Annotated in this window: 37 protein-coding genes and 1 rRNA gene (1 of these 38 running past the window's edge); 18 read left to right on the top strand and 20 right to left on the bottom strand. The window is 72.1% G+C overall.

Translation table 11 applies throughout. The annotated features are described in order from the left end of the window. On the bottom strand, positions 1 to 588 hold the 5' portion of the coding sequence (locus ACZ5WC_RS29340) for a serine/threonine-protein kinase (protein ID WP_468543650.1). It extends 1,083 nt beyond the left edge of the window; only the first 588 of its 1,671 coding nucleotides appear in the window; it begins with the start codon at positions 586 to 588; its stop codon lies off the left edge, out of view. Positions 589 to 1,049: 461 nt separating this feature from the next. On the opposite strand from ACZ5WC_RS29340, the gene ACZ5WC_RS29335 reads away from it, so the two are divergent. The 5 genes from ACZ5WC_RS29335 (at position 1,050) to ACZ5WC_RS29315 (ending at position 11,294) form a co-directional block, all read left to right on the top strand. After that, complete coding sequence (locus ACZ5WC_RS29335; RefSeq protein WP_468543649.1) at positions 1,050 to 4,934, top strand: FHA domain-containing protein; 3,885 nt, start codon at positions 1,050 to 1,052, stop codon at positions 4,932 to 4,934. Between the two features lie 160 nt (positions 4,935 to 5,094). Then, positions 5,095 to 6,462 (top strand): ABC transporter substrate-binding protein, encoded by a 1,368-nt coding sequence (locus ACZ5WC_RS29330; protein ID WP_468543648.1) that lies wholly within the window; start codon positions 5,095 to 5,097, stop codon positions 6,460 to 6,462. Between the two features lie 100 nt (positions 6,463 to 6,562). Further along, positions 6,563 to 7,849, top strand: coding sequence for a carbohydrate ABC transporter permease (locus ACZ5WC_RS29325; RefSeq protein ID WP_468543647.1), 1,287 nt, complete (start codon positions 6,563 to 6,565; stop codon positions 7,847 to 7,849). Between the two features lie 100 nt (positions 7,850 to 7,949). Next, entirely contained in the window at positions 7,950 to 8,846 is an 897-nt protein-coding gene (locus ACZ5WC_RS29320) for a carbohydrate ABC transporter permease (RefSeq protein ID WP_468543646.1), read from the top strand. A 177-nt stretch (positions 8,847 to 9,023) separates the two neighbouring features. Continuing rightward, entirely contained in the window at positions 9,024 to 11,294 is a 2,271-nt protein-coding gene (locus ACZ5WC_RS29315; RefSeq protein WP_468543645.1) for a bifunctional glycosyltransferase/CDP-glycerol:glycerophosphate glycerophosphotransferase, read from the top strand. Positions 11,295 to 11,323: 29 nt separating this feature from the next. On the opposite strand, the gene ACZ5WC_RS29310 is transcribed toward ACZ5WC_RS29315, so the two are convergent. From ACZ5WC_RS29310 to ACZ5WC_RS29285, 6 genes are all read right to left on the bottom strand, one after another. Then, positions 11,324 to 12,466 (bottom strand): glycosyltransferase, encoded by a 1,143-nt coding sequence (locus ACZ5WC_RS29310; protein WP_468543644.1) that lies wholly within the window; start codon positions 12,464 to 12,466, stop codon positions 11,324 to 11,326. Continuing rightward, positions 12,463 to 15,387 (bottom strand): bifunctional glycosyltransferase/CDP-glycerol:glycerophosphate glycerophosphotransferase, encoded by a 2,925-nt coding sequence (locus ACZ5WC_RS29305; RefSeq protein WP_468543643.1) that lies wholly within the window; start codon positions 15,385 to 15,387, stop codon positions 12,463 to 12,465. The genes ACZ5WC_RS29310 and ACZ5WC_RS29305 overlap by 4 nt, the downstream gene beginning before the upstream one ends. Continuing rightward, positions 15,384 to 18,839 carry a bifunctional glycosyltransferase/CDP-glycerol:glycerophosphate glycerophosphotransferase gene (locus ACZ5WC_RS29300; protein WP_468543642.1) on the bottom strand — a complete coding sequence of 1,152 codons (3,456 nt, stop codon included), beginning with the start codon at positions 18,837 to 18,839 and terminating at the stop codon, positions 15,384 to 15,386. Before ACZ5WC_RS29300 ends, ACZ5WC_RS29305 begins: the two co-directional genes overlap by 4 nt. A 220-nt stretch (positions 18,840 to 19,059) precedes the next feature. Next, complete coding sequence (locus tag ACZ5WC_RS29295) at positions 19,060 to 19,935, bottom strand: TylF/MycF/NovP-related O-methyltransferase (protein WP_468543641.1); 876 nt, start codon at positions 19,933 to 19,935, stop codon at positions 19,060 to 19,062. A gap of 11 nt (positions 19,936 to 19,946) precedes the next feature. Then, positions 19,947 to 20,762, bottom strand: coding sequence for a methyltransferase domain-containing protein (locus tag ACZ5WC_RS29290; RefSeq protein ID WP_468543640.1), 816 nt, complete (start codon positions 20,760 to 20,762; stop codon positions 19,947 to 19,949). 112 nt (positions 20,763 to 20,874) lie between these two features. After that, positions 20,875 to 22,014, bottom strand: coding sequence for a CDP-glycerol glycerophosphotransferase family protein (locus ACZ5WC_RS29285; RefSeq protein ID WP_468543712.1), 1,140 nt, complete (start codon positions 22,012 to 22,014; stop codon positions 20,875 to 20,877). A gap of 164 nt (positions 22,015 to 22,178) precedes the next feature. On the opposite strand from ACZ5WC_RS29285, the gene ACZ5WC_RS29280 reads away from it, so the two are divergent. Together ACZ5WC_RS29280 and ACZ5WC_RS29275 are read left to right on the top strand one after the other, a co-directional pair. Continuing rightward, complete coding sequence (locus ACZ5WC_RS29280; protein WP_468543639.1) at positions 22,179 to 25,760, top strand: bifunctional glycosyltransferase/CDP-glycerol:glycerophosphate glycerophosphotransferase; 3,582 nt, start codon at positions 22,179 to 22,181, stop codon at positions 25,758 to 25,760. Positions 25,761 to 26,063: 303 nt separating this feature from the next. Further along, positions 26,064 to 27,269 carry a hypothetical protein gene (locus ACZ5WC_RS29275; protein WP_468543638.1) on the top strand — a complete coding sequence of 402 codons (1,206 nt, stop codon included), beginning with the start codon at positions 26,064 to 26,066 and terminating at the stop codon, positions 27,267 to 27,269. Between the two features lie 69 nt (positions 27,270 to 27,338). On the opposite strand, the gene ACZ5WC_RS29270 is transcribed toward ACZ5WC_RS29275, so the two are convergent. Further along, entirely contained in the window at positions 27,339 to 27,947 is a 609-nt protein-coding gene (locus ACZ5WC_RS29270; RefSeq protein WP_468543637.1) for a TetR/AcrR family transcriptional regulator, read from the bottom strand. 165 nt (positions 27,948 to 28,112) lie between these two features. On the opposite strand from ACZ5WC_RS29270, the gene ACZ5WC_RS29265 reads away from it, so the two are divergent. Both ACZ5WC_RS29265 and ACZ5WC_RS29260 read left to right on the top strand, forming a co-directional pair. Then, complete coding sequence (locus ACZ5WC_RS29265) at positions 28,113 to 29,036, top strand: ABC transporter permease (RefSeq protein ID WP_468543636.1); 924 nt, start codon at positions 28,113 to 28,115, stop codon at positions 29,034 to 29,036. Next, positions 29,029 to 29,817, top strand: a complete 789-nt coding sequence (locus tag ACZ5WC_RS29260; protein ID WP_468543635.1) for an ABC transporter ATP-binding protein — start codon at positions 29,029 to 29,031, stop codon at positions 29,815 to 29,817. The genes ACZ5WC_RS29265 and ACZ5WC_RS29260 overlap by 8 nt, the downstream gene beginning before the upstream one ends. Before the next feature lie 157 nt (positions 29,818 to 29,974). Here the strand turns inward: ACZ5WC_RS29260 and ACZ5WC_RS29255 are convergent, their stop codons facing one another. After that, entirely contained in the window at positions 29,975 to 35,002 is a 5,028-nt protein-coding gene (locus ACZ5WC_RS29255; RefSeq protein WP_468543634.1) for an NAD-glutamate dehydrogenase, read from the bottom strand. A gap of 444 nt (positions 35,003 to 35,446) precedes the next feature. Here ACZ5WC_RS29255 and ACZ5WC_RS29250 point away from each other — a divergent pair, with 444 nt between their 5' ends. Continuing rightward, a complete protein-coding gene (locus ACZ5WC_RS29250) occupies positions 35,447 to 36,046 on the top strand; it encodes a DJ-1/PfpI family protein (protein WP_468543633.1) in 600 nt (199 codons plus the stop codon). 191 nt (positions 36,047 to 36,237) lie between these two features. On the opposite strand, the gene ACZ5WC_RS29245 is transcribed toward ACZ5WC_RS29250, so the two are convergent. Together ACZ5WC_RS29245 and ACZ5WC_RS29240 are read right to left on the bottom strand one after the other, a co-directional pair. Continuing rightward, a complete protein-coding gene (locus ACZ5WC_RS29245) occupies positions 36,238 to 36,921 on the bottom strand; it encodes an HAD family hydrolase (RefSeq protein ID WP_468543632.1) in 684 nt (227 codons plus the stop codon). A 70-nt stretch (positions 36,922 to 36,991) separates the two neighbouring features. Further along, complete coding sequence (locus ACZ5WC_RS29240; RefSeq protein WP_468543631.1) at positions 36,992 to 37,498, bottom strand: DUF6912 family protein; 507 nt, start codon at positions 37,496 to 37,498, stop codon at positions 36,992 to 36,994. A 277-nt stretch (positions 37,499 to 37,775) separates the two neighbouring features. Between ACZ5WC_RS29240 and ACZ5WC_RS29235 the strand changes: the two genes are divergently transcribed. Next, a complete protein-coding gene (locus ACZ5WC_RS29235; RefSeq protein ID WP_468543630.1) occupies positions 37,776 to 38,219 on the top strand; it encodes an Rv3235 family protein in 444 nt (147 codons plus the stop codon). A gap of 68 nt (positions 38,220 to 38,287) precedes the next feature. Here ACZ5WC_RS29235 and secA read toward each other — a convergent pair whose 3' ends face one another. Beyond that, on the bottom strand, positions 38,288 to 41,122 hold the full coding sequence (gene secA, locus ACZ5WC_RS29230) for a preprotein translocase subunit SecA (protein WP_468543629.1): 2,835 nt from the start codon (positions 41,120 to 41,122) through the stop codon (positions 38,288 to 38,290). 240 nt (positions 41,123 to 41,362) lie between these two features. Here secA and ACZ5WC_RS29225 point away from each other — a divergent pair, with 240 nt between their 5' ends. Both ACZ5WC_RS29225 and ACZ5WC_RS29220 read left to right on the top strand, forming a co-directional pair. Then, on the top strand, positions 41,363 to 41,974 hold the full coding sequence (locus ACZ5WC_RS29225) for a GNAT family N-acetyltransferase (RefSeq protein ID WP_468543628.1): 612 nt from the start codon (positions 41,363 to 41,365) through the stop codon (positions 41,972 to 41,974). 48 nt (positions 41,975 to 42,022) lie between these two features. Then, positions 42,023 to 43,210 (top strand): winged helix-turn-helix domain-containing protein, encoded by a 1,188-nt coding sequence (locus ACZ5WC_RS29220; protein WP_468543627.1) that lies wholly within the window; start codon positions 42,023 to 42,025, stop codon positions 43,208 to 43,210. Positions 43,211 to 43,262: 52 nt separating this feature from the next. Here ACZ5WC_RS29220 and ACZ5WC_RS29215 read toward each other — a convergent pair whose 3' ends face one another. From ACZ5WC_RS29215 to mtnA, 7 genes are all read right to left on the bottom strand, one after another. After that, positions 43,263 to 44,018: a response regulator gene (locus ACZ5WC_RS29215; protein WP_468543626.1), complete on the bottom strand. Its 756-nt coding sequence runs from the start codon at positions 44,016 to 44,018 to the stop codon at positions 43,263 to 43,265. 181 nt (positions 44,019 to 44,199) lie between these two features. Continuing rightward, positions 44,200 to 44,889 carry a ribosome hibernation-promoting factor, HPF/YfiA family gene (gene hpf / locus ACZ5WC_RS29210; RefSeq protein WP_096630220.1) on the bottom strand — a complete coding sequence of 230 codons (690 nt, stop codon included), beginning with the start codon at positions 44,887 to 44,889 and terminating at the stop codon, positions 44,200 to 44,202. Between the two features lie 326 nt (positions 44,890 to 45,215). Next, positions 45,216 to 45,944: a ComF family protein gene (locus ACZ5WC_RS29205; protein WP_468543625.1), complete on the bottom strand. Its 729-nt coding sequence runs from the start codon at positions 45,942 to 45,944 to the stop codon at positions 45,216 to 45,218. Between the two features lie 120 nt (positions 45,945 to 46,064). Further along, positions 46,065 to 47,900 carry an LpqB family beta-propeller domain-containing protein gene (locus tag ACZ5WC_RS29200; RefSeq protein WP_468543711.1) on the bottom strand — a complete coding sequence of 612 codons (1,836 nt, stop codon included), beginning with the start codon at positions 47,898 to 47,900 and terminating at the stop codon, positions 46,065 to 46,067. Positions 47,901 to 47,928: 28 nt separating this feature from the next. Further along, positions 47,929 to 49,968 (bottom strand): MtrAB system histidine kinase MtrB, encoded by a 2,040-nt coding sequence (mtrB, locus tag ACZ5WC_RS29195; protein WP_468543624.1) that lies wholly within the window; start codon positions 49,966 to 49,968, stop codon positions 47,929 to 47,931. Between the two features lies 1 nt (position 49,969). Then, complete coding sequence (gene mtrA / locus ACZ5WC_RS29190) at positions 49,970 to 50,659, bottom strand: two-component system response regulator MtrA (protein WP_007448372.1); 690 nt, start codon at positions 50,657 to 50,659, stop codon at positions 49,970 to 49,972. Between the two features lie 4 nt (positions 50,660 to 50,663). Continuing rightward, positions 50,664 to 51,806 carry an S-methyl-5-thioribose-1-phosphate isomerase gene (mtnA, locus tag ACZ5WC_RS29185; RefSeq protein ID WP_468543623.1) on the bottom strand — a complete coding sequence of 381 codons (1,143 nt, stop codon included), beginning with the start codon at positions 51,804 to 51,806 and terminating at the stop codon, positions 50,664 to 50,666. Positions 51,807 to 51,946: 140 nt separating this feature from the next. Between mtnA and ACZ5WC_RS29180 the strand changes: the two genes are divergently transcribed. From ACZ5WC_RS29180 to ACZ5WC_RS29160, 5 genes are read left to right on the top strand one after another with little or no spacing between them, the layout of a single operon-like run. Beyond that, positions 51,947 to 53,158: a DUF7847 domain-containing protein gene (locus ACZ5WC_RS29180; protein ID WP_468543622.1), complete on the top strand. Its 1,212-nt coding sequence runs from the start codon at positions 51,947 to 51,949 to the stop codon at positions 53,156 to 53,158. Between the two features lie 4 nt (positions 53,159 to 53,162). Next, positions 53,163 to 53,852: a DUF4129 domain-containing protein gene (locus ACZ5WC_RS29175; RefSeq protein ID WP_468543621.1), complete on the top strand. Its 690-nt coding sequence runs from the start codon at positions 53,163 to 53,165 to the stop codon at positions 53,850 to 53,852. After that, positions 53,849 to 55,087: a DUF4350 domain-containing protein gene (locus ACZ5WC_RS29170; RefSeq protein ID WP_468543620.1), complete on the top strand. Its 1,239-nt coding sequence runs from the start codon at positions 53,849 to 53,851 to the stop codon at positions 55,085 to 55,087. The genes ACZ5WC_RS29175 and ACZ5WC_RS29170 overlap by 4 nt, the downstream gene beginning before the upstream one ends. Beyond that, positions 55,084 to 56,112, top strand: coding sequence for an AAA family ATPase (locus tag ACZ5WC_RS29165; RefSeq protein WP_468543619.1), 1,029 nt, complete (start codon positions 55,084 to 55,086; stop codon positions 56,110 to 56,112). The genes ACZ5WC_RS29170 and ACZ5WC_RS29165 overlap by 4 nt, the downstream gene beginning before the upstream one ends. Before the next feature lie 10 nt (positions 56,113 to 56,122). Next, positions 56,123 to 57,436, top strand: coding sequence for a DUF58 domain-containing protein (locus tag ACZ5WC_RS29160; RefSeq protein WP_468543618.1), 1,314 nt, complete (start codon positions 56,123 to 56,125; stop codon positions 57,434 to 57,436). A 154-nt stretch (positions 57,437 to 57,590) separates the two neighbouring features. On the opposite strand, the gene rrf is transcribed toward ACZ5WC_RS29160, so the two are convergent. Continuing rightward, positions 57,591 to 57,671, bottom strand: a 5S ribosomal RNA gene (rrf, locus tag ACZ5WC_RS29155); the annotation flags it as partial.

Genomic DNA, 57,671 nt, shown 5'->3' with positions numbered 1-57,671 from the left:
GCGGCCCTCGGCGGACTCCGGCGCTACGTAGGCGGGGGTGCCGACGAACTCGTGGGTCCGGGTCAGCCCCGGGGAGTCGGCCAGGCGCGCGATGCCGAAGTCGGTGAGCATCGGGGTCATCCCGCCGTCACGCTCGTCGAGCAGCACGTTGGCGGGCTTGAGGTCGCGGTGGACGACGCCGTCGGCGTGGCTGGCGGCGAGCGCGTCCGCGATCTGCGCGGTGAGCAGGGCGGCGGCGACCGGGGTGAGCGGGCCGTTCTCGCGGAGGTAGCGGTGCAGGTCGGGGCCGTCGATCAGGTCCATCACCAGGGCGAGGAGATCACCCTCGACGACGAGGTCGCGGGTACGCACGATGTTCGGGTGCGTGAGCCTCAGGAGGACCGAGCGCTCCCTCAGGAACCGCATGACGACATCGGCGTCGTTGGCCAGCTCCTCCTTGAGGACCTTGATGGCCACGGTCTCGCCGGGCTGTCCCGCGACGGCCGCCTCGGAGCCCGCGGTCTCCCGCTGGCGGGCTCGCCAGACGGTGCCCGTGGCGCCGCGCCCGAGCGGCTCCTCGAGCAGGTACTTGCTGCCTACCGGCCGCACGTCATGCGCTCCCTGCTGATCGTGGTGCTTGCGGTCCCCCGGGCCCGCCCGGATGTTCCGGCCCACTCTAGTGCCGCCGAACGGGGCACCGGGGGGTTCACGTTTCGGGGTAGGACGGCCAGACCGGGCAGATGGTTGCCGCACAGCGGCTCACAGGTCTGCCGCGCGTTCGCGCGGCGAGCGGATGCCGCCCCCGACTCACCGCCGCCCCCTCCGGGCGGCGGGATCCGGACGCAAGCAGTCACTTTTGCGCCCACAGCCGACCATTCAAGATCATTTAAAGGTGACCGCCGGGCGTGTTGTCAGCGGCAGGTGCAAGGATGCCTCCAGCACGGATCTGCGGGGTCGGAGTCTCGCGGTACGTGACGACCTGTACGGACGACGTGTCCGTGCCGGGTGGGGGGAATCACAGGGCGTTTCCCCTGCCGGGCACCCCCGCGCAGAAGGGACCGCCGACGGCGATGCAGATCCGGCTGACCGTCCTCGCGCCGCGCAGCGGCCACACCCCGGCGCGCACCTGCGACGTGCTCGTCACCGCCCCCGCCGGGACGGCGCTGGCGGCCGTCGCCTCGGGCCTGGCCTCCGCCGTGGCGGGGCCCGAGAGCTCCCAGGGCGGCGGGGCGGTCGTGCTCTTCGCCGGACGGGAGCGGCTGGACGCGCACCGCATCGCGCTGGGCGAACCGCCGCTGGTGGACGGAGCGGTGCTCTCGCTCCAGGTCCCCGGCGAGGACGAGGCGGCGGACGATGCCGTCCCGGCCCAGCTGCACGTGGTCGCCGGGCCGGACGCGGGCGGGGTCCATCTGCTGCACGGCGGGCAGATCCGGATCGGCCGCTCCGCCGAGGCGGACGTCCCGCTCGACGACCCGGACGTGTCCCGGCTGCACTGCGCGGTGACGGTCTCCGAGGACGACCGGGTCTCGGTCGCCGACCTCGGCTCGACGAACGGCACCTCGCTGGACGGCGTCGAGGTGCACGACCGCCCGGTCCGCTTCTCGCCCGGCGCGCTGCTGCGGCTCGGTGAATCGGCCCTCCGGCTCACGGCGGGACACCGTGCGGCGACGCTGCCGACCGCCCCGGACGGCGAGGGACACCTGCGGGTGGCGCGCGTCGAGGCGGCGGGGGCCGGTGCGGGTGAGCCGTTCGCCTCCGGTGCGTCCGGCCGCGCCGCGGCTGAGCCGTTCGCGGCGTACGGTCACGACGGCGGCGGCCCTGGCCACGGCTCCGGGGCCGGGACCGGGACCGGGACCGGGACCGGGACCGGGACCGGGACCGGGACCGGCGTCGGGGCCGGCGTCGGGGCCGGCGTCGGGGCCGCGTACGGCCTGCCGGCCCAGGCCTCCGGGCCTTCCGCCCGCGCCTCGTACGACACCGCCCGGCCGGACCGCGCCGAGGCCGGGCCGGGCGGGGTCCCCGGACAGGGCACCCACGCCCGCGGCGAGCAGTTCGACTCCACCGCGACGCCCCGGCGCAGCGGCATAGGGGCATGGGCGCGGCGGCTCACGGGTGGCGGCAGGAGCGAACAGGCCCCGGGGGCGGGACGGCCCGGCGCGGCCGGGTCCTCCCGTACCCCGGGCGCTCCGGGCACCCCGGACGATCCGTACGGCTCGACGGCGTACGAGACGTACGAGACCTACGAGTCGTCCGATTCGTCCGAGTCGACGGCATACGGGGCTTCGGCCGGTTCGTACGGCCCGTCGGGCGGCTCTCCGGGAACGTCGCCCGGCCCGGACGGCTCGGAGGGCCCTGCGGCCGGGGGCGGCCATCTGGCGTCCCCCGCCTCCCCGCTCTCGCCCTTCTCCGCCCTGCCGTCCGCGCCAGCGGGCACCTGGCCAGATCCGGCGGCCGTGCTGCTGACCGCGCTCGGCCCGGGGCCCCGGCTCTGGGAGCGCCACGCGGCGCACCCGGAGGCGCTGGTGGTGCGGCTCGGGACGACGGACCGGGCCGATGTGCCCGCCGTGCCGGTGACCGTGGGGCTGCGGGAGGCCGGTTCGCTGGGGCTCGCCGGTCCGCGCGCCCGGCTGGCGGGGCTGGCCCGGGCGACGGTGGCACAGCTCGCCGCGCTGCACTCCCCGTTCGACCTGGAGATCGTGCTCATCTCCACGGACCGCTCCCGCACGCTGGAGGAGCGGCGACGCGAGTGGGCCTGGCTGGGGTGGCTGCCGCATCTGCGCCCGACGCACGGCCAGGACTGCCGGCTGCTTCTCGCGTACGACCGTGAGCAGGCGTCCGCCCGTACCGCCGAGCTGGTGCGCCGCCTCGACGAGGGCCCGCTCGGTCCGGGCTGGCCGAATCTGGACCGGGCCGCCGTGGCGGAGGCCGCCCAGGAGCACAAGGGCCCGCACACGGTGGTCGTGCTGGACGGCGACCCCGGTACGGCGGCGCTGCGCGAGACCACGGCCCGGCTGGCCGGAGCGGGTGCGGCGGCCGGGATCCATCTGATCTGCCTGGCCGAGACCCCGGCGGCCTCCCCCACCTCCCCGGTGGCCGCGACGTACGACGCCGCCTGCCGGGCCTCCATCGCCTTCCGCGAGTGCGGGGCGGTGGCGATGCTCAGCGGTGACGTCGCCACGGCGTTGCGCCTGCTGCGTACGGCGGGCGGACAGGCCGCGGGGCACGGCACGGTGGCCGCGGTGGACGCGGTGTCGGCGGCCTGGGCCGAGCGGTTCGGACGGGCCCTGGCGCCGCTGCGCGAGGAGGGATCGGCCGCGCTGGCGGGCCGCCCGACGTCCGCCGCGCTGCCGCCGTCCGCCCGGCTGCTGGACGAGCTGGGCCTGGCCCGCGCCACACCGGCCTCGCTGATGGCCCGCTGGGCGTCCACGGCGGAGGCCCAGCCGGGCGCCTCGGCCCCCAGGGCGGCCGCGGCTTCCCCGTCCGCCCGCGCGGACCTGGACAGCCCCGGCTCCGGCCGCACCCTCAGCACGGGCCCCCGTGTAGGCCCCCAGCGCACCGCGAACACCCCCCACCAGCCCGATTCCGGCCGCACGCCCTACCCGGCAGCGGGCACCCCCGACTCGGGCCGCACCCCGTACCCGGCCCGGGACGCGTACAACCCGGACCGCACCCCGTCCCCGCCCCTGGACACCCACGGCTCCGGCCGCACGCCCTACCCGGCAGCGGGCACCCGCAACCCGGACCGCACCCCGTCCCCGGGCACCGGAACCCCCGACTCGGGCCGCACCCCGTACCCCGGCGCCGAAACCCCCGACCCCGACCGCACCCCCTACCCTCCCCTCGACACCCGCGACCCCGGCGCGGCTCCGGCCGCCGCCCCCGGGCACGCCGTGCACGCCGGGCGGCCGGTGCTCGTGCTCGGGGCCGGGCCCCGGGGGGCCCTGAGCGTCGATCTCGCCGACGAGGGGCCGCATCTGCTGATCGAGGGGCCCCCGGGCAGCGGCCGCACCGAGCTGCTGCGGGCCGTCGCCGCGTCGCTCGCCGCCGCGGCCCGGCCCGACCGGCTCGGGATCCTGCTCGTCGACGGTTCCGGCGGTGAGCAGGGCGAGCGCGGGGAAGGGCTGCTTCCCTGTACGGAGCTGCCGCATGTCTTCACGCACCTGGTGGCGTCCGATCCGGTCCGGATGCGGGAGTTCGCGCAGGCCCTGGGCGGTGAGCTGAAGCGGCGCGCCGAGCTGCTGGGCGACCTGGACTTCGCCGAGTGGCACGCGCGCTACGCCCGGCACGAGCAGCAGACCACCCCCCGCGTCGTGGGCCAGCGGCCGCCGAGCGGCGCCGAGCGGCGAGGCGACCTGGAGTCCCCGGCCAGCGGCACCCTGCGGCTGCGCCCCGCCGCCGCACGGTCCGCGGACCCGGGGCCGTCCCCGCTGCCCCGGCTCGTCGTCCTCGCCGACGACTTCGACGCGCTGGTCGCCCCCGCCCTCGGCAGCCCCGGACGCCCCGCCGCCGGTTCGGTGGTGCGGGCCCTGGAGGCCGTGGCCCGGGACGGCGGGCGGCTCGGGGTTCACCTCGTCGCCACCTCCGCGCGCCCCGACCGCACCGAGGACACCGAACTGGCCCGCGGCGCCCGGCTGCGCATCGTGCTGGACGCCCCCGTGCTGCCGCCGTCCCCGGACGAACCGGCCCCGGGGCGCGGCAGACTGGGGCACCCGGACGGCCGGGTGACGCCGTTCCAGGGGGGCCGGGTCACCGGCCGTATCCCCCGTACGGCGACGCTGCGCCCCACCGTCGTCCCGCTGGAGTGGGAGCGGATGGGCGATCCGCCGACCCGGCGCCCGGTCCGGGAGCTGGGCAACGGGCCCACCGACCTGGCGTTGCTCGCCAGCGCCCTGGAGCGCGCGGCCCGTTCCGTGAACGCCGAGCCGCTGCCCGGGCTTGTCCCGTTTCCGAACTGATCCCCCTGCTGACGTGACGTCACGAGGCGGTCACGATCGTCGTGTTGGGCCCGGCGGCGGTATTGCGGGGCCCGTGCCCCGGGCGTAGGACTGTGCGCACGGACGACGGCGTCCGGGCACGCGGACGTGACCGGGCGCGTACGGAAGAGACGGGGCAGGCATGCGCACAACCTTCTCGATACGCAGGGCCGCGCTCGTGTTCGCGACGGTCGGCGCGCTCGCGCTCACCGGCTGCGGAAGCGGCGACGGCGACGGCAGGAAGAAGTCGGGCGACGGCTCCGGCCAGGGCACGGACAGCGCGCCCACGGTCACACTGCCGAAACTGGACGGCGAGAGCATCTCCGTCGCCGCGGTCTGGACGGGACCGGAGCAGGCCAACTTCACCAAGGTGCTGGACGAGTTCGAGAAGCGTACGGGCGCGAGCGTCACCTTCGTACCGGCGCAGGACCCGATCATCAACTTCCTGGGCACCAAGATCAAGGGCAGGCAGCCGCCGGACGTGGCGATGATCCCGCAGGTCGGGGCCGTACAGCAGGCGGTCGCGAAGAAGTGGGCCAAGCCGGTCGGACCCGAGGCGCAGGCCCAGCTCACCAAGAACTACGCGCAGGTCTGGCAGGACCTCGGCGCGGTGGACGGCACCCAGTACGGCGTGTACTTCAAGGCCGCCAACAAGTCCCTGATCTGGTACAACGCCGCCGCGTTCGACAACGCGGGGGCGAGCGAGCCGAAGACCTGGAAGGACTTCCTGGCCACGGCGGAGACCGTCTCGGCCTCCGGCGTCACCCCGGTGTCGGTCGGCGGCGCGGACGGCTGGACGCTGACCGACTGGTTCGAGAACGTCTACCTCTCCCAGGCGGGCCCGGAGAAGTACGACCAGCTGGCGAAGCACGAGATCCCGTGGACCGACCCGTCGGTGAAGGACGCGCTGTCCACGCTCGCCGAGCTGTTCGGCAGGCCGGAGCTGATCGCGGGCGGTGCCGACGGGGCGCTCCAGACGGAGTTCCCGACGTCGGTGACGCAGACGTTCACCGGCGGCGACCAGCCCAAGGGTGCGATGGTCTTCGAGGGTGACTTCGTCGCCGTCAACATCGCGCAGACCGAGGCGAAGATCGGTACGGACGCCAAGGTCTTCCCGTTCCCGGCGGTCGGCGCGGACTCCCCCGTGGTGACCGGCGGCGACGCGGCGATCGCGCTGAAGGACACCAAGGGCGCGCAGGCGCTGCTGACGTGGCTGGCCTCGGCCGACGCGGCGAAGATCTGGGCCGGGGCGGGCGGGTTCATCTCCCCGAACAAGGCCCTGGACCTGAAGGCGTACCCGAACGAGGTGCAGCGCACCATGGCCGAGGCGCTGGTGAAGGCCGGTGACGACGTCCGGTTCGACATGTCCGACCAGGCCCCGCAGTCGTTCGGCGGGACGCCGGGGGCGGGCGAGTGGAAGATCCTCCAGGACTTCCTGAAGAACCCGAAGGACATCGCGGGGACCCAGAAACAGCTGGAGTCCGCGGCGGCCGAGGCGTACAAGAGCTGACGCGGTGGCGACCACGAACGCGGAGGGCGCCGGTGCGACGCCCTCCGCAGACACGGACCCGCGCCCGTCCCCACCGCCGCCGTCAAAGACCCTCAGGAGTGTGACGGCCACCCGCCGGGCCGTCGCGGCGGTGTTCCTGCTGCCCACGCTGGTGCTGCTCGGCGCGCTGGTGCTGTATCCGATCGGGTACTCGGTCTACCGGTCGTTCTTCGACCAGGCCGGTACGGGCTTCGCCGGGATCGACAACTACACCGCGCTGTTCACCGACGACACGATCCTCACGGCGGTGAAGAACAACGCGATCTGGGTGGTCTTCGCCCCGACGGTCGCCACCGCACTCGGGCTGATCTTCGCGGTGCTGACCGAACGCATCCGCTGGGGCACCGCGTTCAAGCTGATCGTCTTCATGCCGATGGCGATCTCGATGCTGGCGGCGGGCATCATCTTCCGGCTGGTGTACGACCAGGCCCCCGAGCGCGGGGTGGCCAACGCGGTCGCGGTGAGCGTGCACGACACGTTCACCGAGTCCGCGGGCTTTCCGAAGGCGCGCCCGCTGCCCGTCCACCCGCTGGAGGAGGGCGACGGCGGGACCTTCGTGTCCAAGGAGCCGATCCGGGCGGGCCGGCCGCTGCTGGTGCCGCTGGTCGGTGTGGCCCCGGCGAAGATGCCGGGCGACGCGCGGCCGGCCGAGGGCGCCCCGGCGGCGTCCGGCGACGGGATCAGCGGCACGGCCTGGCTGGACTTCACCCGGGGCGGCGGCGGAAAGCCCAACGTCGTCGACCCGGAGGAGCTGGGGCTGAAGGGGCTGAAGGTCGAGGCGGTGAGGGACGGGAAGGTCGTCGCCACGGCCACGGCGCGCGCGGACGGTGTGTTCACCCTGCCCGCCTCGGCGGACGGAGCCCGGCTGCGCCTGCCCGCCGACAACTTCCGCGAGCCGTACAACGGTGTCGACTGGCTCGGCCCGTCCCTCGTGACACCGGGGATCATCGGCAGTTACGTGTGGATGTGGGCCGGGTTCGCGATGGTGCTGATCGCAGCGGGCCTGGCCGGTCTGCCGCGCGAACTCCTGGAGGCGGCCCGGGTGGACGGCGCGAACGAGTGGCAGGTGTTCCGCCGGATCACCGTGCCGATGCTCGCGCCCGTCCTGGCGGTGGTCCTGGTGACGCTGATGATCAACGTGCTGAAGGTCTTCGACCTGGTGTTCATCATCGCGCCGGGCTCCTCCCAGGACGACGCGAACGTCCTGGCGCTCCAGCTGTACCGGTCCTCGTTCGGCACGGACGCGGACCTGGGGATCGGCAGCGCGATCGCGGTGCTTCTGCTGCTGCTGGTGATCCCCGTGATGCTGTTCAACATCCGCCGGATGCGGAAGGAGGGGCGACGATGACGCGTCCGGCCCGCCCCGGGCCGCCTGCCGGCCGGGGGTCCGGGGGTCGCCCCCCGGGAGAACGCAGCAGCATCCGCCGGACGCGGAAGGAGGGGCGGCGATGAGCGGCACACCGACGGTGAGCACCCCCGGGGCGACCAAGGCCAGGCGGTCCCTCGGCGCGCGCATCGCCGCCCTCCTCGGCGGCGGGGTCATGCGGGTCCTGCTGATCCTGGTCGCCCTGTTCTGGCTGATGCCGACGATCGGCCTGCTGCTGTCCTCGCTGCGCGGACCGCAGGACATCGCGGCCACCGGCTGGTGGAAGATCCTCACCGCCCCCTCCGAGCTGACCTTCGAGAACTACCAACGCCTGCTGGACAATTCGACGATCACCGGCTCCCTCCTCAGCACCGTCATGATCACCGTGCCGTCCACCGTCCTGGTGGTGGTGATCGGCTCGCTCGCCGGATACGCCTTCGCCTGGATGGACTTCCCCGGCCGCGACTGGTGGTTCCTGCTGGTGGTCGGGCTGCTGGTGGTGCCGGTGCAGGTCGCGCTGATCCCGGTGTCCGAGCTCTTCGGCGCCATCGGAATCTTCGAGACGACGCTCGGGGTCGTGCTGTTCCACACGGCCTTCGGGCTGCCGTTCGCGATCTTCCTGCTGCGGAACTTCTTCGCGGAGATCCCGCGCGAACTGCTGGAGGCCGCAAGGCTCGACGGGGCGGGCGAGATCCGGCTCTTCACCCGGGTCGTGATGCCGCTGGGCGGTCCGGCGATCGCCTCGCTCGGGATCTTCCAGTTCCTGTGGGTGTGGAACGACATGCTGGTCGCGCTGATCTTCGCGGACTCCGGATCGCCGCCGATCACTGTGGCGCTGCAGCAGCAGGTACGCCAGTTCGGCAACAACATCGATGTGCTCGCGCCCGGCGCGTTCCTGTCGATGGTGATCCCGCTGGCGGTGTTCTTCGCCTTCCAGCGGCAGTTCGTCAACGGCGTCATGGCGGGGGCGGTCAAGTAGGCCGGAAGACCCTCAAGTCCGCACATCCGTACGTCAATCCGAAGCGGCCCGGTTCCCCGGAACCGGGCCGCTTCGCCGTGCGCGTCCCCCGATTGCCGCGTCCGGCGTAACCCTGTCATTCCATCCGACGTTTGGGATCTGCCTGGTCCCCGCGAACGAACGACCCATGGATGTGTAGTGCCCCGGTTCTCCGTCATCGTGCCCGCATTCCGGGTCCAGGCGTATCTGCACGCGTGTCTGGATTCCTTGCTGAGCCAGTCCTTCAAGGACTACGAGATCATCGTGGTCGACGACCGCTCCCCCGACGCCTGCGGTCCGATCGCCGACGAGTACGCCCGCCGGGATCCCCGCGTCACCGCCGTCCACCTGCCCCGCAACACCGGTCTCGGTCCGGCCCGCAACGCCGGGATGGCCCGGGCGCGCGGCGACTACCTGATCTTCCTCGACGGCGACGACACCCTGCTGCCGGACGCGCTCCAGGCCATCGCCGACCGGATCGGGTCGACCGGCGAACCCGACGTGCTGATGTACGACTACGCCCGGACGTACTGGTCGGGCCGCAGCGTGCGCAACATCCTGGCGGCCCATCTCCACGAGAGCGGCCCGGCCTCCTTCCGGCTCACCGACCGCCCCGAGCTGCTGCAACTCCTCATGGTCGTCTGGAACAAGGCGTACCGCCGCGCGTTCGTCGAGGCCGAGGGCTTCACCTTCCCGCCCGGCTACTACGAGGACACTCCCTGGACCTATCCGGTGCTGATGTCGGCCGGGTCGATCGCGGTCCTGGACGCGGTCTGCGTCTCCTACCGGCAGCGGCGGCGCGGCAACATCCTCTCCACCACCAGCGAGAAGCACTTCGACGTCTTCGACCAGTACGACCGGGTCTTCGCGTTCATCGACTCCCGCCCCCCACTGGCTCCCTGGCGGCCGGTGATGTACCGGCGGATGCTCGACCACTACTCGGCCCTGTTCGCCTCGCGGGACCGGCTGCCGCCGCACAGCCGGGCCGCGTTCTTCCGCCGGGCGACCGCGTCCTGCCGCCGCCATCACGCGCCCGGGGCTCCGGCCCCCCGCCGCGCGCTGCTGCGGCACGGGCTGATGCGGCTCGGTGCGCGGCGCACCTACCGGACACTGTCGGGGGCCCAGCGGCTGGGCGGGCGGCTGCGCCGGGGCTCGGCCGCGGTGCGCCGGGCGGTGCGGGGTGCGGCGCACCAGGTGCACTACCGCATCCAGTTGCGGCTGCCGCTGCGCTCCCGGGACGCGGTGTTCGCGGCGCGGGGGAACCGGGGCTTCACGGGCAGCCCGGCGGCGATCGAGGCGAAGGCGCGCGAGCTGGTCCCGGGGCTGCGGACGGCGTGGATCTGCCGCCCCGTCGACGCCCACACCGTGCCCACCGGCACCCGGCACCTCGCGCCGGACACCTTCGCCTACTGGACGGCGCTGGCCCGCTCCACGTACCTCGTGAGCAACGCCTCCTTCGACCGCCGGCTGGTCAAGCGCCGGGGGCAGGTCCTGCTCCAGACCCACGAGGGCACTCCGCTGCGGACCGTGGGCACCGATCTCCTGGACCGCCCCGCCGCCGCCCGGGGCACCGACTTCGAGCAGCTGCTGCGCTCCGTGGACACCTGGGACTTCTCGCTCTCCGCGAACCCGCACGCCACCCTCGTACGGGAGCGGGCCTATCCGTCCGCGTACACGACGCTGGAGTACGGCTCCCCGGGCAATGACGTCTATCACCGCACCGGCCAGGCCGATGTGGCCCGGCTGCGCGAGACGCTGGGAATCCCGGCGGGCAGTACGGCCCTGCTGTACGCCCCGGAGCACCGCGACTACCGGCGGGCGCAACGGCCGGTGCTGGATCTGGAGCGGCTGATCCGGGTCCTGGGCCCGCAGTTCGTCATCCTGGCCCGTACGCCCCACCCGGTCGACCCCGGCGGCGGCCGCCGTACGCCGCATCCCCGGATCATCGACGTCGGCGCCCACCGGTCCGTCGAGACGCTGGCCCTCGCCTCCGACGCCCTGATCACGGACTACGCGTCGCTGATGTTCGACTACGTCAACCTGGACCGCCCGGTGGTCCTGCACCTGGAGGACATCGAGGCGTACGAAGCGGCACGGGGCACGTACTTCGACATCACCGCGTTCCCGCCCGGCATCATCGCCCGCAGTCAGGACGAGCTGTTCGACATCTTCGCCACGGACCACTGGCGCGGCTCCCGCTCGGCGCAGCTGCGGGCCGCCTTCCGGGCCCGGTTCTGCCCGTACGACGACGGGTACGCCGCCGAGCGCGTGGTGCGGCGGGTCTTCCTCGCGGAGACGGACGGGCTGCCGCTGCCGGTGCCGTCCACGGCGCACCGGATGCCCGGTGCGCTGCCCGCGCAGGAGGAGAGGGCCCGGTCCTGGGCCCGGGCCCGGGAGCTCCCGGCGGCTTCAGCGCTCCAGGAACGCTGACCCGGTCCGCGCGCGGCAGCGCTGAGCGCTCAGCGCTCCAGGAACGCGAACAGCTCCTCCCAGCGGCGCAGCGTCTCCGGCTCGGAGAACCGCTGCGCCCCGGACCGCGCGCGGGCGCCCATCGCGTCGCGCAGCCGGGGGTTGCCGGTCAGCCGCAGCAGCCGGTCGGCGAGGGCGGCGACGTCCCCGGCGGGGGCCAGGAGCCCGTCCTCACCGTCCCGGACGATCTCGCGGACGCCGGGCGCGCAGTCGAAGGCGGCACACGGCAGACCGCAGGCCATCGCCTCCAGCAGCGCGAGCGGGAAGCCCTCGCCGCGGGAGGACTGGACGAAGACCGAGGACTGCGCGAGGGCACGCTCCACGTCGTCGGTGCGGCCCATCCACTCCACGGACGCGTCGAGCCCGAGGTCCGTGCACTGCTGCTTCAGGGCGGCCTCGTCCTCCCCCGCCCCGTACACGCGGAGCTTCCAGTCGGGGCGGGCGGGCGCGACCAGGGCCCAGGTGTCCAGGAGCAGGTCGATGCCCTTCTGGTCGCTGAGGCGGCCGATGCTGGCGACGGTCCGCGCGGTGCGCGGGGAGGGAACGACGGGCAGCCGGGAGAGGGCGTTGGGCAGGAAGCCGACGTTGTCCATGCCGTCCCCGGCCCACTGGTCGGCGTCCTCCTCGGTGAGGACGAGCCAGTGGTCGAGGTCCTTGTAGTGCTTCCTGATCCAGCGGTAGCGGTGGCTCGCGCGGGAGTAGCCGTAGGACTCGTGGCTCATCCCGATGACCCGCAGCCCGGTGGTGTCGGCCTCCCCGACCCACTCCATCGCCCAGACCTGGGTGACGATGACGACCGCGCCGGGGCGGGCTGTCGCGAAGAGTTCCGAGAGCCGCCCGACCGCCTGCTTCTTGGCGGCTGCCCTGGCCGCTTCCCTGCGGCGGGTGGGGATGCGGAAGCGGTCGCGGATCCCGTGGGGCGTCCAGGGGGTCGGCGGGTGGGACGGGTAGAGGGCGGTGACGGGGTGGGCGGGCTGTTCGGGCAGCGCCATCTTGAGGTCGGAGGCGTGGATGCCGATGGTGTGGACCCGGTGGCCCTGGTCGGCGAAGAGGCGGGCGGTCTGGTGCATCCAGCCGGTGACGCCGCCGAGTTCGTCGGTGCTGTTGGAGACGATGAAGATGTCGCGGCTCATCGGCCGGCCCCCCGGTCGTGGTCGGTGATGTGGCGGGTTCCCAGGGCGTCCCGGGAGCCCGGATGGCCTGGGGAAACCGGAGAGCCCGGGGAAACCAGGGGGCCGAACACGGCCGCGACGGTCCTGCGGGCCGCGTCACCGTCGTCGTAGATCCCGAACTCCGCTGCGAAGGCGGCGCGTTGGGCGGCGTGGCGCGTCTCGGCCTGCTTCAGCTCCGCGAGGGCGGCGAACAGCTCGTCCTGGGTCTCGGCGACCGGGCCCGGGGCCTTCTCCCGCAGGTCGAAGTAGCTGCCGCGCTCGGCCGCGTACGTGTCGAGGTCGGGGGCGAACAGCACGATCGGCCGGTCGAGCAGTGCGAAGTCGAACATGATCGAGGAGTAGTCGGTGATCAGGACGTCGGTGAGGGCGAGGACCTCACTGACGTCGTGGTGGCGCGAGACGTCGACGACGGTCCCGGGCGGACAGAGCGGCAGCCGCGCCGTCTCCAGGTAGTGGGCCCGGACGAGCAGGGTGTGGGTGTCCCCGAACCGCTCCGCGAACTCCCTTACGTCCAGCAGGAGTCGGGCCCTGCTCCGCTTGCCGGGGCCGCCCCGGAACGTCGGCGCGTACAGCACGGTCTTCTTGTGGTCGTCGAGCCCGAGCGCCCCGGCGAGCGGCGGGCGCGGCAGCCGCCCCTGGGTCTCGGACCGGGTGCGCTCGGCGACCAGGGCGTCGTTGCGCGGGTAGCCGGTGCGCAGGAGCCTGTCCTCGGGCAGCCGGTAGGCGCGGGCGAGGGTGCGCACGTCGTGCTCGGAGCGGACGAGGAAGTGGTCGAAGCGGTGGACGGCCTGCTGGAGCCGCTCGCGCTGCGGGGCGTTCTGGAGCCGTACGCGGGTCTCGTCGAAACCCATCCGCTTGTACGCGGAGCCGTGCCAGGTCTGGAGGTAGGTGGTGTGGGCGGGCTTGCGCAGGGGGAGCGGGAAGCCCTGGTTGTCGACCCAGTACTCGGCGCGGGCCAGCGCCCACAGATAACGCCAGGACCAGCGGCGTACGAGGCGGGCGTCGTCCGGGAAGCCGTCCGGGGAGGAGTCGTAGGCCCAGGTGGCGTGCAGCTTCAGGCCCTGGCGGCGGATCTCCTCGTACAGGGCGCGCGGGCTGTCGCCGTAGCAGGTGCCCATGTGGCTCTCGAAGACGACGGAGCCCCGGCGGACGGGAAGCCGGGTGAGCCAGGTGTTGTGGAGGGAGGTCTTGAACCCCCGGGAGCGGTAGCGGCCCAGGCGCCGGCTCAGGGCGCGGATCAGGAGCTTCGCCTTGCGGGCGGGCCGGAAGTGCGTGGCGTAGCGGATCAGCCGGTGGGTGGTGCGGGCCGGGCGGCGGCGTGCGGTGAGGCGGAGCGCGAGGTGGTCCTTGACGGTGATGTAGGGCTCCCAGGTGTCCCCGGCGAGGGGCCCGAGGCGGGGCCGGGCGGCGAACCTGAGCGCGCCCGGCACCTGGTCCTGCGGGGCGAACGGATCGCTGACGGACCGGGGGCCGTCGGGGCCGTCGGCCTGTACGGTCAGCCGCGCGTCCCACGCCGTGTCGCGTACGCCGACGGGGCGCAGGAGGCGTGCGATGTCGGCGCGCGCCCGCCAAGTGATCCCGGTCCCGTCGTGCCGCACCTCCTCGACCGGGAACGCGACGGCGCGCGCCCCGCCCCGGGCCCGGAACTCCAGGGTGGCGGTGAGCGGCGCGCCGGGGGCCGGTCCGCTGTGGCCGGGCAGCACGAGGCGTCCTTCGAGCAGCAGGCGGCCGCCGTCAGAGGCACATCGGGTGAGCCGGTTCATCAGCCGCTGCTCACCGAACTCGCGGTGCTGGTGGCCGAGTTCAGTGACATCGACCGGGCACCGCTCGTCCCACCGCACCCGCCCGCCCGGCCCCGTGACGAGCGGCGCGCACACGGTGGCGGGCCTGCTCAGCGCGTACGCCGCCGCGAGGACCCCCTCCTCGTCGCCCCGGGCCAGCAGCCGCACCGCGACCCGCTCAAGCGGGGGCAGGCTCGGCCGGTCCGGCGGGAAGGGGCCGGTCAGGACGCGGGCTGCGGCTGCGGCGGCCCGCTCGCGCCGGGCGGCGGGCAGCCGGGGGAAGGACTGGACTAGCGGCACCAGATGGTCGCGGGCGAAGGCCTCCTCCCGCGCCTCGCGCAGCTCGGGCAGTCCGCGCGCGACGAGGGTGTTGGCGACCCTGCGGTGGGCCTCGACCAGGGCGGTGAGGTCGCGGGCCCGGTCCGGGACGGCCCGCCCGGTGACGATCAGGCGGCGCACCAGGGCGATCCGGCCGACCGCGGCGGCGGCGAGCGGGCCGAACAGGATCTCGCCGTGGGCCAGGTCCTCCTCGTATCGCAGCCCGTGCAGCCGGACGGCCTCGCGGCGCAGGCAGAACCCGGTCACCAGGGCGTCCCTGACGACGAGTTCGGGGGCCTCGGTGAAGCGGGCGAGGGTGCGGGAGCGGGCGTACAGCCCGCTCTGCCAGGACGGCTCCCGTTCCCTGCCGTCCTCGTCGGCGGCCCGGCTCCAGCGGCCCGCGACCAGGTCGGCCCGGCTGCGTTCGCCCGCCTGCCAGAGGTTGCGGCAGGCGTGCCGCTGGAGGCGTTCGCCGGGGGCGAGCACCAGCACGTACCGGCCCGTCACCGCGTCCAGGCCCGCGTTGCGCAGGGCTCCGGTGGTACGGACGGCCGGGTCGGCGTGGACGAGGCGGACGCGGTCGGGGGCCCGGTCGGCCAGGGCGAGGGCGGCCGTGCGGGTGGCCGCGTCGGCGGTCGAGGCGAGGACGACGACGGCCTCGGAGGCCCGCAGCGACTGGCCGAGCACGGAGTCCACGGAGGCGCGCAGGGCGTCGGCCCCTCCCCGGCCGCCGCTGTCGCCGCCGTCCCCGCCGCCGGTGATCACACAGCTGAAGTCGCTCATGACTGCTCCCCCTTGAGCATCCGGTCGACGACGCGCGCGGCCGCGCTCCCGTCGTCGAGGTCGCAGAACGCCTCCCGGAACCGTTCGTACGCCTCCCGGTGCCCGGCGGTGGCGGCCTCCGGCTCGCGCAGGGCGGCCACGATCCCGGCGGAGTCAGGGATCAGGGGGCCGGGGGCGCGGTGCTCGAAGTCGAAGCAGAAGCCGCGCAGGGTGTCGCGATAGTGCGCCAGGTCGTAGGTGTGGAAGAGCATCGGGCGGCCGGTCTGCGCGAAGTCGAACAGGATCGAGGAGTAGTCGGTGACCAGGACGTCGCTGATCAGGAGCAGTTCGGCGACGTCCGAGTGGCGCGAGACATCGCGGACGAAGCCGGTGTCCGGGACGCTGCCGCCGACGAGGTAGTGGCGGCGCACCAGCAGGACGTGATCGTCCCCGAGGGCCTGGCGGGCCTCCTCCAGGTCGAGCCGGAGGTCGAGCCCGTAGCGGCCGCCCTGCTTGGGCCGGTCCTCGCGCCAGGTGGGGGCGTAGAGGATCACCCGCCGCCCCTCGGGGATCGCGAGGCGTTCCCGTACGGCGGCGGCGATCTTGGCCCGGTCGGGGGCGTGCAGGAGGTCGTTGCGCGGGTAGCCGCACTCCAGGACCTCGCCGGTGTGGCCGAAGGCGCGGCGCAGGACGGGGGTGGAGAAGCTGTTCGGCGAGACGAGCACGCTCCACTGGGCGGCCCGGTGTTCCATGGAGGCCATGTAGGCGGTGTCGGCGTAGGGGGTGCCCGCGAGGTCGCGGCCGATGCGCTTGAGCGGGGTGCCGTGCCAGGTCTGGACGACGCACTGGCCCTCGGCCCGCTCGAACCACTCGGGGAGGTGGGTGTTGGTGACGATCCACCGGCTGCGGGCCAGCGCCTCGTGCCACTCCGCGCTGTGCAGCCCGACGGGGCGGACCCCGTCGGGAACGGCCGTCTGCTGGTCGCGTACGGCCCACAGATGCTCGATGCCCGTTCTCCGGTCGGCCAGTTCGCGGTGGATGGCGCGGGGCGAGTCGGAGTACTGCCGTCCGTCGAAGCTGGAGTAGAGGACGGCCGGGCGCAGTCGGTCGGCTGCGGTGACGCGCAGTGCGGCGTACCGCTCGCGCTGCACGCGCTGCCCGTAGGCCCCTCTCTCCTCGGCCGCCAGCGCGCTGCCGGACTCCAGGACGAGCCGGTCGTGATAGCGCCGCTGGAGAGTGAAGTCCCGGCTGTGGGCGTGCTGTTGCCGGGGCAGAGTGTGGTGCAGGGAGGTCCTCAGCCGCAGCGGCCGGTAGGCTTCCGCATCCCGCTCCCCCGGCTTCCGCAGGAACGGATACCACCGCCCCTCGGCCAGCGGCAGCGGTCCGCCGGGTCCTTCGACGGCGGCGGGTGCGAACACGGCCCGGAAGCGGTCGCCCTCCCCCCGCTCCAGCGCGATGACGACCTCCTCGTGGTGGCCGCTGTGGCGCAGGACCAGTTCGCGGGGGCCGCCCGTGGGCTCGGGAAACGTGCCGGTGAGGGTCAGCGACGCCTCGTCCCACTCCACGCCGGTGACGACGGGCTGCACGGCCCGGTCGGTGAGCACCAGGTCGCCGGAGGGGTTGGGGGCCGCGTACAGCTCACGGCCGCCGGGCAGCGGGTAGCACCCGTCCTCGCCGTCGGTCCGGGCGGCAACGGTCAACGGCTTTTCCTCGCCGACGAGTTGGACGCCCCAGATGTCCTCCTCGCCACGGAAGACGCTGAGCGGGATGTCCGCCGCCCGGGAGCCGAGCGAGCCGCGCAGGGCGAACTCCCGGGTCTCCTTGGTGCGCCACTCGGTGAGCCGCAGGGCTACGGGCCCGGCGTCGCCGAGGACCTTCACCTCCAGCCGTACGGCGTCCTCGACCGCCGACTGCCCGGTCAGGACGGCGGCGACGCGTTCGGTGCGCAGCTCCAGCTTGTTGCCGGACAGGACGGGGACGATACGGGTCCGCTCGTCGGTGTACGTCACGGCGGGCGGCGCGGGGGTGCCGACGAGCCGCATGGGGCCCCGGCGCGGACGGCCCGCGCCGATGACGACGACCTCCGGCTTCCACGTCGTACGCCCACCGCCGCCCGTGCCCTTGGCGGCGAGCCTGCGCGGGTCGACGACGGCCTCGAACCCGGCGCGGTCGTAGCGGTGGAGGGAGCGGCCGGAGCGGGCCGTGGCCTCGTCGCCCGGGACCGGGCGCGTCCGCAGCGGGATCATCCGCTTCCCGGACCGCAGCCACCCGAGCCGCACCGGGCCGCCGGGGGCGTTGCGCACGTAGGCGTATCCGGTCAGACGGAGCAGCCCGTCCCGCCACACGGCCTCGGTGAGGTGGGCGTGGACGGGGAGGTCGGCGGGGGCCAGCGCGGTCGTGGCGGGCGGCAACGGGGCCTGGACGGCCGGGTGGTGGGCGCGGGGGCGGAGCAGCCCGCGTACATGGAAGGTGTCCCGGTCCTTCTTCTCGTCGGCGAGGAGGGCGAGGAGTTCGGCGAGGCGGCGTTCGCGGATGAGCTGCCATTTGACCCTGAGATGCAGGGGCAGTCCGGTGAGGACGCCGGGCTCGACGGTGGCGGCGAAGGCGCCCGCGTGGTCGAGGAAGGCCTCGTGGAACTCCGCGTCGCCCTCCGGCAGGGCCTCGATGAACAGCCACAGGTCCCCGGAGAGCGCGTGGGCGTCGTAGCGCCGCTTGGCCTCGGCGGCCCCTGCCGCGCCCGGCCGTTCGGCGAGGAATCGGCTGACGGTGGTGACGGCGGTGACCCGGTCCCGGATGCCCTTGGGGACGGCCCGCCGGGTGGTGATCGAGCCGTCCCGGTCCCGCCAGTGGTAGACGGGCTCCTCGACGACGTCGACCGAGCGGGCCAGGAAGTGGGCGGGCAGGACGACGGCGATGTCCTCGTACAGCACCCCGGTCGGGAAGGCGAAGGCGTGTTCGTCCCAGAAGGACCGGCGGAAGACCTTGTTGCAGGCGATGCGGTCGCCCAGCAGCACCCAGTCCCGGGTGACATGGGTGGCCGAGCGGGCCTTCTCCATCGGCCTGCGGTACATCGGGGACTGCTCCAGCTCCCCGTCGGCCCGCAGCCTGAGCACGTTGCCGGTGGCGAAGTCGGATCCGGAGCAGTCGAGTTCGGCCAGCATCCGGGTGTAGGCGCCGGGCGGGACGAGGTCGTCGCTGTCGACGAACGTCAGGAACTCCGCCTCGGGATCGGCCTCGCGGACCCCGGCGTTGCGGGCCGCGCCGAGCCCGGCGTTCTCCTGCCGGACCAGCCGGAACCGGGGGTCCCGGTCCACGAACTCCTGGGCGAGGACAGGCCCGTTGTCGGTGGAGCCGTCGTCGACGAGGACGACCTCCAGGTCCTCCATGCTCTGTTCGGCGAGCGAGGACAGGCAGGCACCGAGGTAGTCCTCGACGTTGTAGAGGGGGACGACGACGGTGAGACGGGGTGCCATCGCAGCGCACGATCCTTTCGGGCGGACGGCATCAGGGGGTGCCGGTCGAGGGGCGTTGAGGGGCCATGGGGTACAACCCGCACCGGGGGGACCGGTCACCCGAGGGGGTCCATTCGGGTGACCGCGAGGGCGGGGTCACGCGTACGGGGGCGCGCCGGTGACGTGTTCGAGCCCCGTGCCGGGAGGGGCACGGGGCTCGGTGCTGCCGTGGGGTCCGGCCTCAGGGTTTGACGGCGATCCGGCCCTCGTCCATGCGCAGCAGCAACAGCCGCTCGCCGGTCTTGTCGAGGAACTCGTCGACTGCCTGGCGCGATCCCTGCCAGTAGCCGTAGTCGTCGATCAGGAGGACGCCGCCGCTGACCAACCGGGAGTACAGGTGCTCCAGTTCGTGCTTGGTGGAGGCGTACCAGTCGGTGTCCAGGCGCAGAATCGCGATCTGTTCGGGGGCCTGCTCGGGGACGGTGTCCTCGACCCGCCCCTGCACGTAGTGGATGCGCTCCTCGGGGTAGGGCACATGACCGAAGCCCTCCTTGACGTCGTCCAGGGACGCGACGGCCCAGATCGGCCGGTCCTTGCCCTGGGCGTCCAGCAGCTCCTGGGCCGGGCGGCCGTCGCGGCGCAGGTCCTCGGCGGTGGGCGGGGTCATGCCCTCGTACGTGTCGAAGAGGTACAGCTCGCGCTCGGTCTCGCCGACGGACAGCAGGGTCCGGGCGCAGGCCTGCATGGAACCGCCGCGCCAGACCCCGCACTCGACGACGGCGCCGGGGATGTTGTGGCGGGCGATGTGCCGGGTGGCGAGGATGAAGGCGTTGAGCCGCTCCGGCGAGGTCATCGAGTAGGGCTTGACCGCCCGGATGATGTCCTTGGCCTCGTCGTCGTAGTCCTCCGGGAACGCGAGGTCCGGCTTCTTCGCCTTGGGCTTCGGGGCCGGGGCCGGGAGGGGGTCGGCCGGGACCGGGGCCGGGTCGTCCGGGGCCGTACGGGCGGCGGGCACCGTGACTCGCCTGAGCTGATATCCGGTGAGCTGCTGAAGGACGCCGTTGACGGCGTTGCGCCAAGCCATGCCCCGGGACAGTACGCGCGGTTTGCGCGACATGTCATTTTTCGTCAACCTGCCATTGATCCCTGTTCCGGCGCCTGTTCGGCTGCGGGGGCCTGTTCGGGGACGGGCGCGGCCTCCTGGGTTCCGGCGGTTACGGGGGCGGCCTCGGTCCTGCCGCAACGCTCGCGGCCGTCCAAAGGGCGGGGCAGCGGGACGGCGTCCACGCCGCCGACCCGGTTCGCCCACCAGACCGCCAGCTCCCGCACGGCGAACATCGTCAGCCGGGGATAGCGCTGCGGCTTGCGGAAGACGCCGACGGAGTCGCCCCAGTAGGCGGCCTTCCTGTCGATGGCCCGGTAGTCGTGCCAGATGCCCTTGTTCGGCGGGAAGTCGGTGTAGGCCTCGCGCAGTTCGAGCCGGGAGTGAGCGGCGAGCGCGCGGAACCCGTCGGGGTAGTAGCGCCAGCAGTCCTGCGCGTCGTGGACGTGGCCGCGCGAGGGGGCGGTGATGAACGCGTGACCGCCCGGCTTCAGAACCCGGGCGATCTCCAGCATCGACGCCCAGAAGAACGGGATGTGCTCGAACGCCTGCCCGGAGAGCACGACGTCGGCACTGTTGGACGGGGCGGGGATGCGGTACGGCTTCTTCATCACGGCGTCCACGTTGGGCCCGTCCTGCACATCGACCCCGAAGTAGTCGATGGAGTGCCCGGCCAGCAGAGCCCGGTGGGTGCGGGTCTGCTTGCCGGAGATGCGGGAGCCGAGGTCGACGACCCGGTAGGTGCCGGACGCGGCCCCTTCGGCAGCCCCTCCGGCAGGCCCTTCGACAGGCAGGTACTCCTTGATGCAGAGTTCCATCTGCTCGTAGGCGGACCGGTGCATGGACGTCTCCCAACATGGCGGGGTGAGCGAACTGTTGGGCACAACGACCACGCGAGGCAGAGGAACCGGCGCGGGGAGCAGGCCTTGAGCCGTTCGGGTGGCGGGCCCCTCGTCACCCGAGCGGCGCGAAGAACCGCCGTACCACGCGTTCGGCCGCGCGCCCGTCGTCGTACGGGCAGAACCGCTCCCGGAACGCGGTGCGCAGCGCGGCCGACGCGGGCGAGCGCCACTCCCCCGTCCGGAACACCTCGGCCAGCCGGCCGTAGGTGGTGGTGACGGTGCCGGGGGTGTCGCCGGGCCGGCCGGAGAGCAGGTCGAAGTACGTACCGCGCGTGGTCCGGTAGGCGTCCCAGTCGGGGGCGTGGACGACGATCGGGCGGTCCAGGCAGGCGTAGTCGAACGTCAGGGACGAGTAGTCGGTGATCAACGCGTCTGCGGCCAGGCAGAGTTCCTCGACGCGGGGGTGGGAGGTGACGTCGACGGCCCGGCCCCCTTCCGGCCCGCCGATCCCGGCCGTCCGTCCGTAGAAGTAGTGGGCGCGGACCAACAGCACGTATTCCGGCCCCAGTTCGCGTGCCAGCCGTTCAGGGTCGAGGTCGGGTACGAAGCCGTCGCGGTAGTCGCGGTGGGTCGGGGCGTAGAGCAGCGCGGTCTGCCCCTCCTCGATGCCGAGTCCGGCGCGGATCTGCGCGATGTCCTCGGCGGTGGCGGTGAAGTAGACGTCGTTACGGGGGTAGCCGAGGTCGAGGTGTTCGTAGGAGGCGTCGCCCGGGGCCGGGTAGACCCGGTCCCAGACCTCGGTGCTGTGCGGGTTGGCGGAGAGGCTGAAGTCCCACTGGGCGACATGGGCGAGGATCTTGCCGAAGTCGGCCTTCCGGGCGAGGGCGGGGTAGGCGCGCTGGTCCAGACCCATGGTCTTCAGCGGGGTCCCGTGGTGGGTCTGGAGGTAGCGCTGACCGGGGCGCTTGGTGAAGCCGCCGGGGAAGCTGGAGTTGTTGACCAGGTAGGTGGCGGTGGCCATCGCCCGCCAGTAGGGGCGCGAGCCCTCGATGACGTACGGCACACCCGGCGGCATCCGGTCGCGGTGCCGGGAGGAGACCACCCACAACCCCTCGATGTGCGGGGCGAGTTCGCGGGCCCGGGCGTGGATCGCGGCGGGGTTGCAGGCGACGCCCCGGTTCCAGTACGCCCCGTAGACGGCGAGGTTCGGGTCGAGCGGGCGGTGAAGGTCGGTGCGGTAGGCGGCCCGCATCGCCTGGCGACGGACGAACCGCTTCGCGGACGCGGCGGACAGGGCAGGCGCACGACGGGGCATGGGAGCCGAGGGTAGCCGCGCCCCGGCGCGCCCGGCCGCCCGCGTTCACCCGTTCGGGGCAGCGCCGGTGACCCCGGGGCCCACCCTCGGTTGACCAGGACATGAAGCCACCACTCCTCAGCGTCGTCGTCCCCGTCCACAACGTCGAGGACTACTTGGAGGACTGCCTGCGCTCGGTGGCGGAACAGAGCCTCGAAGCGATCGAGGTGGTCATGGTCGACGACGGTTCGACGGACGGCAGCGCACGGATCGCGGCGGAGTTCGCCGCCCGGGACGACCGCTTCCGGCTGGTCCGGCAGGAGAACGCGGGCCTGAGCGCGGCCCGCAACACCGGCGTCCGGCACACCGCCCCCACCGTGCCCTACCTGGCGTTCGCGGACAGCGACGACATCGTCGTGCACGACGCGTACGAGCGGATGACGGCCTCGCTGGAGTCGACCGGCTCCGATCTGGTGACCGGCAATGTGTGGCGGCTGACCGGGCAGGGGCGGCAGCAGGCCTGGCAGTACCGCTGGCTGACCGCCCCCCGCCCCCGTACCCACATCACCCGGGACCCGCGCCTGCTGGCCGACCGGGTGGCGTGGAACAAGGTGTTCCGGCGGTCCTTCTGGGACGCGCACGCCTTCGCCTTCCCCGACGGCAAGCTGTACGAGGACACCCCCGTGATGATCCCCGCGCACTATCTCGCCGGTTCCGTGGACGTCCTGCACGAGCACGTCTACTACTGGCGGGTGCGGGAGGGCTCGATCACCCGGCGGCGTACGGACGTCACCGGCGTACGGGACCGGATCGCGGCGTGCGAGCAGGTCAGCGCGTTCCTGGGCGGCCGGGACGCGGCGCAGCGGCAGGCGTACGACGCGTCCTGTCTGCGCGACGACTTCGGGTACTTCCTGGACGGCCTGCCGATGGGCGGCCACGCGTACCGGGCGGCGTTCCTGGAGGGGGCCGGGGCGTTCCTGGACCGGGCGGGGAACGGGGTGCTGGAGGGGCTGCCGGTGGAGCTGCGCATCAAGTGGTCCCTGGTGCGCGAGCGGCGGCTGGACGATCTGCTGGCGGTGCTCGCCTTCGAACGGTCCAACGGGGCAGGCGTGTTCGCCGTGAAGGGCCTGCCGGGACGACGGAGGGCGGTGTACCCCGGCGTGCGCGGCGCGAGCGCCCGGCTCGCGCGTACGGACATCCCGGCGGTGGCCCGGCTGCTGGAGGCGCGCTGGGGCGCGGACGGGAAGCTGCGACTGCGCGGGTACGCGTATCTGCGCAACCTCCCGGCCGGGCCGGCGCGGCAGCGGGTCACGGTGGGGATGGTCCGGGCGGCGGGCGGGGGCCGTCAGGTGCGCGCGGTGCCGACACGGTCCGTTCGTGAGCCCGAGGCGACGGTGAACTCCGGTCAGGAGCTGCACAGTTACGACCACGCGGGCTTCGAGATGGTCCTCGACCCGGACCGGCTGCCCGCGACGGCGGAGGGCGGCTGGCTGGTCGGCCTGGTGCTCGCGGGGGGCGGGACGGTCCGCCGGGTGGCGGTGCGCGCCCCGGACGCGGGCGCGGACCAACCGCTCGTGCACGACCTGGGTGACGGGCGGCGGGCGGTGCTCGACTACCGGGGCGGCCGGCTGCGGCTGACGGTGTCGCGGCTGCGGGCGCTGGCGGAGGCACACGGCGCGGTGGAGGCGCACGGTTCGGCGGAGGGGGCGGGCACGCTGGAGCTCGTCGTCCGGGTCTTCGGCGGGGCGGCCTCCCCCACGGCGCTGCTGCTGGCGCGCGAGGGGGCCAAGGAGCGTTCGTTCCCGGTGGAGTGCGGGGCCAAGGAGCGTTCCTTGCCCGTGGGGTGCGGGGCGGAACGGGTGGCTGCGGCGGCTGGGGCCGACGGGAGGTTCACGGTCCGCGTTCCGCTCGCCGGACTCGCCGCCGTACCGCCCGCCCCGCACCGCGCCCCCCGCGAGGTCGAGGCGGAGACCGGGGCGCGCTGGCGGGCCCGGCTGCTGCTCGCCGACGGCACCCGCGTGCCGCTGCCCGCCGCTCCGGACCTGCCGCCGCCCGCGTGCGCGGACGCGGCGGGGAACCTGGTGCTGGATACGGCGGGGGTACCGGTCGCGGACCGGGTGGAGGTGGTGGGTGATGCGCGGGGAGCGGTGGTGGGTGGCGCGCGGGAAGCGATGCCTGACGTGTCAGGGGCGGTACCGGACGCGCGCGGAGCGATGCCCGGCACGTCAGGGGCGGTGCGCGTCTCGGGGACGTACGGCGGTGTCCACGGCACCGGCCCCGCCCGTCTCCTCCTCTGCCACGAGACGCTGCACGAGACGGTCCCGGTCGCGGAAGCGGCCGTGGACCGCGCGACGGGCCGGTTCTTCGCGCTGATCGTCCCGCCGCTCCCCGAGGGCCGCTGGGGCCTCCGGCTGGACGGTCATCCCGTGCGCGTCCTCACCTCGCTCGCCGCGCGCCTCCCGCTCGGTGACGGGGCCCTCGCCCTGGAGCGGCGGCACGGCGACCGGCTGACCGTCGTCGCGGGCCCCGCGCTCCAGGGCGCCGAGCGGGGCGCGTACGGCAGGCGGCTCCTGCGCGCCGCGCGCTACCGCGACCGGCGCACCGCGCCCCTCCGCGACACGGTCCTCTACGCGGGCGGCGACTCCCCGCGCGCCGTCCACGCCGAGCTGGTGCGCCGGGGCACGGACGCCGAGCACCTGTGGGTCACCGGGACCGCGCCCGGCCGCATCACGCACGTCCCGCCGGGCGCGACCGCCGTCCCCGTGCACAGCCCCGCCTGGTACGAGGCGCTGGCGCGCTCACGCCGGATCGTCACGGACGAACAGCTGCCCGTGTGGTTCGAGCGGCGCACGGGGCAGACCGTCGTCCAGACCTGGCACGGCACCCCGCTCGGCCGCTTCGGCACCGGCCTGGCGGACACCCTGTACGCCGACCACCAGTATCTCGCCACCCTGGCCCACCGTTCGGCCCAGTGGTCGGTGCTGGTCTCCCCGAGCCGCTTCGCCACCCCGTGGCTGCGCCGGTCGCTCGCGTACGGGGGCGAGGTGCTGGAGGCCGGTTCGCCCGCCAACGACGTGCTGTTCCCGCCGGACCGGGACAAGGCCGCCGAGGAGGTACGGCGGGGGCTCGGCATCCCGGCCGAGCACCGCGTCGTGCTGTACGCCCCGACCTACCGCGACCAGCTGGCCCACCCCCCGTCCGCGTCGCCCGACCGCACGGCCCCCGGCCCCTACCGCTGGGACCCGGCGCTCGACCCGCACGCCCTGGCGCGGGCGCTCGGCCCCGGGCACACCGTGCTGGTCCGCCGGCACCCCCGGGTCACCGGTGCCGCGCAGGACGGGCCCGGCGTGCTCGACGTCTCCGGGCACCCGGGGGCCGCCGGGCTGCTCCTCGTCGCCGATGTCCTGGTCACGGACTACGCGGGGCTGATGTTCGACTTCGCCCTGACGGGCCGCCCGATGCTCTTCCACGCGTACGACCTGGAGCACTACCGGGACACGGTGCGCGGATTCTGCCTGGACTTCGAGACCCGGGCTCCCGGGCCGCTGCTGGTCACGACGGACGAGGTGGCGCAGGCGCTGCGCGACACCGGGTCGCTGGCGGCCCGGCACGCCGACGCGTACGAGAGCTTCCGCCGCGACTACTGCGACCTGGACGACGGGGGCGCGGCGGCCAGGGTGGCGGACCGGCTGCTGGCGGACTGAGGGCTGTCCCGTCGTCCCTGGTGGATCACGGACTGTCCCGCCGCACCCGGTGGATCAGCGCACGGCGTCGGATCCGGTGCATCGCACGGCCGGAGGGACGTGCGCGTACGGGATGTGTGCGGGCATTCCGGCAACGCGGCGAGGTGCCGTAGCTGTCGTCGCTGTCGTCGCGCGCCCGCCGGGAATTGCGGGGCAGCCCTTGGACACTTCTCGTCAGACACTTTCCCTCGGGAACCGGCACCCGGAATCCCTCGGACGAGTGGCGGCGGGGAGAGCGGGCCCGCCGCACGGAACCCATCAGATGTGTCCCTCTCCCCCACGGCCTCCGCCCCGTCCGGCCTCCCGCCCTCCGCCGCACCCGACGGCGACACCGCGGCCCGGCCTCCCGTGTGGCTTTCGCCGTATCTGCTGCTGGGCGGTCTGCTCTGGGCCGTGCTGTCGGCCGCCGCCTGGCAGGCGCCGCTGTGCTGCGAGGCGGGGCTCCAGGCGGCGGTCGTCGAACGCCTGCGGGTGAACCTGCTGCACCCGGCGTTCCCGATGACGGACCTGCCCGCGGTGGCGAGCTCGCACTACTCCCCGTACGCGCTCGTCCAGGGGCTGGCCGCCCGCGCCGCCGGATTCTCCGGGGCGTCCGTCGTGGCGCTGGTCGCCTCGGTCAACCTGCTGCTCCTGCTCACCGGGATCGGGCGGCTCACCCGGCTGCTGACACCGAACCGCTGGGTGCCGGTCCTCCTGCTGGTGCCGGTTGCCCTGATCCACTGGGCGGACCCGGCCCGGTGGAGCGCGCCGAGCACGTTCGCGGTCGCGGTCACCCTGCACCTGTGGGCGTGGACCGGTCGCACGGCGGCCCGCGTTCCCCGCCCGGGCGCTCCGAAACCGGGCCGGGTGCCCCGGTGGGGCGAGGCGGCGGGCATCGGCGTACTGCTCGGGCTCGTCCTGCTGGTCCACCCCCCGACGGCGATCGGCGCGGCACTGGGGTGCGTCGCCCTGATCGCGGTCCGGACGCGGACCCGGGTCCGGCCGACCCTGCGGCGGTGGGCGTGCGCGGCGGTGTGCGCGGTGGCCGTGGCGGCGCTGTGGCCGTACTACAACGGGCTCACCGCCCCGCCCACCCCGCCCGGCGGCCGGACCACGTCCCCGCCGGCGGCCGAGGGGGTGCGGGCGGCCGGGGAGCCGTACTCCTGGGCGACCGCGTACGTCCCGGCGGGCGAGGTGGTCCTGACGGACAGCCGCCCCGCGATGTACGCGCTGGCCGGGCACGGGGCGTACGTACTGGCCGACGCGCTGCCGGACGCGGGACTCGCGGCCACGGAGCGGCGCGAACGGAGCCGGGCGGTCGCCGCTTACCTGGACGCGTCGACCCCGCAGGCCCGGCGGGACCGGATCACCGCCCGGTACGGCGTGCGGTGGCTGCTGCTGACCCGCTTCCAGCGGCTGCCGGAGAACGCGACGGTGCTGGCGTTCAGTACGCGCACGGGCGAGGTACTGGCGCGGGTGCCGGGGCGCTGAGGCGGTGCCCTCGGCCGCCTCAGCGGTCGCCGAGAACTCCCCGGTCTCCGCTCGGGCCTGCTTCAGCGCTCAGGCCTGCTTCAGCGCGGCGACCGCCGAGGCGGCCAGGTCGTCCAGGTAGCCCGTGGGGAGCTCGCCGCGGACGACGACGAGCCGCCAGTAGAGCGGCCCGACGATGAGGTCGAGCGCCCGGTCCGGATCGCTGCCCTCGGGCAGTTCGCCCCGGGCCACCGCCTCCCGCACGACGACGGCGGCGATGCCCTGCTGCTGGTCCAGCAGGGCGGCCTTGATCGTCTCGGAGATCTCCGGATTGCGGGCCGCCTCGACCAGCAGGTCCGGGATGACCTGCGAGGCGATCGGGTGGCGCAGGGCGTAGGCGGCCAGTTCGAGGACGGCGCGCACATCCCCGTACAGCGAACCGGTGGCCGGGGCGGGCATCCCCTGCGCGGCGACGACCGCGACCAGGTCGAGGACGAGGGCGAGCTTGGACTTCCAGCGGCGGTAGACGGCGGTCTTGCCGACCCCGGCCCGCCGCGCGATGCCCTCGATGGACATCCGGGCGAACCCCACCGCCGCGAGCTCCTCGAAGACGGCGGCGCGGATGGCATCCGTCACGTCCTCGCGCAGGACGGCGGCGCCCGCGGGGGCTCGGCGGCGGGTTCCCCGTTCGGTGGTCATGGCCCGCATGATAGTCGGCCACGACGAAACGGTTGCGTTGCGACGTAAGAACGTCCTACTCTCGGCGTTACGACGATACGGTCCCGTCCCAACGATGGCGTCCCTACGGGACCGTACCGTTCCGCTCCTTTCCACCCCTCCCGCTTCCGTCGAAGGTGACCGTTCGTGGCAAGCCAGACAGCAGCCCCGCCATCCCAGGTGAGCGCCCCCGTCCACGCCCCCGGTGAGCTGGCCGCCCTGGCCGCCCGGCACGGCCTGACGGTCAGCGGGGCGCGGCCGTCGCTGCCCGCGTACATCCGGCAGCTCTGGGGGCGGCGGCACTTCATCGCCGCGTTCGCGACGGCCAAGCTGACGGCCCAGTACAGCCAGGCGAAGCTGGGCCAGATCTGGCAGATCATGACGCCGCTGCTGAACGCGACGGTCTACTACTTCATCTTCGGCGTCCTGATGGACACCAAGCGCGGGGTGGAGGACTTTGTCCCGTTCCTGGTCACGGGGGTCTTCATCTGGACCTTCACCAGCAGTTCGATCACGGCGGGCACCCGGGCGATCAGCGGCAACATCGGGCTGGTGCGGGCCCTGCACTTCCCGCGCGCCTCGCTGCCGGTGGCGCTCGCGCTGCAACAGTTGCAGCAGCTGCTGTTCTCGCTGGGCGCGCTGACCCTGATCCTGCTGGTGTTCGGCCAGTACCCGCGCCCGTCCTGGCTGCTCGCCATCCCGGCGCTCGCCCTCCAGGCGCTGTTCAACACCGGGGTGTCGATGGCCGTGGCCCGGCTGACGGCGAAGACCCCGGACATCGCGCAGCTGACGCCGTTCGTGCTGCGGACCTGGATGTACTCCTCCGGCGTGATGTGGAGCCTGGACCACCTGCTCGCCGGCGACCGGGTGCCGCACGCGGTGATGGTGCTGCTGGAGTACAACCCGGCGGCGCTCTACATCAACCTCGTGCGGTACGCGCTCATCGACAGCTACAGCGCGACGCAGCTGCCGCCCTATGCGTGGGCGGCCGCGGCCGGCTGGGCGCTGCTGTGCGGCGCGGCGGGATTCGTGTACTTCTGGAAGGCCGAGGAGACGTACGGACGTGGCTGAGCTCAAGGTTTCCGCAGACCCGGGCGTCCCCACCGTCGTGGTGGACGACGTCCACATCACGTACACGGTCAACGGCGCCCGTACGGGCAGGGGAAGCGCGACCTCGGCGCTCAGCCGGCTCACTTCGCGCCGCCGCACCCCCGGCGCACGCCAGGTGCACGCCGTGAAGGGGGTGAGCTTCGCCGCGTACAAGGGCGAGGCGATCGGCCTGATCGGTTCCAACGGCTCCGGCAAGTCGACGCTGCTCAAGGCGATCGCGGGGCTGCTCCCGCCGAGCCGGGGCAAGGTCCACACCCAGGGGCAGCCCTCGCTGCTCGGGGTGAACGCGGCCCTGATGGGCGACCTGACCGGCGAGCGCAATGTGGTGCTGGGCGGGCTCGCGATGGGGATGACGCGCGAGCAGATCCGCGAACGCTACGACGAGATCGTCGACTTCTCCGGCATCAACGAGAAGGGCGACTTCATCACGCTGCCGATGCGCACGTACTCCTCCGGGATGGGCGCCCGGCTCCGCTTCTCCATCGCGGCCGCCAAGAGCCACGACGTACTCCTGATCGACGAGGCGCTGTCCACGGGCGACGCGAAGTTCCAGCGCCGCAGCAAGGACCGGATCAAGGAGCTGCGCGCCGAGGCGGGCACGGTCTTCCTGGTCAGCCACAGCAACAAGTCGATCACCGAAACCTGCGACCGGGCACTGTGGCTGGAGGCGGGCACGCTGAGGATGGACGGCCCGGCGAAGGAAGTCGTAGCGGCATACGAGGCGTTCACGAACCGCAAGTAGCCGTCGGATCAGCCCTGCCCACTTCTCCTGGCGCATCCGGCCCGTCCGGCGCTTTGAGGACACCTTTCAGCCGACATCCTCCAGCCCGTCGAGCCCCACGCCGAGGGGGTCGGCGCCCCTGACAGGCACCGGCCCCCTCACCCCCGTACGGCAACGCCTACGCGTGCGTACGCAACAACGTCCGCATCGTCCGCATGGCCACCGACAGATTCGCCAGGTCGAACGCGTCCGAGCCCTGGATCTCCTCCAGCGTCGACCGCGACCGCGCCAGGATCGCCGCGTTCTTCTCCTCCCACGCCCGGAACCGCTCCTCCGGGGTGGACGTCCCGTTGCCCACGCTCAGCACGTCCGCCGTGAGCGCCGCGTGCGCCGCGTACAGGTCCTCGCGGATGGAGGCGCGGGCCATGGACTGCCAGCGGTCGGCCCGCGGCAGCTCGATGATCCGGTCCATCAGCTGGGTGATCCGCAGCCGGTCCGCGAGGTCGTAGTACACCTCGGCGACCTCCAGCGGCTCCTTGCCCGTACGGTCGGCGATGGCGACGATGTCCAGCGCCGGGAAGGCGGACGAGAACCCGGCCACCCGCGCCGCCAGCTCGTCCGGGACCCCGGCGGCCGTCAGCTCGTCCAGGATCGAGTGGTACCACTCCAGGTCCGCGCCCCTGACCAGCTTGGGCAGCTCGTTCCAGACCTGCTCGACGCCGTCCCGGAACATCTCGATGGTCTCGGCGATGGCGACGGGCTGCGGCCGGTTGCCCAGCAGCCAGCGCGAACCGCGCTCGACCAGGCGCCGCGAGTGCAGCCGGATACGGGTCTGGACATCGGCGGCGACCTTGTTGTCGAGCGCCTCGACGGCGTCCCACACCTGGGAGAGCCCGAAGATCTCGCGGGCCGTGAACTGGGCCCGCACGATCTCCTCGATCGACGCCCCGGTCTCCTCCCGCAGCCGGTGCAGGAAGGTCGAACCGGCGGTGTTGACCGTGTCATTGACCAGGACGGTCGTGATGATCTCGCGGCGCAGCGCGTGCCCGTCGACCGCCTCGGGGAACCGCTCGCGCAGCTTGCTGGGGAAGTAGGCGTGCACCAGCTTCTGAAGGTGCGGGTCGTCCGGGAGGACGGTGGAGATCAGCTCGTCGGCCGCCGTGATCTTGGTGTAGGCGAGCAGGACCGCCAGCTCGGGCTGGCTGAGCCCCTTGCCGTTGCTCAGCAGCTCGCGGATGTGCCGGTCGGCGGGCAGGAACTCCAGCGCGCGGTCCAGAGCACCGTCGCGCTCCAGTCGACGCATGAAGCGCTGCTGGGCGTGGAGCAGGGACGGGGCCTGGGCGCAGGCGTTGGAGAGCGCGACGTTCTGCGCGTAGTTGTTGCGCAGGACGAGCGCGCCGACCTCGTCGGTCATGTCGGCGAGCAGCTTGTTGCGCTGCTTGACGGTCAGGTCGCCGTCCCGGACAAGGCCGTTGAGCAGGATCTTGATGTTCACCTCGTGGTCGGAGGTGTCCACACCGGCGCTGTTGTCGATCGCGTCGGTGTTGATCCGGCCGCCGTTGCGCGCGAACTCGATCCGGCCGAGCTGGGTGGCACCGAGGTTGCCGCCCTCGCCGACGACCTTGGCCCGCAGGTCCTCGCCGTTGACGCGGATCGCGTCGTTGGCCTTGTCGCCGACGTCGGCGTTCGACTCGGAGACGGCCTTGACGTACGTGCCGATGCCGCCGTTCCACAGCAGGTCGACGGGGGCCTGGAGAATGGCCCGCATCAGGTCGGCCGGCGTCATCTTGCTCACCGACGCGTCGATGCCGAGCGCCTCGCGGATGTGGTTGTTCAGCGGGATCGACTTGGCGCTGCGCGGGTGGATTCCGCCGCCCGCGGAGAGCAGCTCGGTGTTGTAGTCGGCCCAGGAGCTGCGCGGCAGGTCGAACAGGCGGCGCCGCTCGGCGTACGAGGTCGCGGAGTCCGGGTTCGGGTCGATGAAGATGTGCCGGTGGTCGAAGGCGGCGACCAGGCGGATGTGCTCGGAGAGCAGCATGCCGTTGCCGAACACGTCACCGGACATGTCCCCGACGCCGACGACGGTGAAGTCCTGGGTCTGGGTGTCGTGGCCCAGCTCCCGGAAGTGCCGCTTGACGGACTCCCAGGCTCCCCGGGCGGTGATGCCCATGCCCTTGTGGTCGTAGCCGGCCGAACCGCCGGAGGCGAACGCGTCACCGAGCCAGAAGCCGTACGCGACGGCGACCTCGTTGGCGATGTCGGAGAAGCTCGCGGTGCCCTTGTCGGCGGCGACGACGAGGTAGGTGTCGTCCTCGTCGTGGCGGACGACGTCGGCGGGCGGCACGACCTCCCCGGCGACCATGTTGTCGGTGATGTCGAGCAGCGCGGAGATGAACGTCCGGTAGGCGGCGATCCCCTCGGCGAACCAGGCGTCCCGGTCGACGGACGGGTCCGGGAGCTGCTTGGCGACGAAGCCGCCCTTGGCGCCGACGGGCACGATGACGGTGTTCTTCACCATCTGCGCCTTGACCAGGCCGAGGACCTCCGTACGGAAGTCCTCCCGCCGGTCCGACCAGCGCAGACCACCGCGGGCGACCTTGCCGAAGCGCAGGTGCACGCCCTCCACCCGGGGCGAGTAGACCCAGATCTCGTACGCCGGGCGGGGCGCGGGCAGGTCCGGAATGGCCTGCGGGTCGAACTTCATCGAGACGTAGGAGTGCGGCGTGCCGTCCTCCGTGTGCTGGAAGAAGTTGGTGCGCAGGGTGGCCTTGATGACGGTGAGGAAGGACCGCAGGATGCGGTCCTCGTCCAGCGAGGCGACCTGGTCGAGGGCCCCGTCGAGCTCTTCGAGGAGGCCGTCGGTCAGCTCCGTGCCCGCGCTCTGGCGGCCGGGCGACATACGGGCCTCGAAGAGCGAGACGAGCAGCCGGGTGGTGTGGACGTTGTTGCGGAGCGTGGACTCCATGTAGTCCTGGCTGAAGGTCGAACCGGCCTGCCGCAGGTACTTCGCGTAGGCGCGCAGGACCATGGCCTGGCGCCAGTTCAGCCCGGCGCCGAGGACCAGCGCGTTGAAGCCGTCGTTCTCCGCCTCGCCCTTCCAGACGGCGGCGAAGGCCTCCTGGAAGCGGGTGCGGGCGTCGTCGGCGAGGTAGCCGCCACTGCCGTTGACCAGGGGCATCCGCAGCCCGAAGTCGTAGATCCAGGCGTGGGTACGGTCCGCGCAGCGCAGCTCGTACGGGCGCTCGTCGACGACCTCGACGCCGAGCTGCTGGAGCGCGGGGAGGACGGCGGAGAGGGAGACCTGCTCACCCGTGCGGTAGATCTTGAAGCGGCGCTCGCCGGGGGCCGCGCCGACCGGCTCGTACAGGCTGAGGGCGAAGTCCTTCTCGCCCTCCTTGAGGGTCTCCAGGTGGACCAGGTCGGACACGGCGGCGCGCGGCGAGTGGTCGGCCTTGTAGCCCTCGGGGAAGGAGTGGCCGTACAGGCGCAGCAGCTCGGCGGCGCGCTCCTCGCCCAGCTCGGCGGTGAGGGCCTCCTGGAAGCCGTCGGCCCAGGAGCGGGCGGCCTCGACGAGGCGGGCTTCGATGCGGTCGGCGTCGGCGTCGGTGAGATGCGGCAGCTCGCTGCCCGCCGGGACCCGGATGACGAAGTGCAGCCGGGAGAGGATCGACTCGGTGTTCCAGGCGGTGAAGTCGACGCTGGTGCCGCCGAGCTCCTCCTTGAGGATGTCGATCAGCCGCAGGCGCACACCGGTGGTGTAGCGGTCGCGTGGGAGGTAGACGATCGCGGAGTAGTAGCGCCCGTACTCGTCCTGACGCAGGTAGAGCCGCAGCCGGCGGCGCTCCTGGAGGTAGAGGACGGAGGTGACGATGGAGCGGAGCTGGTCGACGGGCGTCTGGAACAGCTCGTCACGCGGGTAGGTCTCCAGGATCTGGAGCAGGTCACGGCCGTCGTGGCTGTTGTACGAGAAGCCCGCGCCCTCGACGACCTCGGCGACCTTGCGGCGGATGACGGGCACCCGGCGCACGGACTCCGTGTAGGCGGCGGAGGAGAACAGCCCGAGGAAGCGGCGCTCCCCGACGACATTGCCCTTGGCGTCGAACTTCTTCACGCCGACGTAGTCGAGGTAGCTGGGGCGGTGCACGGTGGCCCGGCTGTTGGCCTTGGTCAGGACGAGGAGCTTGTGCTCGCGGGCCTTGGCGCGGACGTCGGCGGGCAGGCGGTCGAAGGACGGGCTGACGGGGTGGGCCTCGTCCGCGCTGTGCTGCGGGTCGGAGCGCAGGATGCCGAGTCCGGTGCCGGGCACGGCGGCGAGGGCGTCGCTGTCCTTGAGTTCGTACTCGCGGTAGCCGAGGAAGGTGAAGTGGTCGGCGGCCAGCCAGCGCAGCAGCTCGCGGGCCTCCTCGACCTCCTCGTCGGCGAGGTCGTCCAGCGGTTCGCCGGGCAGGTCGTCGGCGATCCGGAGGGCGGCGTCGCGCATCTTCCCCCAGTCCTCGACGGTCTCGCGGACGTCGGACAGGACGCGCAGCAGGTCGGCGGTGATCTGCTGGAGGTCGGCGCGGTCCGTCTCGCGGTCGATCTCGACGTGGATCCAGGACTCGACGAGCGCGTCGTGCGGCAGCTCGGCCCTACCGTCCTTGGCCCTCTCCTGGGCGCTTCGGGTGCCCTGGGGAGCCGGGAAGGCCTTCGGGGTGCCGGGGCCGCCGGAGAGAACCTCGATCAGCTTGCCGGTGACATCGCGGCGGACGGTGACCTGCGGGTGGATCACGACGTGGATGCCGCGCCCCTGCCGGGACAGCTCGTTGGTGACGGAGTCCACGAGGAAGGGCATGTCGTCGGTGACGACCTCGACGACGGAGTGGCTGCACGTCCAGCCGTTCTCCTCGACCGTCGGAGTATGCACGCGGACGTTGGCGGTGCCCTGCGGGCGGTTCTCGGCCAGCCGGTAGTGGGAGGCGGCGGCGCCGTAGACGTCGACCGGGTCCCGGCCGCTGAGGTCTTCGGGAGCCGTATGCAGGTAGTACCGCTGAAGGTAGGCGAGCACCGTGTCCCGCCCCGGACGAGCGTCCTCGTCCGCCCCGGCGGCGGCGACCCGTGCCCGGGGGGTACCGCCCGGGCCACCGACACCACCGCCCGGGCTGTTGTCAGCTACCTGGGCAGCCCGTGCGAGCAGCTCGGCCTTGGCTTCGTCCAGCTTGGTCTGCATGTCCTCTGGCTCCTGTCGCGCGCCGTTGCGTGACGTAGGTGAGAAAAACGACGTACCGCCACGACACGGGGTTTCCGGTCTGGGTCGACGCTATGCCGCTTCGAGAGTTCCCCGGGACCACATGGGCCATTTTTGACAGCCGGTCCGGGGTCGGGAGATCGCGGATCGCCCGGGCGCGGTGGCACTCCGGGCGGCGGTCGGGGGCTTCACTGCCCCCGAGGCGTATCGCGCTGATCACGGCACCAGGCTATCGCCCCCGCACCCCACCCCGTCATGGGCTGCTTGTGCACAAAAGAACCCCCCGAACTTTGACACTCTGGACAGTGCGCCGCGCCGCCTTGGCGAACTCCCGGAACCGGGGCAGTCTGTCCGTACAGCAGGAAACCAGGCCACCGGCAGGCCGACACCGTCCGCCGCGGGCCGACCGGCCCCGAGGAGCCCGCCGTGCCGCAGAAGATCCTCATCGTCACCGGCGACGCCGCCGAGTCGCTTGAAGTCCTCTACCCGTACCAGCGGCTGCTGGAGGAGGGGTACGAGGTCGACATCGCGGCCCCTGAACGCAAGACGCTGCGTTTCGTGGTCCACGACTTCGAACCCGGCTTCGACACGTACACCGAGAAGCCCGGCTACACCTGGCCCGCCGACCTGTCGTTCTCCGAGGTGGACCCCGGGGGCTACATCGCCCTGGTGATCCCCGGCGGCCGTGCTCCCGAGTACCTCCGCAACAACGCCGAACTGCGGAAGATCGTCGGCGCCTTCTTCTCCGCGGACCGCCCGGTGGCCCAGATCTGCCACGGCCCCCTGATCACCGCCGCCACCGGCAACCTCAGCGGTCGCCGCGTCACGGCCTACCCCGCCCTGGAGCCCGACATGCAGAGCGCGGGAGCGACGTTCCAGGACACGGAAGCGGTGGTGGACGGCACCCTGGTCTCATCGAGGGCGTGGCCGGACCACGCGGCATGGATGCGGGAGTTCCTGAAAGTGCTACGCACTCTTCGAGGCCCATCCGAGGCAGACGCAAGCCCGTCCGGCGCTGAAGAATGACCTTCCAGCCTCTCCGGCGCCTGAGGGGCCCTGTCGGCCCGTCCGCGTTGGAGGGCAGCTTCCAGCCCATCCGGCACCGGAGAACGATCTTCCAGCCCGTCCGGCGCTTGAGAACCGGGGGCCCGGGGCAGCGCCCCGGATTCCCGCGCCACGACCGCCCGCCCCGTCACGGAACCAGGCCCCCTCCCCGCTCACCCCACCATCGCCTCGGCCAACGCCACCGCCACCGCCTCCCCCAGGCTGTCCACCACCGGCACCCCCGCCGCCTCCAGGCTGCTCCGACTGTGCGACCCCCCGGTGTACAGCACCGCCCGAGCCCCCACATGCGCCGCCGCCACCGCGTCGTCCAGCGCGTCCCCGATGACCACCGAATGCTCCGGGGCTATGCCGTCCACCCCGGCCAGTGCCGCGAAGTGCCGCTCCATGTGGAGCGCCTTGCTCCCGCCGGACGGCCCCGTGCGCCCGTCGACGCGGACGAACCGCGGCTCAATGCCGTACCCGCGCACCACCGGGACCAGCTGCTCGTGCCCGTACATGCTCAGCAGCGACTGGCTGCGCCCGGCGCGCTGCCAGCCGGTCAGCAGCTCCTCGACCCCGGCGGCGAGCCCGCAGGCCACCCGCCGCTCCGTGTAGTGCCGGTGGAAGCTCTCGTCCATCCGCTCCCACTCGGCCTCGGTGGGCATCCGGCCCATGAGCCGCTCGTAGAAGCGGGGTATGGGCACGCAGTACATCTCCCGGTACTGCTCCAGCGTGACCGGCGCCACCCCGACCTCGGCGAACGCGGCGTTCGTCGCGTGGATGACGGCGTGGATGTCGTCGAGCAGTGTGCCGTTCCAGTCCCAGACCAGATGCGTGCGTGTCTTCCCGGATGCCATGAAGAAAAAGTACCCGCAAGGTCTGACAACCCCACCCCTGTCGCCGCTGACCTGCGGAAACCCCGACTGCTCAGCTGATCAGCTGGCCGATCTCCTGAACCCCGAACCACAGCAGCTCATGGTCCTCGGCGCCGTCCACCGTGAACTGCGCGTCATCGTCCCCGAGGTCGGCCGCCCCCAGCGCCGCCGCCGCGGCGGCCACGTCCTTCTCGGCGTCGTCCGCGTCCACGTGCACCGCGGCCGCCTTGGCCAGCGGAAGCGCGCCGACGAGGCGCACCTCACCGATCGACGCGGCGCTCAGCCCCTGCCCGGGGTCGGCGGTCGCGGCCCCGTCCGGTACGTCGACGGCGACGACGACCCTGCGCCGCGCCTCGTCCGGGTTCCCGGCGATCATCCGGAGCGAGGCCGCGGCAGCCCGGTTGAGCGCCGCGTACTCCAGCTCCTCGATGTCGTCGGAGACGTACCACTCACGCAGCCCGGGGGTCACCGCGTACGCCGTCAGCGGCCCGGGGCCGACCTCGCCCGCACCGTGCGCCGCTGCGAGACCGGAGAGGGTCAGGGGGACGTACACGCGCATGGCAGGCCGCTTTCGTAGGGGAAACCGTCCTCAGGATACGTGGGAGCCGTCCCCTTTCGAGTTTCGGCAACTGGGGGCGTCCGTCCACCACGGACGGCCCGTCACCCTCCCGCTACCCCTTGTCGCGCAAGGACCGAGCCACTGATAGGTGAACCTGCCCCGGGGCCGGTACACACCGGGAGGCCCCTTGCGGCGCTGACGGCCGTCCCCGTAGAAGATCCCCAGCACAAGTTACTGCCCGGTATTTCACCGGGCCCGGTTCACGGGGGCGATGAACATGAGCATGGACAGCACGCGGCCCACCGGCCGACGCGACCAGCGCAGGCCTCGGGTCGTACCTCCGCAGCGGTCCCGGCGGCAGCCGCACCGGCCGCCGCGGCCCCACCAGTGGTTCGCCGAACGGCTGCTCGCGGTCCTCAGCGGCCAGCGCCCGGTGCACTGGATGCTCGGCCACACCATCGGCGAGGCCTACGACCAGCTCGCCGAACTGGCCCCCAGCAGCCCGCTCGGGGCCTCCCGCGGCAGCCGCCCGGTCCTTCGCCACTGCCACGGCGCCCAGCCCGCCACCGGCGTGGTCGAGGCGTTCGCCAGCATCACGGCGGGCGACCGGGTGCAGGCCATGGCCTTCCGCCTGGAGCAGGGCGCCGACCAGCGCTGGCGCTGCGCCGCCGTGGAACTGGGCGGCGAACGCCTCGCCGCCGGCCGCCCCGGCCCGCGGTGAGGCCGCAATTGAGGCAGGGGCCGGACACCCTGTGGTGTCCGGCCCCTGCCGCGGTTGTCCTGCCGGTACTACTTCTTGCGACGACGGCCTCCGCCGCCGCCGCTGCTCTTCTGCGCCTTGCGGCGCTCCGCACGCGTCATGCCGTCCGACGAACCGGACCGCGCACCGTCACCGTCGGTGGCGAAGTCGCCCTCGACGACACCGCCCTCGCCGTCCACCGTGGGAGCGGAGAAGTGGAGCCGGTCCGGACGCTGCGGGGCCTCCAGGCCCTTGGCACGGATCTCCGGACGCGGGACGGCCCCGGCGGGCGCGGCCTCCTTGTCGAGCGAGGTGCGCTCGGCGGCGTCCTGCACCGGAACCTCCTCGACCTGCTGCTCGACCTGGACCTCCAGGTTGAACAGATAGCCGACGGACTCCTCCTTGATGCCCTCCATCATGGCGTTGAACATGTCGAAGCCCTCGCGCTGGTACTCGACCAGGGGGTCCTTCTGCGCCATGGCCCGCAGGCCGATGCCCTCCTGGAGGTAGTCCATCTCGTAGAGGTGCTCGCGCCACTTGCGGTCGAGGACCGAGAGGACGACGCGCCGCTCCAGCTCACGCATGATGTCGGAGCCGAGCGTCTTCTCGCGCTCCTCGTACTGCTCGTGGATGTCGTTCTTGATGGACTCCGCGATGAACTCGGCGGTGACGCCCGCCAGGTCCCCGGCCGCCTCCTCCAGCTCCTCCACGGTGACCTTCACCGGGTAGAGCTGCTTGAAGGCGCCCCACAGCCGGTCCAGGTCCCACTCCTCGGCGAAGCCCTCGGCGGTCTCCTGCCGGATGTAGTCGTCGATCGTGTCGTCCATGAAGTGCCGGATCTGGTCCTGGAGGTCCTCGCCCTCCAGAACGCGGCGGCGCTCGCCGTAGATGACCTCGCGCTGCCGGTTGAGCACCTCGTCGTACTTCAGGACGTTCTTACGCGTCTCGAAGTTCTGCTGCTCGACCTGCGACTGGGCGGAGGCGATGGCACGGGTGACCATCTTGTTCTCGATCGGGACGTCGTCGGGGACGTTCGCCATCGACATGACGCGCTCGACCATCTGGGCCTTGAACAGGCGCATCAGGTCGTCGCCCAGCGACAGGTAGAAACGGGACTCACCCGGGTCGCCCTGACGGCCGGAACGACCGCGCAGCTGGTTGTCGATACGGCGCGACTCGTGACGCTCCGTGCCGAGCACATACAGCCCGCCGAGCTCCTTGACCTCTTCGAACTCCGCCTTCACGGCCTGCTCGGCCGCCTCCAGCGCGGCGGGCAGCGCGGCCGCCCACTCCTCGACGTTCTCCACCGGGTCGAGGCCGCGCTGGCGCAGCTCCGCCTCGGCGAGGTCGTCCGGGTTGCCGCCGAGCTTGATGTCGGTGCCTCGGCCGGCCATGTTCGTCGCGACGGTGACGGCGCCCTTGCGGCCCGCCTGGGCGACGATCGTCGCCTCCCGGTCGTGCTGCTTGGCGTTGAGGACCTCGTGCTGGACGCCGCGCTTGGAGAGCTGCTGCGAGAGGTACTCGGACTTCTCGACCGAGGTGGTGCCGACCAGGATCGGCTGGCCCTTCTCGTGCTTCTCGGCGATGTCGTCGACGACCGCGGCGAACTTGGCGACCTCGGTGCGGTAGATCAGGTCCGACTGGTCGGCGCGGACCATCGGCCGGTTCGTCGGGATCGGCACCACGCCGAGCTTGTAGATCTGGTGGAACTCGGCGGCCTCGGTCATCGCCGTACCGGTCATGCCGGAGAGCTTGTCGTAGAGGCGGAAGAAGTTCTGCAGGGTGATCGTGGCGAGGGTCTGGTTCTCGTCCTTGATGTCCACCCCTTCCTTCGCCTCGATCGCCTGGTGCATGCCCTCGTTGTAGCGGCGGCCGGCGAGGATACGGCCGGTGTGCTCGTCGACGATCATGACTTCGCCGTCGATGACGACGTAGTCCTTGTCCTTCTTGAACAGTTCCTTGGCCTTGATGGCGTTGTTCAGATAACCGACGAGCGGGGTGTTCACCGACTCGTAGAGGTTGTCGATACCGAGCCAGTCCTCGACCTTGGCGACACCGGACTCGTGGATGGCCACGGTCCGCTTCTTCTCGTCGACCTCGTAGTCGCCGGTCTCCTCGATGCCCTTGAGCTGGTTGCCCGCCTCACCCTTGGTGAGGCGCGTGACCAGCTTGGCGAAGTCGCCGTACCACTTGGTGGCCTGGTCGGCCGGGCCGGAGATGATCAGCGGCGTACGGGCCTCGTCGACCAGGATCGAGTCGACCTCGTCGACCACGGCGAAGTTGTGGCCGCGCTGGACGAGCTCGTCCTTGGACCACGCCATGTTGTCGCGGAGGTAGTCGAAGCCGAACTCGTTGTTCGTGCCGTACGTGATGTCACAGGCGTACTGCTCGCGGCGCTGGGCCGGGGTCATGTTGGCGACGATGCAGCCGACGGACAGACCCAGGAACTTGTGGACCCGGCCCATCAGCTCGGAGTCACGCTGGGCGAGGTAGTCGTTCACCGTGATCAGATGCACGCCCTTGCCGGAGAGCGCATTCAGATACGTGGGCAGGGTACCGACGAGGGTCTTGCCCTCACCGGTCTTCATCTCGGCCACATAGCCGAGGTGCAGGGCGGCTCCACCCATGATCTGTACGTCGTAATGGCGCTGCCCGAGGACACGCTTGGCGGCCTCGCGGATCGTGGCGAACGCTTCGGGAAGCAGGTCGTCCAGGCTCTCGCCGTCCGCGTACCGTTCCTTGTACTCGTCGGTGAGCGCCCGCAGCTCGGCGTCGGAGAGGTTGACGAAGTCCTCTTCGATGGAGCTGACCTGGTCCGCGATGCGGTGCAGTTTGCGCAGGATCTTGCCTTCGCCTGCACGCATGAGCTTGTTGAAGACGGACACTGAGGCTGGTCTCCTTGCCGGTCGGGCCTGGCACTGGGTCGTGTAATGGACTCTGGCGCGGGCACGGCAGGTGGGCCCCACCGCAACGGCCATCGTAAGCGAGGACACCACCGCGTCGGGAGGGCTGCCGTCGCGTGGACCTCGCCGCACCCTTATAGGACAACGGTCCAGAGGCGCGGAAGGTGCCGGGAAGCCCCGAAAGTGCTCGCATCGAGGCGGCCGGCTCACCAGAATCGATCCATGGAGCCGATCACCCTCACCACGGAACGCCTGATTCTGCGGCCCTTCGGCCCGCAGGACACGTACCGGGTGCACACCGCCTGCCAGGACCCGGACATCCAGCGCTGGACGGTGCTCCCTTCCCCTTACCGCCTCACCGACGCGGAACTGTTCACCGCGAAACTCTCCCCGGCGGGCTGGCAGGACGACTCCGTCTACAGCTTCGCCCTCGTCCTGCGGAGCTCCGAAGCCCTGGTCGGCGCGCTCGGCGTGCACCGCCGCAGCCGCCCGGGAACGTACGAGATCGGCTACTGGGGAGCCCCGGACCACCGCGGTCGCGGATACGTCTGCGAAGCCGTGCTCGGCTCCGCCCGGTGGGCCTTCACCTCGCTCGGGGCGGACCGGCTGGAGTGGCGCGCCGAGGTCGGCAACACCGCCTCCCGCGCGGTGGCCCTGCGCGCGGGCTTCCGGATGGAGGGCGAGCAGCGGTCCGGGCTGCTCAACAAGGGAGTGCGGCGCGATGTGTGGACGGCCGCCCTCCTCCCCTGCGACCTGGGACTGCCCGGCGCCCATCCGTACCTCCCCGGGCGCGAAGCCCCGCGGCCCGGCGGGGCGCCGGGTGCCGTGCGGTGAGCGGGCATCCGGACCGTGCTGTCAGTGGTGCCGTCTAGGGTTCGACGTATGACGCCTGTGCCTCCTCCCGCAGTCGAACTCTCCGCCGACCAGGCCCGCCGTATCGCGCTGCGCGCCCAGGGCTTCCTGGGGGCTCCGGACCGCCGGGCGGGGGTGCCGGGGGTGCTGCGCCACCTCGGGGCCGTCCAGCTGGACACCATCTCGGTGCTGGCCCGCTCGCACGAGCTGGTTCCGTACGCCCGGCTCGGCGCGGTGGGCCGCCGCACGGTGGAGGAGGCGTACTGGTCGGGCGGCCGCTCCTTCGAGTACTGGTCGCATGCCGCGTGCATCCTGCCGGTCGAGGAGTGGCCGCACTTCGCGTTCCGCCGCCGCGCCTACCGCTCCCGGCCGCACTGGCACCACGATCTTCCCGACGGCGCCTATGACACGGTGATCAAGCAGCTGCGCACCGAGGGTCCGTTGACGGCGACCGAGTTGGGCGGTGCGAAGAACGGCGGGGAGTGGTGGGACTGGTCGGCGTCCAAGGTCGCCGTCGAACGGGCCCTGATGTACGGCGAGGTGGTGTGCACCGAGCGGCGCGGCTGGAAGCGGGTCTACGATCTGGCCGAGCGGGCCATTCCGGATGCTGTGCTCCACGACGATCTGAGCGACACGGAGTGCGGGCGGCGGCTGGTCGCGCTGGCGGGCAAGTCGCTGGGCGTCGGCACGCGCAGTGACATCGCGGACTACCACCGGCTGAAGGGCGAGGAGTTCGACGCCGTGGTGGCGGATTCGGGCCTGGTGCCGGTCGTGGTGGAGGGCTGGGCGAAACCGGCCTGGGCGGATCCGGAGGCGCTGGCCAAGGAGCCGCGCGGACGTCACCGTACGACGCTGCTGTCACCGTTCGACTCCCTGATCTGGGAGCGGGCGCGCACGGAGCGGATCTTCGGCTTCACCCACCGGCTGGAGGCGTACGTCCCCAAGCAGAAGCGGATCCACGGCTATTTCGCGATGCCGTTGCTGGCGGGCGGCAAGCTCCAGGGCCGGGTCGACCCGGCGCGCGAGGGCACCACGCTGGTCGCCCGGCAGGCGTCCCTGGCCGGTCCCAAGGCCGTGGCCCCGATGGCCGAGGCTCTGGTCGAGGCTGCGGGCTGGGTGGGCTGCACGGACATCCGGGTGGACCGGGTCGACGCCCCCGAGCTGCGCGACCCGCTCAGGACGGAGATCGGTCAGGCCCTGCAACGCGCCTACCGCTGACCGGAGCCTCACCGGGTCCTAAGGGCTGCCCCGTAGAGGAGAAGCGGGACCGCTACCTGATCTCAAGAATCTTCTCGCGCATGGCATAGACCACGGCTTCCATCCGGGAGTGGAGCTGCAGTTTCTCCAGGATATTGCGGACGTGGTTCTTCACCGTGTTCTCGGAAATGAACAACTCCTTGGCGATATCCCGGTTGTTCATGCCGGTCGCCACGAGCTTCAGCACTTCCAGCTCCCGTTCGGTGAGCCGGGGCGCCGGAACGAGCCGTCGCTCGTCGGTGCGCTGGATCATCGATTTGAATTCGGTGAGCAGCTTGGAGGCCATGGAAGGGCTGATCTGGGACTGTCCGTCAGCGACCGCGCGAATGGCCGTGGCCACCTCGTCGGTGGAGATCTCCTTGAGGAGGTATCCGGTGGCGCCCGCCTTGATCGCGTCGTAGAGGTCGGCCTCCTCGTCGCTGATCGTCAGCATGATGATCTTCGCGCTGGGGGCCACCTCCTTGATGGCGGTGCAGGCCTCGATGCCACCGCGTTTGGGCATCCTGACATCCATCAGAACGATGTCGGGCAGCAGGTCGGCGGCCTTGTCGACGGCCTCGGAGCCGTCTCCGGCCTCGCCGATGACCTGGATGTCCTCCTCCTGCGCGAGGACGATCTCCAGACCCCTGCGGAAGAGCGCGTGGTCATCGACCACGAGGACCCGGATGGGCTCCTTGCGTGAAGCGGCGTCCGCGTCCGCGCCGGCATACGCACCGGCGTCGTCGTCGGAGTGATGCGCATCGCGCACGGGCCCGAAGGTGTCCGCCATCGTTCCTCCCCCTGAAGGCCACGGCCTGTCTCGCTCGTTCGCCAACGGCACTTCGCGGAGCACCGATTGGCTCGGGCCGCCATGATTCCATGCCCAGGCGCGACCACGGTGATCGTGGGCTCGTACGCGGGTGCCCCCGGTGGCGGGAAAACGCCCCAGGGGCACACCGTCGAACGTGGCGTCAGCCGCCGAGCGCGCCGCCCGCGCCGCCGGCTTCGTCCGCGGCGAGCGGGTCGGTCCTCAGGTGGATGACGCCGTAGTCGTAGGCGTGTCGCCGGTAGACGACACTGGGCTCCTTCGTCTCGGAGTCGACGAACAAGTAGAAGTCGTGCCCGACCAGTTCCATCTCGTAGAGCGCCTGATCGAGCGACATCGGTGCGGCGGTGTGGGTCTTCTCGCGCATCACGAGCGGCCCTTCGCCCTGCACTTCGAGCGAACCGACCATCGTGGTGGGGACAGGCGCCGACGACTGGTCGCCGACCAACTCGCCGTCCTCGTCGAACGAGGCGACGCCGGGAACCACGTCCCCGACCTCGGCAGCCGACAGTCGTCCGTTGCCACGGCGGCTGTAGCGCTTGTCGTGCTGCTTGCGCAGCCGGGCCTCCAGCTTTCCGGTGGCCAGGTCGAGCGCTGCGTAAGGGTCGCCCGCTGCCGCTTCCGCCCGGATGACCGGCCCCCGGGAGCGGAGCGTGATCTCCACCCGGTCGGAACGGTCGGCCTGGCGGGGGTTCGGCTCCTTGGACACCTCGACGTCGAGGCTGATCACCTTGCCGTCGAACTTCTGGATCTTGTCCAGCTTCAGCTTCTCGGCCACGTGCTTGCGGAACCGCTCGGGCACCTCGGTCTTGCGGCCCTTGACGACGATGTCCACGCAGAACTCCGTTCCCGGATCGCTCCGCTCAGCGGCGGAGCATCTCCCTTTTGCACCAGGCCCCGGCGATCACCAGGGCCTCGGACTCGGTGGCTTTCGCCTCCTCCTCCCCCGCCGGAAGGGTCGCAACCCCACCGACTCGCGTGCTTCTCCTACCGGTGAGTTACCTGCCCGAAACCTGGTGGTGCATTCATCGAGGTCCGGCATTCACCGTTCCTCACAACCGAACATAGCCTGCACACCAGGGTCTCGGCACCCGCTACTGGCACGTACCTCCGTTCAGGGGGTATTGCCCTCTCAATACCTGCAACGATGCAAGTTCTCGGTCAGTTCCGGTTTGTTTCGAAGGCGGACGGAGAAGCTGCGACGACCACCGCTCGGCACGTCGCGTGCCGGGCGGCCCCCCGGTCGGCGGCGAGCCCCTCGCCGACGGCCCGCGCCGCCTCCGCCAGGGTCGAACCGGTCGTCAACAGATCGTCCACCAGGATCACCCTGCCGTGCCGGATCAGCCGCTCGCCCCCTGCCGTGAGCTCCAGTGCACCGGCCAGATTCGCCCTCCGCCGACGGGCCCCGAGCCCCGCCTGGTCCAGGACCGTGCGCCGCTGGCGCAGCACCGGGACCAGCCGGGCGGGCAGACCCGTGCGGCGCAGGTCCCGGGCGGCCGCCGCCGCGATCCTGCGCACCGGATCGTGACCGCGCGCAGCCGTCGCGGAGCGCGCCGACGGCACGGGGATGAGCAGGAGGGGGCCCGAACCGCCCGGCCTGCCCGTCCCGGCCGGTACACAACCCGCCAGGGCCCGCCCGAGCGCCCCCGCGAGCCCGAGTGCCCCTCGCTCCTTGTGGGCCAGCAGAACCGCGCGTACGGCGTTCTCGTACGGCGCCGCCGCGTACACCGGCGGAAGCCCCGGGGGCCGGGGCGAGGGGCGAACACGGCGGGCCGGGGCACCGTGCAGGGCGGCTCCGCAGGCCGCGCACAGCGCGGTGCGCGGTCTGCCGCAGCCCGCGCAGGACACCGGCAGGACCAGATCGGACAGCTCCCGCCACACGCCCCGCATGAGCCCACTATGCCGGGCCCCGGGCAGCCGGACCACCCCTGTGGACAACTCCGGCCGCAGCCCGGCCTGGGCCAGCCCCAGCCCTTGCCCCTGGCCTTGATCAGCCGGGATCGGAGGGGATCAGCCCGGGTATACCAGCGACGTGCCCTCCTTGAGGACCGTCTGCCAGTTGTCCCCGCGCGAGAGCCTCACTATGCCGTCGTCCACCGTCTCCGCCATCAGGGGAAGCAGCTCGTCGTCCGCCGCGGCGACCGACTCGACCTGGTTGACGCCGGGCAGCGCACCCGAGGACGACGTGGAACCGTCCGCCTGCACGTACCGCACCTGCTGGACGCCGCCCTCTTCCTTGCCGACCACCACCAGACGGCTGCGGCCGGACCAGGAAATGGCCGTCACGTCCGCGAGCTGCGGTGCGGCCTGACGGAGATCCTCGACCGAGATCTCGGGCGACACCGCGGACCCGCGACGCTCGACCCGGCCGATCTTCAGCGTCGTGTGCCCGTCCTTCGAGAGCAGCAGCGCGATCCGCACCCCGTCCGCCGACATACGGAGCGCTTCGATCCGGCTGCCGTCCAGGCCCGGAACCCGGACCTCCTGGGGCTCCCCCGCTCCTCCGGCCAGCCGCAGCAGCCGGGGGCCGGCCGGATTCCGGTCGGCGACCCACAGGTCCCCGTGACCGTCCCAGCTCGGCGGGGACAGCCGGTCGGCGGCCTTCTTCGCGGTGCTGGTGACCAGGGGCGCGGCCAGCTCGTCCGCCGAATCCAGGGAGGTCACGTACAGGTTCTCCCCGTTGGCCGACACCGCGGCGGCCCGCCGCTCGTCCCGGGACACCCCGACCGAGCCCATCGGCACCGTGCCCAGACCGAAGGGGCCGACCAGCGGCTCGGGCGTCACGTCGCCCTCGGCGGCGCCGGGAAGCCGCTCCACCTGGCCCTTGTCGTTGATGAAGTACTGGCTGTCCGGCCCTCCGGAGCCGTTGTCGGCGGAGAACACCTCGGCGTCGTCGGCGTCCAGCGAGCAGAGCTTGCCGCGGCCGCCCTCCAGCTCCACCCGCTCGACCCGCGCCGAGGTCAGGTCCCCGAGGGTGTAGAGCACCTGGGCGGCCATCATCCGGCAGGAGCTTCGGTCGGCCTTGTCGGCCTTCTCGTTGAGCGGCACTTTCAGGATGTTCTGGTCGTCCGGGGCCAGCGCGGTGACGCCCTTGCGCAGCGCGGTCCCGGTCGGGAACCGGGAGTCGACCACCGGCCGCAGCCAGTTCGTCGGCCCGGCGAGCAGCGTCGTGACGGTCTGTGTGGCCGTGCTCATGCGCGTGACCGGATCGGTGCCGTTGCGTACGTGGACGGGGTCGGCGACGAGCATCCGCTGCCCGCCCGTCCGCCCGGTGGCGAAGTAGTACTTGTTCACGGAACGGTAGAGCCGCTTGAAGTCGGACTGCCCGAGGACCAGACCGTCCGGCACGACGTCGATGCGCCATTCCTGCTCCCCGTCCGGCCCCTTCTCCAGCACCAAATGGAGGGTCTGGGAGTAGTCGGTGGGCGCGAGCGGCCGGTAGGAGCTCTGGACGTCTACCGCCGCGACCTTCTGGCCGGTCAGCGTGTAGGCCGTCTCCGTGTCCCGGGTGGCCCGGCTGGCCTCGTCGTGGAGGAGGGGGCCGCTGCGGTGGGGAGCCTGGGCGAGGACCGTGATGCCCCCGCTGGGCTGCCAGGTGCGCTGGGCGCCGGTGCTCAGGTACTTCCGCGTGGTCGCGAACGCGGGATCGTCACTGGTCATCGACTCCAGGAAACCGTCGACGATCTCGCTGGGCGGCGCACCCTCCCGGGGCGCCACGGCGTACACCTGCACCTGGGAGTCGTCCGGCTGCGAGGCGTCGACCGCTTTGACGTCCCCCGTCGTCGGCATCGACCCGCACCCGGCCAGCACGACGATGGCGCAGCCGATCAGCGCGGACAGCCGCACCGCGCGTCCGTGGCCGCGCTGAAAGCGGTCAGTACCCACGAGTGGTGTCCTCCTGGTCGGAATTCAGTACGCCGTTGACCGCGCGCCCACCGGAACCTTTGGGAGCCGGGCGCGCGACGACACGTGCTCCGCTGCCGGGCAGGGCCGCGGGGTGCACCGACGCGGGCGCCGGGTTCCCGACCGCGGGGCGGCACCCAGGCACCGGCAACGGCGAGCGCTCACCGGTGCCGGGCTGGTTCGGCACGGACATCAGACGGTGATCGCCCGTCCCCGCCGGCGTGGCCTCGTCGCGCTCCCGGTTCTCCCGGTTGCGCCGGGAGTCCTCGGGCTCCAGCGGTATCGGCGAACCGCGCAGCGGCTCGTCCGCCGTGCGCGGCAGGGTCAGCCGGAACTGGGACCCGCCGCCGGGCTCGCCCCAGGCCTGGAGCCAGCCGCCGTGCAGCCGGGCGTCCTCGACAGCGATCGACAGGCCAAGACCGGTCCCGCCGGTCGTCCGGGCCCGCGCCGGGTCGGCACGCCAGAAGCGGTTGAAGACCCGGGTCGCCTCGCCGGGCTTGAGCCCGACCCCGTAGTCGCGGACGGCTACGGCAACAGCGCCCTGCGCCACGCCCATCCGCACCACGACGTCCCGGCCCTCACCGTGCTCGACGGCGTTGACCACGAGGTTACGCAGGACGCGCTCCACCCGACGGGCGTCCGCCTCGGCTATCACCGGCTGGTCGTCCCCGATGACCAGGATCCGGCTGCCCTTGCGCTCGGCGAGCGGCTCGGCGCCGCCGATCACCCGGTGGACCACGGTCCGCAGGTCTATCGGCTCGGCCTCCAGGGCCGCCGCGCCCGCGTCGAAACGGCTGATCTCCAGCAGGTCGGAGAGCAGCGACTCGAATCGGTCGAGCTGGTCGCCCAGGAGTTCGGCGGAGCGTGCGGTGACGGGGTCGAAGTCGACACGCGCCTCATGGATGACGTCGGCCGCCATCCGTACGGTCGTGAGCGGGGTCCGCAGTTCGTGCGAGACGTCCGAGACGAAGCGCCGCTGCATCCGGGAGAGCTCCTCCAGCTGCTGGATCTTCAGCTGGAGGCTCTGGGCCATCTTGTTGAAGGCCTCACCGAGCCGGGCGATGTCGTCCTCGCCGGTGACCTTCATCCGTTCCTGGAGTTTGCCCGCCGAGAGCCGCTCGGCGATTCCGGCGGCCATCCGCACCGGCGTGACGACCTGCCGCACCACGAACCAGGCGATGGCCCCGAGGAGCACGACGACGAACACCCCGGCGGTCGCCAGCGTTGTCTTGACCAGCGACAGCGACTTCTCCTCCTGCGTGAGCGGGAAGAGGTAGTAGAGCTCGTAGGGGTGCTGATCGATGTCGTAGAGCCGCTTACCGACGACGAGCCCCGGCTGCGGCTCCTTGCCGTACGAATACCGGATCTCGGAGTACGTCTGGAACGCGCCCTGGCCCTTGCCGACGTCCTGGCGCAGGCGCTCGGGCACGCTGGAGGCCTCGACGCTGCCCGAACCGCGCGGCGCGCGGTTGCTCGCGCCTTCGTTCACGGAGTCGGCACTGAGCGCCACCACGTTGAACGCGTTCTTGCCTCCGCTGGCGAGCTGGTCGACGAGCTCGGTACGCCAGGAGGTGCTGCCGGTCACACCGTCGGTGTCGCCGCTCCCCTGCCCGTCGGGGGCGAGGGAGGCATTGGCCTTCTCCTGGGCCGCGGCGAAACCACCGGCGGCCTGGGTCTGGGCGGCCTTGCCCTTCGCATCGAGCAGCCCGTTGCGCACCTGCCCGATCACGACGAACCCGAGCAGCAGCACGACAGCCATCGACATCAGCAGGGTCCCCGCGACGACGCGGAGCTGCAGATTGCGCCGCCACAACCGGACGGCGGGCAGCAGCGGACGGCGGACCCACCGCATCAGCAAGCGCGGCACCGGCCCGCCGGGCGTCCGGTCCTCGAACAACCGGCCGCCCCGCAGGAAACGGCTCATACGAGATGCCTTCCGTCCCGGGGCGGCAGCCCGCTCCGTACGGACTCCCGGCTCCCCGGGTCCCGGAGCAGCGCTGCCTCGGGCCATCTCAGCTCGGTCCGGCCTTGTAGCCGACGCCTCGGACCGTCACCACGATCTCCGGCCGCTCCGGGTCCTTCTCGACCTTGGAACGCAGACGCTGAACATGCACATTCACCAGGCGGGTGTCGGCCGCGTGGCGGTAACCCCATACCTGCTCCAGCAGGACTTCACGGGTGAAGACCTGCCACGGCTTACGGGCGAGCGCGACCAGCAGGTCGAACTCCAGCGGGGTCAGGGCGATGGACTGCCCCTCCCGCTTCACGGAGTGCCCTGCCACGTCGATGACCAGGTCACCGATGGTCAGCTGCTCCGGGGCGGGCTCTTCGGACCGCCGCAGACGTGCCCTGATCCGGGCCACCAGCTCCTTAGGTTTGAACGGCTTGACGATGTAGTCGTCGGCACCTGACTCCAGGCCGACCACGACATCGACGGTGTCGCTCTTGGCAGTGAGCATGACGATCGGCACACCGGACTCGGCCCTGATCAGCCTGCACACCTCGATGCCGTCCCTTCCGGGCAGCATGAGGTCGAGCAGCACCAGGTCCGGCTTGGCCTCACGAAATGCAGCCAGTGCCTTGTCGCCGTCCGCTACGAACGACGGCTCGAAACCTTCTCCACGCAGCACAATCCCGAGCATCTCGGCCAGTGCGGTGTCGTCGTCGACGACAAGGACGCGTCCCTTCATAATCGACATCATCCCATTAGCTAATCGTTACCTGCGATGACCTGGCACACAGCTCTGCCAGTCCGACCCCCGTGACCGGGGAAATGACACCCTCCTCGGTGACGATCGCCGTGATCAATTCCGGCGGTGTGATGTCGAAGGCCGGGTTGTACGCCGGGGCTCCGAGGGGCGCGACGACCATCCCGCCTCCTCCGCCCGCCGCTACACCATTCAGCGATGTGAGCTCCGTCACTTCTTGCCCGGAACGCTGCTCGACGATGATCGATGTGCCGCCCGGGGTCTCCAAATCCACGGTCGTCGTCGGCGCCACCACGATGAAGGGAACGTGGTGGTACTTCGCGAGCACGGCCAACGGATAGCTCCCCACCTTGTTGGCCACCGAGCCGTCCGCGGCGATGCGGTCCGCACCGATGAGCACGGCATCCACCTCCCCGGCGGCGAACAGCGAGCCCGCCGCATTGTCCGTGAGCAGGCTGTACGCCAACCCGTTGCGCGCCGCCTCGTACGCGGTCAGCCGCGCCCCCTGGAGCAGCGGCCGCGTCTCGTCGACCCACAGCCGCCGCAGCCGCCCCTGCCGGTGCACCCTCAACGCCACCGCGAAGGCCGTCCCCTCGCCCCCGGAGACCAGCGCCCCGGTGTTGCAGTGGGTGAGCAGCTGGTGCCCGCCACCCGGTAGCAGCTCGTCCAGCAACGCCACCCCGTACTCCGCCATACGCCTGCTGGCCTGCGCGTCCTCCCGGTGCAGCGCCCGCGCTTCGGACAGCGCCGCTGCGGCAGCGGCCTCCGCACCGCCGCCCTTCTCCGCGACCGTCCAGTAGGCCTGGGCCACCCGTCGCACCCCGTAGCCGAGATTCACCGCGGTGGGCCGCGCCCGCTCCAGCAGACCGGCGGCCTCCGCCACGTCGTAGCCCCGCGCCGCCGCGAGCGCCACCCCGTACCCCCCGGCGATCCCGAGCAGCGGAGCCCCTCGCACCGCCAGCGTCCGGATCGCGCGCACCAGCGCGGGTACATCGGTGCACACCAGCTCGACCTCCTCGGCGGGCAACCGAGTCTGGTCGAGGAGCACCAGAACAGGGCCTTCGGGAGGTTCGTCCCAGCGGAGTACGGGAAGCGCGGGAGGCTCGTTGCCCACCGGCGATTGCGCGTCCTGATCAGCCATCTGCCCAGTCTGCCCGGTGAGCCGCCCACAAATGAAGGTGCGTAGGAGATAGAGCGGCTGATCCCTAGCGGGCCGTCGCGTGGCACGATGGCTGCCAACCTGTCGCCCCGATGAGCGGTCAGGACGGTGAAGGAGCGAGAATGAACGACTCTCCGGGCTGGGCTTCGCCCGGATCTGCCCCCTCCGACGGCAAGGAGACGGCGATTCCCCGCCCCTCCGACCCCCAGGACGGAAGCGGCTCGACGGGACAGTGGTCCCCCGAGCACCCGCCTGCCGGGCAGTGGTCCCCACCGAGCACCCCCGGCAGCGGCCCCGGCGCGCCGCCGCCCGCCTCCGGGTGGGGAGGCGGCCCCCAGCGGCAGGGCTGGGCAGGACCGCCGCCCGCCGCGAAGCCCGGCGTCATCCCGCTGCGCCCCCTGAACCTCGGGGAGATCCTGGACGGCTCCGTCTCCGCGCTCCGCGCGCACTGGCGCACCGCGCTCGGCTTCAGCCTCGCGGTCTCCGTGATCGCCCAGATCGCCATCATCCTCCTGCAGCGCTACCTCCTGCCGGAACCGACCACCGTCGACCCGAACGCCACCGGTGCCGAAGCCATCCGACAGGCCTCCGAGTCCGCCCGGTCGACGCTGTTCTCCCTCGCCCCGGCCACGCTCATCACGATGATCGCGACACTCTTCACGGCGTCCGTCGTGACCGTGGTGATCAGCCGCTCGGTACTGGGCCGCCCCACCTCGCTCGCCGACGCCTGGGCCGAGGCCCGCCCGCGGATCCTCCCGCTGCTCGGACTGACCGTGCTGCTGGCCCTGCTCATGGTCGTGATCATGGCCGTCGGTATCGGTCCCGGCCTGCTGCTGGGCTCCGAGGCCGGTGCCGCGCTCGCCATCCTCGGCTTCGCCGCCGCCTGCATCGTGATCCTCTGGCTGCACGTCAGCTTCGCCCTCTCCGCCCCCGCCCTGATGCTGGAACGCCAGAGCATCGTCGCCGCACTGCGCAGGTCCGCCAAGCTCGTCCGCGGCGCCTGGTGGCGCACCTTCGGAATCCTGGCCCTGACCTGGCTGATGACCTTCGTGATGGCCTTCCTCATCTCCATCCCGTTCGGCGTCATCGCGGTGATCGCCGACGGAACCGACCTCAGCGAGTTCTTCAGCAGCAACCCCCCGTCCTTCGGCTGGCCCTTCCTGATCGTCTCGGGCATCGGTGAAGTGATCATCTCGACGCTGGTCTACCCGTTCATCGCAGGCGTGATGGCCCTGCTCTACATGGACCAGCGCATCCGCCGTGAAGCGCTCGACCTCGACCTCGCACGGGCCGCGGGCCTGCCCGGCTACGACGTCGACAACCCCAGGAGCTGATGCGGTGTCGGGGGCGGGGGGCACCACAGCAGCACGGTCGGGCACCGGAGCGGGCGACATACCCGTGGACACTCCGCGGGTGCCCGCCCGGGAGGCAGCCGAGAGCGAGCTGTCCAAACCGATGTACCACGAGAACGACCCGAGCTTCCTCCAGCGTGCCCTGAACCAGTTCTGGGACTGGGTCTCCGGCCTGTTCGACGCCGCCGCCGGCGCCGCCCCCGGCGGCCCGGCGGGTCTCGTGATCCTGATCGTCATCGTCATCGGCCTGGCCGCCGCCCTCTGGTGGCGGCTCGGCACCCCGAAGCGCACCCCCCGCGCCCCGGACGCCCTCTTCGACAGCGACGGCCCCCGCAGCGCGGCCCAGCACCGCGCCGCCGCCGAGGCACACGCCGCAGCCCTGCGCTGGACCGAAGCCGTGCAGGAACGCATGCGCGCCATCGTCCGCTCCCTGGAGGAACGAGCCCTGCTCGACCCCCGCCCGGGCCGCACCGCGGACGAAGCCGCAGCCGAGGCAGGGCGCACTCTGCCCGAGCACACCGCCCGGCTCCGGGCCGCCGCCCGGAACTTCGACGACGTCACATACGGCGGCCGCACGGCGGACCAGTCGGCATATCTGTCCCTGCGCGCCCTCGACCTCGAACTCGACGAGGCCAAGCCCCTGCTGCCCGGCACCGTCCGAGGAGCCACCGGATGACCGCGGCGACCACCCCTTCCCCCACCTCGACAGCGCCCACCGCGCACCAGGTCTGGGCCCGTGCCAGAGGCGTCCTGATCGTCGTCCTCGTCCTCGTCATCGCCGGCATCACCTTCGCCGCCGTACGCTCCGGCGGGAACCACGGACAGCTCGACCCCCGCTCCGCAGACCCCAAGGGCAGCCGAGCCGTCGCCGAACTCCTCAAGGCGCGCGGCATATCCGTCACCGTCGCCACCACCCTCGACGAAGCGACCGGCGCGACAGGCCCCGACACCACTCTGCTCGTCGCAGGCCCCAACCTCCTCACTCCCAGGCAGCAACACCGCCTGACCGAGGCCACATCCAGCTCCGCCGGACGCACCCTCCTGATCGCCCCCGGTGTACGCGCAGTCTCCCGCCTGGCCCCCGGCGTACGCGCCGAGCCCCACCACCCGGTGAGCGCCCTCGCCCCGGCATGCGACCTGCCCACCGCTCGCAGGGCAGGCACAGCGGACATGGGCGGCATCCGCTACACGACACGGAACACCACAGCCATCGCCTGCTATCCGAGCGGCGGTCTTCCCACCCTGGTCGTACTCCCGGACGGGCAGGACGGCGACACCGTCGTCCTCGGCTCCCCCGACTTCCTCCACAACGAGCGCCTCGACCAGCAGGGCAACGCCTCGCTCGCTCTCCAACTCCTCGGATCCCGACCGCATCTCGTCTGGTACCTCCCCTCTCTGGCTGATCCTTCGGCCACGGCCGACGACGGCGCTTCCGGCGACAGGGACGGGGAGCAGGCGCGAGAAGACACAGGCGGCGAGAGCAACTTCCTCGACCTCATCCCCTCCGGCTGGCTGTGGGGAACCCTTCAGCTCTTCCTCGCCGCAGTCCTCGCGGCCGTCTGGCGGGCCCGACGCCTCGGCCCCCTGGTGACGGAAGGACTGCCCGTAGCCATCCGCGCGTCCGAATCCACCGAAGGCCGCGCTCTCCTCTACCGCAAGGCCAACGCCCGCGACCGAGCCGCCGAGGCCTTCCGATCCGCCACCCGCGCCCGCATCGCTTCCCTCACCGGTGTGCCCGCCCGTGACGCCCACACCTCCGTCGCCCTCCTCCCTGCCGTGTCCGCACGCATCCCCGACCCGGACCACGACCTGAGCACCCTGCTCTTCGGTCCGGCTCCGGCCACCGACGCGGCCCTTGTCCTTCTTGCCGATCAACTCGACGCCCTCGAAAGAGAGGTACGCACTTCATGAGCGCCCCGACCCCCGAGCCGACCGAGCCCCCGGTGGCCCCCACCGGCCTCATGGCTCCCGCGGAACCGGAGCCGTCTGACAGCGCCCGCGCGTCCCTCGAAGCCCTCCGCTCCGAGATCGCGAAGGCGGTCGTCGGCCAGGACCCCGCAGTCACCGGACTCGTCGTGGCACTGCTCTGCCGAGGTCACGTGCTGCTCGAAGGCGTGCCCGGCGTCGCCAAGACCCTCCTGGTGCGCGCGCTCGCCGCCTCCCTTGAACTCGACACCAAGCGCGTCCAGTTCACTCCCGACCTGATGCCGAGCGATGTCACGGGCTCATTGGTCTATGACGCACGCACCGCCGAGTTCTCCTTCCAGCCGGGACCCGTCTTCACTCACCTGCTGCTCGCCGACGAGATCAACCGCACCCCTCCCAAGACCCAGTCGTCCCTCCTGGAGGCCATGGAGGAACGCCAGGTCACCGTTGACGGAACGCCCCGGCCGCTGCCGGACCCCTTCCTTGTCGCCGCGACCCAGAACCCCGTCGAGTACGAAGGCACCTATCCTCTGCCGGAGGCCCAACTCGACCGGTTCCTGCTCAAGCTGACGGTCCCTCTCCCTTCGCGGCAGGACGAGATCGACGTGCTCACCCGTCATGCCGACGGCTTCAACCCGCGCGACCTCAAGGCCGCCGGGATACGGCCGGTCGCCGGTCCCGCGGACCTGGAAGCAGCACGAGAAGCCGTCGCGAAGACGACCGTCTCCCCCGAGATCGCCGGTTACGTCGTGGATATCTGCCGTGCCACGCGCGATTCCCCCTCACTCGCCCTCGGCGTCTCCCCCCGAGGTGCCACCGCACTGCTGTCGACCTCCCGCGCCTGGGCCTGGCTCACCGGCCGGGATTACGTCATCCCGGACGATGTGAAGGCCCTCGCGCTCCCCACACTCCGTCATCGCATCCACCTGCGGCCCGAGGCTGAGATGGAGGGAGTCACTGCTGACTCCGTCATCACCTCGGTGCTCGCTCACGTCCCCGTACCCCGATGAGGCGGTGACCATGGCCCTCACCGGACGTACCGCACTGCTTGCCGCCCTGGGGTCACTCCCCGTAGGCATCCTCGCCCCGAGCTGGATGGGGATGGTCGCGGTCAACGCACCGCTCTCACTAGCGATTCTGTGCGACTACGCCCTGGCAGCACCAGTGCGAACGCTCCGATTCACCCGATCCGGTGACACATCCGTTCGACTCGGCGACGAGGCCGAGGTGCAACTCACCGTGACCAACAGCTCGCGACGACGCCTCCGCGCCCAGCTGAGGGACGCCTGGCCCCCCAGCAGCTGGCCCACGGGCACCGACCGCACCGCTTCCCGTCACACGCTGACGGTCCCCGCCGGAGAACAGCGCCGCCTGACCACCGCTCTACGTCCCACGCGTCGCGGCGACCGCCAGGCCGAACGCATCACGGTCCGCTCGTACGGCCCGCTGGGCCTCGCCGCACGCCAGGGCCATCACCGAGCCCCGTGGACCGTACGGGTCCTGCCACCGTTCACCAGCCGCAAGCACCTGCCGTCCAGACTGGCCCGGCTGCGGGAACTCGACGGTCGCACCAGCGTTCTGACACGTGGTGAGGGCACAGAGTTCGACAGCCTCCGGGCCTACGTGCCCGGGGACGACACCCGGTCCATCGACTGGCGGGCCACCGCGCGCCAGTCCGCCGTCGCAGTGCGAACCTGGCGTCCCGAACGCGACCGCCACATCCTGATCGTCCTCGACACCGGGCGCACATCCGCAGGCCGGGTGGGCGACATCCCCCGGCTCGACGCCTCGATGGACGCCACCCTCCTGCTCACCGCACTCGCGACCCGAGCAGGCGACCGTGTGAACCTGCTCGCCTACGACCGCCGCGTCCGAGCCCGGGTGCAGGGCCGTACCGCGGCGGGCGACGTCCTGGCGACCGTAGTCAACTCCCTGGCAACCTTGGAGCCGGAGCTCGTCGAAACGGACTCCCGAGGCCTCAGCACCGCAGCCCTCACGGACGCCCCCCGCGGCTCCCTGATCGTGCTCCTGACGACGCTGGAGGCCGCCCCCATCGAGGAGGGCCTCCTCCCGGTGCTGCCCCAGCTCACCCAGCGCCACACGGTCCTCCTGGCCGCGGTGTCCGACCCCCGGGTCGAGGACATGGCGGAAGGCCGGGGGACAGTGGAGGCCGTGTACGAAGCCGCCGCCGCACGTCAGGCCCAGGCCGACCGCCGGCGCACGGCGGACAGGCTCCGGCGCCACGGCGTGACGGTCGTGGATGCCACTCCGGACAGTCTTGCTCCCGCACTTGCCGATGCCTATCTGGCGCTGAAGTCCGCAGGGCGTCTCTAGAAGACTCGGAAAACCTTCGCGCTGCTGCGCGGCGTGGCCTCCCTCTCTCGTCTGGGAGAGGGAGGCGGAGGGAGTCCACGGGCCAGGGGCATTACCCTCCCCGGAACGCAGAAAAGCCCCGTACCTTGCGGTACGGGGCCTTCCCGGAAAAATTGTTCGGCGGCGTCCTACTCTCCCACAGGGTCCCCCCTGCAGTACCATCGGCGCTGAAAGGCTTAGCTTCCGGGTTCGGAAT

This window comes from Streptomyces sp. NPDC033165 (assembly GCF_055577965.1).
Note: the sequence above shows the minus strand (reverse complement) of the source record. Positions and strands in the feature narration are given on the sequence as shown.

Coding starts and splice junctions, on each gene's coding strand:
- ACZ5WC_RS29335 (WP_468543649.1), top strand. CDS start 1,050: ATGCAGATCCGGCTGACCGTCCTCGCGCCGCGCAGCGGCCACACCCCG.
- ACZ5WC_RS29330 (WP_468543648.1), top strand. CDS start 5,095: ATGCGCACAACCTTCTCGATACGCAGGGCCGCGCTCGTGTTCGCGACG.
- ACZ5WC_RS29320 (WP_468543646.1), top strand. CDS start 7,950: ATGAGCGGCACACCGACGGTGAGCACCCCCGGGGCGACCAAGGCCAGG.
- ACZ5WC_RS29310 (WP_468543644.1), bottom strand. CDS start 12,466: ATGAGCCGCGACATCTTCATCGTCTCCAACAGCACCGACGAACTCGGC.
- ACZ5WC_RS29305 (WP_468543643.1), bottom strand. CDS start 15,387: ATGAGCGACTTCAGCTGTGTGATCACCGGCGGCGGGGACGGCGGCGAC.
- ACZ5WC_RS29300 (WP_468543642.1), bottom strand. CDS start 18,839: ATGGCACCCCGTCTCACCGTCGTCGTCCCCCTCTACAACGTCGAGGAC.
- ACZ5WC_RS29295 (WP_468543641.1), bottom strand. CDS start 19,935: ATGTCGCGCAAACCGCGCGTACTGTCCCGGGGCATGGCTTGGCGCAAC.
- ACZ5WC_RS29290 (WP_468543640.1), bottom strand. CDS start 20,762: ATGCACCGGTCCGCCTACGAGCAGATGGAACTCTGCATCAAGGAGTAC.
- ACZ5WC_RS29285 (WP_468543712.1), bottom strand. CDS start 22,014: ATGCGGGCCGCCTACCGCACCGACCTTCACCGCCCGCTCGACCCGAAC.
- ACZ5WC_RS29280 (WP_468543639.1), top strand. CDS start 22,179: ATGAAGCCACCACTCCTCAGCGTCGTCGTCCCCGTCCACAACGTCGAG.
- ACZ5WC_RS29270 (WP_468543637.1), bottom strand. CDS start 27,947: ATGACCACCGAACGGGGAACCCGCCGCCGAGCCCCCGCGGGCGCCGCC.
- ACZ5WC_RS29255 (WP_468543634.1), bottom strand. CDS start 35,002: ATGCAGACCAAGCTGGACGAAGCCAAGGCCGAGCTGCTCGCACGGGCT.
- ACZ5WC_RS29245 (WP_468543632.1), bottom strand. CDS start 36,921: ATGGCATCCGGGAAGACACGCACGCATCTGGTCTGGGACTGGAACGGC.
- ACZ5WC_RS29240 (WP_468543631.1), bottom strand. CDS start 37,498: ATGCGCGTGTACGTCCCCCTGACCCTCTCCGGTCTCGCAGCGGCGCAC.
- ACZ5WC_RS29235 (WP_468543630.1), top strand. CDS start 37,776: ATGAGCATGGACAGCACGCGGCCCACCGGCCGACGCGACCAGCGCAGG.
- ACZ5WC_RS29225 (WP_468543628.1), top strand. CDS start 41,363: ATGGAGCCGATCACCCTCACCACGGAACGCCTGATTCTGCGGCCCTTC.
- ACZ5WC_RS29220 (WP_468543627.1), top strand. CDS start 42,023: ATGACGCCTGTGCCTCCTCCCGCAGTCGAACTCTCCGCCGACCAGGCC.
- ACZ5WC_RS29215 (WP_468543626.1), bottom strand. CDS start 44,018: ATGGCGGACACCTTCGGGCCCGTGCGCGATGCGCATCACTCCGACGAC.
- ACZ5WC_RS29205 (WP_468543625.1), bottom strand. CDS start 45,944: ATGCGGGGCGTGTGGCGGGAGCTGTCCGATCTGGTCCTGCCGGTGTCC.
- mtrB (WP_468543624.1), bottom strand. CDS start 49,968: ATGGCCCGAGGCAGCGCTGCTCCGGGACCCGGGGAGCCGGGAGTCCGT.
- mtrA (WP_007448372.1), bottom strand. CDS start 50,659: ATGATGTCGATTATGAAGGGACGCGTCCTTGTCGTCGACGACGACACC.
- mtnA (WP_468543623.1), bottom strand. CDS start 51,806: ATGGCTGATCAGGACGCGCAATCGCCGGTGGGCAACGAGCCTCCCGCG.
- ACZ5WC_RS29180 (WP_468543622.1), top strand. CDS start 51,947: ATGAACGACTCTCCGGGCTGGGCTTCGCCCGGATCTGCCCCCTCCGAC.
- ACZ5WC_RS29170 (WP_468543620.1), top strand. CDS start 53,849: ATGACCGCGGCGACCACCCCTTCCCCCACCTCGACAGCGCCCACCGCG.
- ACZ5WC_RS29165 (WP_468543619.1), top strand. CDS start 55,084: ATGAGCGCCCCGACCCCCGAGCCGACCGAGCCCCCGGTGGCCCCCACC.
- ACZ5WC_RS29160 (WP_468543618.1), top strand. CDS start 56,123: ATGGCCCTCACCGGACGTACCGCACTGCTTGCCGCCCTGGGGTCACTC.